The 57,671-nt window shown below is 50.1% G+C and carries 48 protein-coding genes, 1 pseudogene and 1 riboswitch (1 of these 50 running past the window's edge); of the genes and pseudogenes, 14 read left to right on the forward strand and 35 right to left on the reverse strand.

Annotation, left to right across the window (positions count from 1 at the left end; genetic code table 11):
* Nucleotides 1-251 precede the first annotated feature (251 nt).
* Complete coding sequence (locus tag A372_RS0125120) at nucleotides 252-1,535, reverse strand: DEAD/DEAH box helicase (protein WP_019423679.1); 1,284 nt, start codon at nucleotides 1,533-1,535, stop codon at nucleotides 252-254.
* Nucleotides 1,536-1,674: 139 nt separating this feature from the next.
* Between A372_RS0125120 and A372_RS0125125 the strand changes: the two genes are divergently transcribed.
* A complete protein-coding gene (locus A372_RS0125125; protein ID WP_019423680.1) occupies nucleotides 1,675-1,938 on the forward strand; it encodes a DUF2573 family protein in 264 nt (87 codons plus the stop codon).
* Between the two features lie 131 nt (nucleotides 1,939-2,069).
* Here the strand turns inward: A372_RS0125125 and A372_RS0125130 are convergent, their stop codons facing one another.
* Both A372_RS0125130 and A372_RS0125135 read right to left on the reverse strand, forming a co-directional pair.
* Nucleotides 2,070-2,846, reverse strand: coding sequence for an SDR family NAD(P)-dependent oxidoreductase (locus A372_RS0125130; RefSeq protein ID WP_019423681.1), 777 nt, complete (start codon nucleotides 2,844-2,846; stop codon nucleotides 2,070-2,072).
* Nucleotides 2,847-2,928: 82 nt separating this feature from the next.
* Complete coding sequence (locus A372_RS0125135) at nucleotides 2,929-3,408, reverse strand: chemotaxis protein CheX (protein WP_019423682.1); 480 nt, start codon at nucleotides 3,406-3,408, stop codon at nucleotides 2,929-2,931.
* 386 nt (nucleotides 3,409-3,794) lie between these two features.
* Here A372_RS0125135 and A372_RS0125140 point away from each other — a divergent pair, with 386 nt between their 5' ends.
* Nucleotides 3,795-5,849: a methyl-accepting chemotaxis protein gene (locus A372_RS0125140; protein WP_019423683.1), complete on the forward strand. Its 2,055-nt coding sequence runs from the start codon at nucleotides 3,795-3,797 to the stop codon at nucleotides 5,847-5,849.
* A gap of 250 nt (nucleotides 5,850-6,099) precedes the next feature.
* Here A372_RS0125140 and A372_RS0125145 read toward each other — a convergent pair whose 3' ends face one another.
* From A372_RS0125145 to A372_RS0125175, 7 genes are all read right to left on the reverse strand, one after another.
* Nucleotides 6,100-7,425, reverse strand: coding sequence for a glycoside hydrolase family 125 protein (locus A372_RS0125145; protein ID WP_019423684.1), 1,326 nt, complete (start codon nucleotides 7,423-7,425; stop codon nucleotides 6,100-6,102).
* Nucleotides 7,426-7,569: 144 nt separating this feature from the next.
* Nucleotides 7,570-8,946: a sulfatase-like hydrolase/transferase gene (locus A372_RS0125150; protein ID WP_019423685.1), complete on the reverse strand. Its 1,377-nt coding sequence runs from the start codon at nucleotides 8,944-8,946 to the stop codon at nucleotides 7,570-7,572.
* A 37-nt stretch (nucleotides 8,947-8,983) separates the two neighbouring features.
* Complete coding sequence (locus A372_RS0125155) at nucleotides 8,984-9,817, reverse strand: carbohydrate ABC transporter permease (protein ID WP_019423686.1); 834 nt, start codon at nucleotides 9,815-9,817, stop codon at nucleotides 8,984-8,986.
* On the reverse strand, nucleotides 9,810-10,694 hold the full coding sequence (locus A372_RS0125160; protein ID WP_019423687.1) for a carbohydrate ABC transporter permease: 885 nt from the start codon (nucleotides 10,692-10,694) through the stop codon (nucleotides 9,810-9,812). Before A372_RS0125160 ends, A372_RS0125155 begins: the two co-directional genes overlap by 8 nt.
* A gap of 122 nt (nucleotides 10,695-10,816) precedes the next feature.
* A complete protein-coding gene (locus A372_RS0125165) occupies nucleotides 10,817-12,148 on the reverse strand; it encodes an extracellular solute-binding protein (RefSeq protein ID WP_019423688.1) in 1,332 nt (443 codons plus the stop codon).
* A 713-nt stretch (nucleotides 12,149-12,861) separates the two neighbouring features.
* Entirely contained in the window at nucleotides 12,862-14,472 is a 1,611-nt protein-coding gene (locus A372_RS0125170; protein WP_019423689.1) for a response regulator transcription factor, read from the reverse strand.
* Nucleotides 14,469-16,211 (reverse strand): sensor histidine kinase, encoded by a 1,743-nt coding sequence (locus A372_RS0125175; RefSeq protein WP_019423690.1) that lies wholly within the window; start codon nucleotides 16,209-16,211, stop codon nucleotides 14,469-14,471. Before A372_RS0125175 ends, A372_RS0125170 begins: the two co-directional genes overlap by 4 nt.
* Before the next feature lie 175 nt (nucleotides 16,212-16,386).
* Here A372_RS0125175 and A372_RS0125180 point away from each other — a divergent pair, with 175 nt between their 5' ends.
* Entirely contained in the window at nucleotides 16,387-17,364 is a 978-nt protein-coding gene (locus A372_RS0125180) for a zinc dependent phospholipase C family protein (protein ID WP_019423691.1), read from the forward strand.
* Between the two features lie 98 nt (nucleotides 17,365-17,462).
* Here the strand turns inward: A372_RS0125180 and A372_RS0125185 are convergent, their stop codons facing one another.
* Both A372_RS0125185 and A372_RS37645 read right to left on the reverse strand, forming a co-directional pair.
* Entirely contained in the window at nucleotides 17,463-19,196 is a 1,734-nt protein-coding gene (locus A372_RS0125185) for a glycoside hydrolase family 13 protein (RefSeq protein WP_019423692.1), read from the reverse strand.
* A gap of 61 nt (nucleotides 19,197-19,257) precedes the next feature.
* Entirely contained in the window at nucleotides 19,258-19,455 is a 198-nt protein-coding gene (locus A372_RS37645; RefSeq protein WP_157259716.1) for a hypothetical protein, read from the reverse strand.
* 602 nt (nucleotides 19,456-20,057) lie between these two features.
* On the opposite strand from A372_RS37645, the gene A372_RS0125200 reads away from it, so the two are divergent.
* Nucleotides 20,058-22,763 carry a calcium-translocating P-type ATPase, SERCA-type gene (locus A372_RS0125200; protein ID WP_019423695.1) on the forward strand — a complete coding sequence of 902 codons (2,706 nt, stop codon included), beginning with the start codon at nucleotides 20,058-20,060 and terminating at the stop codon, nucleotides 22,761-22,763.
* Between the two features lie 87 nt (nucleotides 22,764-22,850).
* On the opposite strand, the gene A372_RS0125205 is transcribed toward A372_RS0125200, so the two are convergent.
* Nucleotides 22,851-24,161, reverse strand: a complete 1,311-nt coding sequence (locus tag A372_RS0125205) for an MFS transporter (protein WP_019423696.1) — start codon at nucleotides 24,159-24,161, stop codon at nucleotides 22,851-22,853.
* 488 nt (nucleotides 24,162-24,649) lie between these two features.
* On the opposite strand from A372_RS0125205, the gene A372_RS0125215 reads away from it, so the two are divergent.
* Complete coding sequence (locus A372_RS0125215; RefSeq protein WP_019423698.1) at nucleotides 24,650-25,552, forward strand: LysR family transcriptional regulator; 903 nt, start codon at nucleotides 24,650-24,652, stop codon at nucleotides 25,550-25,552.
* A gap of 10 nt (nucleotides 25,553-25,562) precedes the next feature.
* On the forward strand, nucleotides 25,563-26,375 hold the full coding sequence (locus A372_RS0125220) for a histidinol-phosphatase (RefSeq protein ID WP_019423699.1): 813 nt from the start codon (nucleotides 25,563-25,565) through the stop codon (nucleotides 26,373-26,375).
* Between the two features lie 172 nt (nucleotides 26,376-26,547).
* Here A372_RS0125220 and A372_RS0125225 read toward each other — a convergent pair whose 3' ends face one another.
* The 3 genes from A372_RS0125225 to A372_RS0125235 form a co-directional block, all read right to left on the reverse strand.
* Nucleotides 26,548-27,531 (reverse strand): DMT family transporter, encoded by a 984-nt coding sequence (locus A372_RS0125225; RefSeq protein WP_019423700.1) that lies wholly within the window; start codon nucleotides 27,529-27,531, stop codon nucleotides 26,548-26,550.
* Between the two features lie 158 nt (nucleotides 27,532-27,689).
* Complete coding sequence (locus A372_RS0125230; protein ID WP_019423701.1) at nucleotides 27,690-28,442, reverse strand: metallophosphoesterase family protein; 753 nt, start codon at nucleotides 28,440-28,442, stop codon at nucleotides 27,690-27,692.
* A gap of 144 nt (nucleotides 28,443-28,586) precedes the next feature.
* Nucleotides 28,587-29,489, reverse strand: coding sequence for a metallophosphoesterase (locus A372_RS0125235; protein WP_237728593.1), 903 nt, complete (start codon nucleotides 29,487-29,489; stop codon nucleotides 28,587-28,589).
* Between the two features lie 177 nt (nucleotides 29,490-29,666).
* Between A372_RS0125235 and A372_RS0125240 the strand changes: the two genes are divergently transcribed.
* On the forward strand, nucleotides 29,667-31,037 hold the full coding sequence (locus A372_RS0125240) for an aldehyde dehydrogenase (protein ID WP_019423703.1): 1,371 nt from the start codon (nucleotides 29,667-29,669) through the stop codon (nucleotides 31,035-31,037).
* A gap of 572 nt (nucleotides 31,038-31,609) precedes the next feature.
* On the opposite strand, the gene A372_RS0125245 is transcribed toward A372_RS0125240, so the two are convergent.
* Both A372_RS0125245 and A372_RS39680 read right to left on the reverse strand, forming a co-directional pair.
* Nucleotides 31,610-31,981 carry a hypothetical protein gene (locus tag A372_RS0125245; RefSeq protein ID WP_083858941.1) on the reverse strand — a complete coding sequence of 124 codons (372 nt, stop codon included), beginning with the start codon at nucleotides 31,979-31,981 and terminating at the stop codon, nucleotides 31,610-31,612.
* Nucleotides 31,982-32,116: 135 nt separating this feature from the next.
* Nucleotides 32,117-32,311, reverse strand: a complete 195-nt coding sequence (locus A372_RS39680) for a helix-turn-helix transcriptional regulator (RefSeq protein ID WP_083858944.1) — start codon at nucleotides 32,309-32,311, stop codon at nucleotides 32,117-32,119.
* A gap of 5 nt (nucleotides 32,312-32,316) precedes the next feature.
* On the opposite strand from A372_RS39680, the pseudogene A372_RS34730 reads away from it, so the two are divergent.
* A pseudogene (locus A372_RS34730) lies at nucleotides 32,317-33,342 on the forward strand (sulfatase family protein); the annotation flags it as partial.
* Nucleotides 33,343-33,731: 389 nt separating this feature from the next.
* Here A372_RS34730 and sdhB read toward each other — a convergent pair.
* From sdhB to A372_RS0125270, 3 genes are read right to left on the reverse strand one after another with little or no spacing between them, the layout of a single operon-like run.
* The gene (sdhB, locus tag A372_RS0125260; protein ID WP_019423707.1) at nucleotides 33,732-34,496 is read right to left on the reverse strand and encodes a succinate dehydrogenase iron-sulfur subunit; all 765 of its coding nucleotides are present in this window, start codon (nucleotides 34,494-34,496) and stop codon (nucleotides 33,732-33,734) included.
* A 2-nt stretch (nucleotides 34,497-34,498) separates the two neighbouring features.
* Complete coding sequence (sdhA, locus tag A372_RS0125265) at nucleotides 34,499-36,268, reverse strand: succinate dehydrogenase flavoprotein subunit (RefSeq protein WP_019423708.1); 1,770 nt, start codon at nucleotides 36,266-36,268, stop codon at nucleotides 34,499-34,501.
* A 16-nt stretch (nucleotides 36,269-36,284) separates the two neighbouring features.
* Entirely contained in the window at nucleotides 36,285-36,959 is a 675-nt protein-coding gene (locus A372_RS0125270; RefSeq protein WP_026011285.1) for a succinate dehydrogenase cytochrome b558 subunit, read from the reverse strand.
* A gap of 333 nt (nucleotides 36,960-37,292) precedes the next feature.
* Between A372_RS0125270 and A372_RS0125275 the strand changes: the two genes are divergently transcribed.
* The 3 genes from A372_RS0125275 (at nucleotide 37,293) to A372_RS0125285 (ending at nucleotide 39,678) form a co-directional block, all read left to right on the forward strand.
* A complete protein-coding gene (locus A372_RS0125275) occupies nucleotides 37,293-38,207 on the forward strand; it encodes a LysR family transcriptional regulator (protein WP_019423710.1) in 915 nt (304 codons plus the stop codon).
* An 82-nt stretch (nucleotides 38,208-38,289) separates the two neighbouring features.
* Complete coding sequence (locus A372_RS0125280; RefSeq protein WP_019423711.1) at nucleotides 38,290-39,126, forward strand: hypothetical protein; 837 nt, start codon at nucleotides 38,290-38,292, stop codon at nucleotides 39,124-39,126.
* Between the two features lie 192 nt (nucleotides 39,127-39,318).
* The gene (locus A372_RS0125285; RefSeq protein WP_019423712.1) at nucleotides 39,319-39,678 is read left to right on the forward strand and encodes a GntR family transcriptional regulator; all 360 of its coding nucleotides are present in this window, start codon (nucleotides 39,319-39,321) and stop codon (nucleotides 39,676-39,678) included.
* 79 nt (nucleotides 39,679-39,757) lie between these two features.
* Here A372_RS0125285 and A372_RS0125290 read toward each other — a convergent pair whose 3' ends face one another.
* Nucleotides 39,758-40,426, reverse strand: coding sequence for a potassium channel family protein (locus tag A372_RS0125290; RefSeq protein ID WP_019423713.1), 669 nt, complete (start codon nucleotides 40,424-40,426; stop codon nucleotides 39,758-39,760).
* Nucleotides 40,427-40,464: 38 nt separating this feature from the next.
* Nucleotides 40,465-41,823, reverse strand: coding sequence for a TrkH family potassium uptake protein (locus A372_RS0125295; RefSeq protein ID WP_019423714.1), 1,359 nt, complete (start codon nucleotides 41,821-41,823; stop codon nucleotides 40,465-40,467).
* Nucleotides 41,824-41,882: 59 nt separating this feature from the next.
* Nucleotides 41,883-42,041: riboswitch (cyclic di-AMP (ydaO/yuaA leader) on the reverse strand.
* 240 nt (nucleotides 42,042-42,281) lie between these two features.
* On the opposite strand from A372_RS0125295, the gene A372_RS0125300 reads away from it, so the two are divergent.
* Nucleotides 42,282-43,973: a CPBP family intramembrane glutamic endopeptidase gene (locus A372_RS0125300; protein ID WP_019423715.1), complete on the forward strand. Its 1,692-nt coding sequence runs from the start codon at nucleotides 42,282-42,284 to the stop codon at nucleotides 43,971-43,973.
* A gap of 221 nt (nucleotides 43,974-44,194) precedes the next feature.
* On the opposite strand, the gene A372_RS0125305 is transcribed toward A372_RS0125300, so the two are convergent.
* From A372_RS0125305 to trxA, 5 genes are all read right to left on the reverse strand, one after another.
* On the reverse strand, nucleotides 44,195-45,028 hold the full coding sequence (locus A372_RS0125305) for a phosphoenolpyruvate hydrolase family protein (protein WP_019423716.1): 834 nt from the start codon (nucleotides 45,026-45,028) through the stop codon (nucleotides 44,195-44,197).
* Between the two features lie 20 nt (nucleotides 45,029-45,048).
* Nucleotides 45,049-46,257: a Tm-1-like ATP-binding domain-containing protein gene (locus A372_RS0125310; protein WP_019423717.1), complete on the reverse strand. Its 1,209-nt coding sequence runs from the start codon at nucleotides 46,255-46,257 to the stop codon at nucleotides 45,049-45,051.
* A 106-nt stretch (nucleotides 46,258-46,363) separates the two neighbouring features.
* Entirely contained in the window at nucleotides 46,364-47,563 is a 1,200-nt protein-coding gene (locus tag A372_RS0125315; protein WP_019423718.1) for a phosphoenolpyruvate hydrolase family protein, read from the reverse strand.
* 97 nt (nucleotides 47,564-47,660) lie between these two features.
* Complete coding sequence (gene uvrC, locus A372_RS0125320; RefSeq protein ID WP_019423719.1) at nucleotides 47,661-49,709, reverse strand: excinuclease ABC subunit UvrC; 2,049 nt, start codon at nucleotides 49,707-49,709, stop codon at nucleotides 47,661-47,663.
* 173 nt (nucleotides 49,710-49,882) lie between these two features.
* Entirely contained in the window at nucleotides 49,883-50,203 is a 321-nt protein-coding gene (gene trxA, locus A372_RS0125325; protein ID WP_019423720.1) for a thioredoxin, read from the reverse strand.
* 247 nt (nucleotides 50,204-50,450) lie between these two features.
* On the opposite strand from trxA, the gene A372_RS36960 reads away from it, so the two are divergent.
* Nucleotides 50,451-50,600 carry a hypothetical protein gene (locus A372_RS36960; protein WP_019423721.1) on the forward strand — a complete coding sequence of 50 codons (150 nt, stop codon included), beginning with the start codon at nucleotides 50,451-50,453 and terminating at the stop codon, nucleotides 50,598-50,600.
* Nucleotides 50,601-50,742: 142 nt separating this feature from the next.
* On the opposite strand, the gene A372_RS0125335 is transcribed toward A372_RS36960, so the two are convergent.
* The 7 genes from A372_RS0125335 to A372_RS0125360 form a co-directional block, all read right to left on the reverse strand.
* Entirely contained in the window at nucleotides 50,743-51,141 is a 399-nt protein-coding gene (locus A372_RS0125335; RefSeq protein ID WP_019423722.1) for a hypothetical protein, read from the reverse strand.
* A gap of 94 nt (nucleotides 51,142-51,235) precedes the next feature.
* Complete coding sequence (gene dnaI, locus A372_RS0125340; RefSeq protein ID WP_019423723.1) at nucleotides 51,236-52,192, reverse strand: primosomal protein DnaI; 957 nt, start codon at nucleotides 52,190-52,192, stop codon at nucleotides 51,236-51,238.
* Between the two features lie 42 nt (nucleotides 52,193-52,234).
* Nucleotides 52,235-53,752 carry a DnaD domain protein gene (locus A372_RS0125345; RefSeq protein WP_019423724.1) on the reverse strand — a complete coding sequence of 506 codons (1,518 nt, stop codon included), beginning with the start codon at nucleotides 53,750-53,752 and terminating at the stop codon, nucleotides 52,235-52,237.
* Nucleotides 53,753-53,882: 130 nt separating this feature from the next.
* Nucleotides 53,883-54,044 carry a hypothetical protein gene (locus A372_RS37650; protein WP_157259718.1) on the reverse strand — a complete coding sequence of 54 codons (162 nt, stop codon included), beginning with the start codon at nucleotides 54,042-54,044 and terminating at the stop codon, nucleotides 53,883-53,885.
* The gene (gene abc-f / locus A372_RS0125350) at nucleotides 54,010-55,746 is read right to left on the reverse strand and encodes a ribosomal protection-like ABC-F family protein (RefSeq protein WP_019423725.1); all 1,737 of its coding nucleotides are present in this window, start codon (nucleotides 55,744-55,746) and stop codon (nucleotides 54,010-54,012) included. The genes A372_RS37650 and abc-f overlap by 35 nt, the downstream gene beginning before the upstream one ends.
* A gap of 449 nt (nucleotides 55,747-56,195) precedes the next feature.
* Nucleotides 56,196-56,900 carry an NAD(P)H-binding protein gene (locus A372_RS0125355; protein ID WP_019423726.1) on the reverse strand — a complete coding sequence of 235 codons (705 nt, stop codon included), beginning with the start codon at nucleotides 56,898-56,900 and terminating at the stop codon, nucleotides 56,196-56,198.
* A 110-nt stretch (nucleotides 56,901-57,010) separates the two neighbouring features.
* Nucleotides 57,011-57,304 carry a YuiB family protein gene (locus A372_RS0125360; RefSeq protein ID WP_019423727.1) on the reverse strand — a complete coding sequence of 98 codons (294 nt, stop codon included), beginning with the start codon at nucleotides 57,302-57,304 and terminating at the stop codon, nucleotides 57,011-57,013.
* Between the two features lie 290 nt (nucleotides 57,305-57,594).
* Between A372_RS0125360 and hemQ the strand changes: the two genes are divergently transcribed.
* Nucleotides 57,595-57,671, forward strand: partial view of a hydrogen peroxide-dependent heme synthase gene (gene hemQ / locus A372_RS0125365; protein ID WP_019423728.1) — the 5' portion only. 673 nt of this gene lie beyond the right edge of the window; 77 of the gene's 750 nt are visible here — the first part of the coding sequence; the start codon lies at nucleotides 57,595-57,597; the stop codon falls past the right edge of the window.

Here is a 57,671-nt window from a genome sequence, read left to right on the forward strand (position 1 = left end):
AGCAGCCGCTAATGAGAGCGATTACGGTTAACATCAGTATTGCGATTTTCCATTTTCCAGACAAAATTTCATCTCCCTTTCTCCATCTTCCACCCATAAGTATATCGCTCCGTTACCAGTATCCAACAATTGTGATAAAAACTTAAGCTTATTGTTGATAAAACTTAAGCTTATTCGCCGTAATTCTACAAAAAAAGCCGCCGCACTCTCTTGTGCAGCGGCTCTTTCTCCGACCATCCCTATTATTTCTGTTATTTTTTCGGTTGACGCTTCTCCTTCAACCATTTTGGAGCGCCTTTGTTCTTCCGATCGTGATGGCGCTCCCCTTTCGGGCGCGGATCACTTTCATTGGCAGAGACACGCGGGCGGGAACGTGTCGGCTTCGCCACGCGTTTATCGTTCGGATCATAGATGCGTCCGTCATAGTAGGCTCGCTCTTGAATGACGATGCCAAGCTCGCGCTCGAATTTGCGCATGATGAAGCGCTCCCGCGATGTAATGATGTTTACCGATGTCCCGCGCCGTCCCATACGTCCCGTGCGGCCTGCCCTGTGCACGTAGTGCTCGGCATCAAACGCAGGCTGCACGCTGAACACGTACGGCAGCTCCGGTATATCTAGGCCGCGTGCAGCAATGTCAGTGGCCAGCAGCAGTTGGAATTGCCCCTCCCGGAAGCGGCGGATGACATTGACCCGCTCCTGCTTCGGCGCATCTCCATATAAGGAAGCGACCGACAGTCCGACGTGAGCGAGCTTCGCTTCCCATTCGCCGATCTGGCTCATGTCGTTCACAAAGATGATCGCCTGCTTCGGATTCCAATGGCGCACGAGGCGGCGCAATGTATCGATCTTGTCGCGCTCCTCGCTTACGAACACGAGATGCTGAATCGTATCGGCTATCCGCTTCTCGGGCTCGATGCCGATATGCTGCGGCTCGCGCATCCACCGTTCGGCCAGCGTCTTTACTTCCGTCGGCAGCGTAGCGGAGAAGAACAGCAGCTGACGGTCACGCAAAGCGCTTTGCATAATCGCCTCCGTATCGCGAGCCCCGCCCTTTTGCAGGACATGATCAACTTCATCCACGACAATCGTGCGTACCTCATGCATTTTCAGCTTGCGCACTTCAATAAGCTCGTGTATCCGTCCCGGTGTTCCGACTACGAGCTGAGGCCGCTCCTTTAATTTCTCCACTTGCCGTTTCAAGGCGGCACCGCCGATAAGCGCAGTCGTTTGAATGCCGCTGCCCTCACAATAGTATTCCGCTTCCCGCACAATTTGCATGGCAAGCTCTTGCGTAGGAGCGACGACGACGGCTTGCGTTGTCCGCTGATCCTTATCTATATTCATAAGGAGCGGAAGCAAATAGGCAAGTGTCTTTCCCGTTCCCGTCTGTGACCCGGCCAACACGTCCCGCCCTGCGAGAGCAGCTGGAATCGCTTCGACTTGGATCGGGGTCGGGGTGACGATTTCCTTCGCCTGCAACCGTCCCAGCAGCTCCTCATTGATTTGTAATGAAGCAAAGGTTGTACTCAACATGCATCGTTCCTCTCTATGGAAGTATTTCCACGTGTGCCTTCATTATATCGAAAAGAGTCAACTCCTCCAACTTTCTTTCCCGGCAAAGTTATGTTAGCCTAATCATACATCTATCTCGAACTGTAGAGGAGGTCGCTGTATGAACGATTCTAATCATAGTTGGACAGCTTCGTTCGATGCGCTCATTGTAAAATATGCGGAGCTTCTCACCGGGCATTCTGATGAAGCCACCGTAGAGAAGGTCAAGTTATGGGCGCTGTACAATCATATGCACAAGACGATGCCGAACCTGACCCGCCACTGGAATGATTCGCATCCAGAGGGCAAAGCCGCTGTTCGCTCATTATTCGAAGAAATGAAACAAATGAACGAAGCCCACCGTCAAAGCGGTACCGAAACATAACCTCGTCTCCATGCTAAAGCAAGCAAAAAAGTCCGCTCATTCTCTGTCGCTTCCATACGCAACATAGCATGAGCGGACCTTTCTATGGCCTATCAAGCTGATTATTTGATTCAGAGCCAACTGTAGTTCATTTATTTCTTATTCAGGAATTTGGCTGCTACACGATTGGACAAACGGGGAAAAAGTGAGTAAAGGCGCGTCCCAATGGCTCCCAGCCACGGCAGGTCTACTTCCTGTCTGCGCGTCTCCATGATGCGCACCAGATGGCGAACGACCTTCTCCGGCGGCATCATGAACCAGCGGACATTATTCACATAATGACCTGACGGATCAGCCAGCTCGAAGAAGGGTGTGTCGATAGGGCCTGGGTTGACGGCAGACACCGCAACTCCGGTCCCTGACAATTCCATGCGCAGCGCATTCGTAAAGCCAAGCACGGCGTGCTTCGTTGCACTGTACCCGGTAGATTTAGGGGATCCGATCTTGCCTGCCATTGAGGCCACGTTCACGATATGCCCGTCACGACGTGCCAGCATATGCGGGAGCACCGCCTTCGTGCAGCGCACGATACCCATGTAGTTGACGTCCATCATAGCGGCAAACTGCGCCACAGTCATGTCTACCGCACGTTCGAATTGTCCGAAGCCCGCATTGTTAAGCAAAATATCGATATGGCCGTACCGCTCCAGCACATTGGCTACGACACGTTCAACATCGTCATCGTTCGTGACGTCCATCGTATAGACGGCATGCTCTGATGCAATGCCTAAGACGGAAGCCTCCAGCTTCTGCAGGGAACGTCCGGTGAACACCGGGATTGCCCCTTTCGCAGCCACGGCACGTGCGGTCAATGCGCCGATACCGCTCGACGCGCCCGTAATCAGCACGATTTTACCCTTCAAATCCATTCTTCATACTCCTTTAATCCTGCCCCGGGCTGCAGCCCGCCACATTTCCGCTTCCGAATCGCTGCAGCCTCTGCATCATGCGTTAGGATACGATACTAACCTTATCACTATAGCCGAAATGCATGAGCACATCAAACCGCCCGATGCCTCCCATAATGAGCGGTACGGCCATCGCCTGATTAATCGGCCCCGAGTGATCAGAGGAGACCAGCAATTGAGGCGGTGTAATATCGACACGCAATCCTTGGTTATACATTAACGTCGTAGCGTTGCCGCTTATCATATTCCCTAACTCCGAAATCGCGCTTTCCCCGATAGTGTCAAGTGCTTCCAGCGGGAAGCCTCCCATCATCGCCGAAGCCATCTTGATCGCCACATCTTCATTTAGTCCAAATGCCACATGACCCGATAATTGTCCCGTCAGACCAACCTGGATGCGGAAATCATGAGCTCCGCTCCAAGATAACATCTCAAGCTCTCCCCGTTCCGGACGGACCTGCACGATTTGTTCAATGACCGTGCACGCCGATTGCAAAAAAGGATGAATCCATTCGGCTCTCATCTTTGTATCTTTCGCCCCTTTCCGACAATGAGGGAGTAATGTTCGATATCATTCGAACGTCCTATACGCCCACTTCTATATGACTATTATACTGAAAACAATGGAGTCGATCACTAGATCATTTGTCTGTTTTTCAATAAAAATGTGCATTTATATGTATTTTGAGCACAAAGAACTACTTCTAAAGCTTTATCTTCTCGTATGGCGCATCCAAACCTTGTTCATAAATCCGCGATGTTTCTCTTTTTTTTCTTATTTTTCAAATAAAATCGGCGACCAAACGATTCACATATTAAGAATGGTCATTTTTTTGGCGATAAATACTTATGTCGAATTAATTCATAAAATGTCGAATCTCTTTCGAATGCACCTTAGGGAGGGCAACTATGTTGAAAAGTATTAAAGCTAAATTGATTCTTTCATTTCTAGTTACGATTCTGATTCCCATTTCATTGATTGGCGTAATTGTACATCGCAGTATGGTAAATGAGATCACCACTAATTTCGTTACATCGACGACGAACGAAATTTCGCAGGTAGACGGCAGAATCTCTCTTTTTTTTGAAACGGTTAATGAGAATGTGCAGTTGTTGGCGAACAGCCCGATCGTAACCAAAGCAGATCACACGATCACCTCTTACACGAATCAAACGAAAACAACGAATTCAACATTTTCACAAAACGGCGGCATCGAAAGTGACATTTATAACGAATTCGAACGCTTTGCCGCATCGCATCCGAGAACCTCTGCCGTGTTCTTAGCAGGCGCTCAAGGAAGCTATGTCCAATGGCCGGAAAAAGAAATGGCGGCCAAATATGATCCGCGAACCCGCCCATGGTATGCAAGCGCGCAGGCGAATCCTGATAAAGTGGTGATGACCGAGCCATATCTGAGTTCGGTTAGCGGATTATTGACTATGAGCAGCGTTGCCGTCGTTAAAAACGACAGTGGCAGCCCGGTTGGCGTAGTCGGGATCGATACGAGCTTAGGCAGTCTGACCGAGCAACTCAAAAACATTAAAATCCGCTCAACAGGCTATGTCATTCTGCTTTCCAAAGACGGAACCATTCTTGCTCACCCGCGGGATGCTAAGCTTATTTCCAAAAACATCTCTGAAATAGGTGTGCCCGAATTTGCAAATATCAAAGAAAAAACAACGGATCAATTCGATGTTCAAATAGACGGAACTGACTACATGACGAATCTATACACATCAAAACAAACGGGCTGGAAATACTTATCTGTCGTTGAAAAAAGCGAGCTGACGCAAGAAGCTGACAAAATCGGCATGGTCAATCTCATAACTAGCTCTATATGTGCCATCTTGGCAGTACTGTTGGCGCTTGCGGTTGCCTCGAACATTTCCAAACCGATTCAGACAGTCGTTGCCAACCTGAAGAAGATCAGTTCAGGCGACTTCACACAGGAAGTTCCAGCCCATATCCAGCGGAAGAAGGATGAGGTTGGCGCACTTGGGCAGTCATTGCAAGTGATGCAATCATCCATCCGGAATTTGGTCATGGAGATACGCGGTGCTGCGAATACGCTGGCCGCATCGTCGGAGAAGCTATCCGCGCATACGGAAGAAAGTGCGAATCAGTTAAAAGTAGTCGATTCCATCGTGCAGACAGTAGCTGACGGAGCGGTGACGCAAATGAGAGGAACGGACGAAGGCTCCAAGGCGATGGAAGAAATGACGATTGGCATTCAGCGCATCGCCGAAAGCACGACCAGCATATCCGAAACGTCTCAAGACACAAGCGAGCAAGCGCTGCAAGGCAACGTGCTCATTCAGCAAGCAGTGACGCAAATGAGCGCAATTGATGAGTCTGTGCGGAGCTCGGGGACATTGGTGCAAAACTTAGGCGAGCGTTCGGAGCAGATGGCGCATATCGTCGATGTCATCACCCAAATTTCGTCGCAAACAAGTCTGCTTGCTCTGAATGCGTCGATTGAAGCCGCGCGCGCTGGCGAACACGGCCAAGGCTTTGCGGTCGTTGCTCATGAAGTGAGAAAGCTGGCGGAACGCTCGGCGGCTTCCGCCAATGAAATTGCGGAGCTTATCGAGCAAACCCGCGGCGATGCCCGCAGGGCGGTAGAGTCGATGGAAGATGTGCGTCAAAACGTTGGCGACGGCATGATTAAAGTGCAAGTATCGGGCGATATGTTCCAAAACATCGTAAAAGAAGTGACCGATATAACGGGTCAGATCCAAGAATCCTCGGCGGTTACGGAAGAGATGTCCGCAGGGTCTGAGGAAGTGCTCGCATCCGTGAATGAAATAGCTCACATCGCTTCGAAAAATGCGGATCATTCTCAAGAGCTAGTGCAATTCACCGCGCGGCAGCTGGAGGATATGTCCGCTTTGATGAACAATGCCGAAGCATTGAAGCAGATGGCGCATACCTTGAATCAAATGATTAGCCAATACAAAATATAACTAATCCAAAGGGGCTGTCCCGACAGGTCTGCATGACTTGAAGGACAGTCCCCGTTTATTCGTGGTCCGCCCAGTCGGCCAAAAGCACAAAATGGTGGAGCAGGAATAGTCCCTGCTCCACCATTTTTTCGTTTTTACGCTACAATATTTTAATAATCTGAGCTATCCCTAAATTGTATCAATCACTAATGGGATAACTCCTTGCTTGATCGTATCCATAATGAACGCTGGCACTGACTCCAGCTTGTTATTATTTATCCAACAGGCCGCGCTGCATCGCTTTCCATACCAATTGCGAGAACAGGCTGTTCGACCATGCGAACCAAGCGCGGGTAAACACGTTCGGATCATCCGCCAAGAAGCCTTCATGCATAAAGCCAGTATCCGCATCGGTAGCTTCCAGCATATTGATCATGGCGAGCATTTCATTGTCGTTGTCAGCCGTCAAGCCCTGCATGGACAACGCCATATGCCATACGTATCCGTCCGGTGTATGCGGGCTGCCGATACCTTTTGCAGCTTTCCCTTCAAAATAGAACGGATTTTCTTTGCTCAAAATAAATTTGCGCGTATTTTGATAAATCGGATCCTCTACCGTTGTATATCCGATATACGGAATCGACATCAGGCTTGGCGTACCCGCATCGTCTATTAGGCAATGATTGCCGAAGCCGTCCGTCTCGAAGGCATAGATCTTGCCGAATGTCGGATGATTGTATACCCCGTACAATTGAATGCCGTGGTTGATTTCTTCCTCGAGCTTCGCCATTTCACTGACAAGCGCTTCGTCACGGAAGCCGTACTTCGCAATCTCTTGCATTTGGCGCAAGCTGACGACAGCGAACATGTTCGAAGGAATGTTGTAATGGAAGTCGCATGCATCGTCGCTCGGACGGAAGCCAGACCAGGTCATTCCCGTATAGTTCACCGGCATTCCGAGACCGTCATTGCGCAGTGTGTCGATAATCGGACAGTTCTCGCGCATGAAGCGGTACGGCGATTTCTCAAAGTGGTGCTGTTCTGTTTTCCATACGTCAACGATTTTGCGCATCGCCATTTTGAAGTTCGTATCGAAAATATCGGTGCGGCCGGTTTCTTTCCAATACGTATAGGCAAGGCGAATCGAGAAGCACATGGAATCGAGCTCGTATTTGCGTTCCCATACCCAAGGGGACATGTCCGTCTGGTCATTGGCATCCCAGTGCCAGTCGTTAGCCGTTTCATTGAACGCGTTTGCATACGGGTCAATATTGATATAGTACATATGGCGCTTAATCAAGCCGCCGATAATATGCTGTAGATCTTCGTCATCCTTCGCAAAAGGCACATAATGAATAACCTGTTCGACCGAATCGCGCAGCCACATCGCTGGGATATCTCCGGTCAAGACGAAGGTTGTGCCGTCATCCAGCAATTTCGTCGTCGTTTCGAGCGTATTTGGGAAGCAGTTCTTGAACAGCTTCAGCAGCTTAGGGCGATGCGCCAGCTTCTGCTCTGCTTCTTCCAAGACGCGATGTACCGCCTGAGGCAATTCAAACTTAGGCACATCAATTTTCGGCAATCGGAATTGTTCCATGATTTCATCCTCCACTTGTTCTCCACATGATGATGTCTCTACAATCACGAGTACGCACGAGCTGAAAAGAACGGCTTGTCCGTCGTGACTTCCTTCAGTTTACATGGAAACGTTTCAGCTTGCTAGATGAAAGAGCGAACTTTATTAGGTTGCACAAAAATGTTCGACAAAAGGATCGCCAACACGGCGCATCCATTGTTCCATTTCCTGCTCCAGACGCTCCACATGCTGCTTCATCCCCGGCTCATGCGCAAGGTTGCGCGTTTCAGCAGGATCTTCAGTCAAATCAAAAAGTTGAAGCGTGTCCGTTCCTTCATTGCTCCAATCAGAGCGGCGGTAGCGTATCAGCTTCCAGCGTCCGTCCTTCACCATACGCTGCGTATCTTTATATAACGAGTAGACCGTCTCCCGTCCTTCGTCTCCATTTCCATCCATGAGCGGCTTCATGCTGCAGCCTTCCACGGTAGCAGGAATGTCAATGCCTGCAACATCACACAGAGTAGGCATAATGTCCATCTGATACACCAGTCCGTCAACTGCTTCTCGTTCCGGTACGCCTGGTCCCGCCATCAGCCACGGAATGCGAATGCTGTGCTCGTATAGATTCTGCTTGCCCATCAGGCCGTGCTGTCCAACGGCAAGCCCATGATCTGACGTGTACACAACGATCGTGTCCTGCAGTCGTCCACTGTCATCAAGCGCTTGCACAATACGTCCCATCTGTGCATCCTGATGTGTAATCATTGCATAGTAGTCGGCGATATGCTGACGAACCTCATCCGGATCACGCGGCGAAGCGGCGAGCCCTTCATCACGAATGTGCATCTCGCCATTATCGAATAGATGCTCCACTGCGAAGTTGGCCGGGAGCTGCAGCGCATTCGCATCATAATGCGACGCATACGGCTCTGGCGCAGTCCGCGGATCGTGCGGTGAAGTGAACGCCACGTAGAGGAAGAAAGGTTCCTCCTTCTCATAGGATCGGATAAATGATTCAGCTTCATTCGCGAACAGCTCCGTCGAGAAGGTCGTCTCCATCTTGCGCATATCGGCAGTGTACGCTCCGGTCGGATCGTACGGATAGACAGGCACTTGGCGGTGATCGCTCATGCCCCCGAAGAAGATCTGATTCCCGCCACAGAAGCTGCGGTTGAAGCTGGCCTTATCATTGTGCCATTTCCCGACCGCATACGAGTAATATCCATGTGCTCTGAACGTTTCCGCCATCGTTACCTTCTGGGGAGCAATGGTAAGCTTCTCCATTGTATCTCCCAAGTCTTGCTTCACCGTAGCGCCGAAGATGGAAGAACCCGTATTCAAGCAGGCGCGGCATGGGGCGCAGACCGCCCCATCCATCCCGCCGATAATATTCGTACTCTGAAAGCTTACGCCGCGCTTGGACAGCGCGTCCAGCGTCGGCGTCTCTACTTCCGTATTGCCGTGAGCGCGTATCGATTCATAACGATGATCATCAGCTACCATAAAGACAACGTTCGGTTTACGCTTCGAGTCTTTGAGCATTGTGCCTACCCCCAATTCGTTATGAGTGAGTTGCGGCTTATCCTTTAACGGCCCCCGCAGTCATCCCTTGCATTATTTTCTTATAAAATGCGAGATAGGTCAAAATGACAGGTAACACAACGATAACCATCGCCGCCATCATCTGCGGATAGTTGACCGTAAATTGTCCGTTAAAATTGGTCAAGCCGACCGGCAGTGTACGAAGCTCCGGACTCTTAATCAACACGAGTGCGAACGGGAATTCGTTCCATGCACCGAGGAAATACAAAATAATCGCCGTCGAGATAACTGGCAGACACATCGGAAGCACAATCGTCAGTACACGGCGTGTCGTCGAGCTGCCATCGATCGCTGCTGCCTCTTCCACCTCAAGCGGCACAGTCTTGATGAAGTTCTCGAATAGGAAGATCCCCATTGACAAGTTAAAGGCAACGTAAGGCAGGACGAGTGTTATCCGTTGGTCCAACAATCCGAGCGACTTGAACTCGACGAACACCGGGATAAGCAGGCCGTGCACCGGGATAAGCATACCAGCCAGGAACATGAAATAAATGACGCCACGTCCCGGGAAATTGAACCGCGCCAATATATAGGCGGCCAAGAAACTGATGACAACAGTCAGCACGACGGTCAGCACGGTTACGATGACACTGTTCACGAAGTACGTATCCATCTTCCCGATACGGAACGCGTCGATATAGTTCTGGAAATTCAACCGCGTCGGCAAAGAAATAATGTTCGTGTTAAACTCCTGCTGTGTCTTGAGCGAAGAGTAAATCATCCATAGGATCGGGAATATGCATGACAACGACATGATGAACAAAAAGAGATTGATAAGAATCCGCGGTATGAGCGTCTTCAGCTTAGTCATTGCTCTTCCCTCCAATCAAGCGGCTAATCATGATGAGCCCGACACTAAGTACCATAATGCCGATGGAAATTGCACTGCCGTACCCGAGCTTGAACGCTTTGAACGACGTATCATAAGCGTATTGCGCCATAACAGTCGAGGAGTTGCCCGGGCCGCCGCCGGTCATAACGAAGATACTGTCGAACGCCTTCATGTTCCCCGCAATACAGAGCATCACAGCAATTTTGAGTGTATCTTTCATCAACGGCAATGTAATGTACAACGTCTTCTTCATGCCTGTGGCGCCATCAATCTCCGCCATTTCGTACACTTCACCGTTAATGCTTTGCATAGAGGCCATGAAAATAATCAAGTAGAACCCGATATATTGCCACACGATCGGTGCTGTTACGGAATACATGACGACGTTCGGGTCATCGAGCCACGGTTTAATCCAAGATTCCAGCCCCAAGCTTGTCAAGAGCCAGTTCAGAAGTCCTGCATCGTTGTTATAAATCATCGACCACAGAAAGCCGATAACGACGGACGACAATACGACCGGAATAAAAATAACGGTACGGTGGAACTCACGCCATTTCACCCATTTATTCATTAAGAATATGGCAATTATGAAAGCTATCCCAATCTGCCCGATAACGCTAAAACCAACAATCAGCAAGTTATTGATAAAGGCTCCCCAGAACTTCTCATCCTGCAGGAGGATTTGATAGTTCTTCAGGCCGATCCATTCCATCTTCGGACCGCCGGACCATTTATAGAAGCTGTACCGTAAAGCGAGCACCAACGGGACTAGCACCATAAATGCATAAATGACAACGCCTGGAATCAAATATGCAAAAAACGTCCAACGTTTGGGACGGATAGCGGTGTTATTCATCACGGTTCTCTCCTCTCTCTGTTTCGATTTCAGCAGGATAACGATTCTCCCGGGCATGCGCCCGGGAGAATTATCCCTATCCTATCCAAGTTTCTCTATCTATCTAACTAATCCATTTATCTCTACATTTCGTTGTCGAATTCTTTTTGCATCACTTCTGCTGCTTTTTCTGGTGTAATCTGACCGATCAGCATATCTTGTATCGCTGCGTTCATCGATTCAGTCAAGCCAGGAGACAAGCGGGAATCGTAAATCGGTACATACTTCGTTGTTTCAAGCATTTTCACCATTTTTTTCGTCATTGGAGACAGATTCAATTCATCCATGTTTTCCACTTTGCTGGATGGAATATCGCCATATTTCAGAATGACTTTCGCTGCATCTTTGTCAGACAAGAATTTCAGCATTTTCGCAACATCATCCAATTTGGCTTTGTCGATATTTACGTTGACGGCATAAGCCCAACCGCCGCCGCCGGATACACCGTTCTGTTCGCCTTTGGCACCGTCAATAGCCGGGAAGATAGCCAGCTCTGTTTTGTCGAGAATTTCTTTCGGGCCGCCTGTTTCAACCGCGTTGCTTGCCCAAGCGCCTTCAATAAACATCGCTGCTTTACCGTTATAGTACAGTGTCTTCATTTGGTTGTTGTCGATCGAGTTCATGTCGCTGTTGAACGCGCCGCGCTTCGCCAAGTCTTGGAACAGAGTGAGCGCTTGTACGAATTCAGGGTCTGTAAATTTAGAGCCTTGATTGTTAACAAGCTTATTGAACCATTCCGTACCGGTGAAACGATCGCCAAGCGTAGACATGTAGCTAGAGTTTGCGAGCCATTTTCCTTTGTTTCCAAAAGCAATCGGCGTGATGTCTTTCGCTTTCAAATTATCAATAAGCTTCAGGAAATCATCCCACGTCTTCGGAAATTCATTGAAGCCTGCTTGCGCTACCAGATCTTTGTTGTAGTAAATAGCGTGTGTCGGACCGCCGGAGAATTGGATTCCGTACGTTTTTCCGTCTACTTGATACGTATCAAGCGCACCGTCCACGAAGCCATTTTTCCAATCTGCATCTTTATCAAGCATCTCGTCGACTGACATTACTAGTCCGTTCTCGACGAACGTCGTTACCATCGAGCTCTTAATTAGGAAGACGTCTGGCAACTCGTTCGCTGCAGCCAATGTTTTGATTTTCGTCTCATAGTTATCGTGGGACTGAACTTCCTGATCCAATTTAATGTCAGGATTTTCTGTAATGAATGTGTCCAACAATTCCGCTTGGTGAAGGCCGCCGCCTTCTGCGTTTTTGTCAAACATATGCATAAATTTAATTGGTTCTTTCTTGCCTTCTGCCTGCTCGCCTGAGCCAGAAGAGGATTGGGACGAGCCGCAGCCTGCAACCACCAAAGCCATGCAGGAAATAAGCAGCATGGACGTCCAACGTTTTAACCCTTTTTTCATGTTGTGTACACCCCTCGTGTATGTCTTCATTAGACTTGCTAACGTTTACAACTTAAGTATAGGAAATTCATACAAGTAAATAAGTAGAGAGAATTATTAAAATGTCCGTTTTTTTAGCCTCTTCGAGTAACTATTACTTTTATTTCCTGAATTTCCCCCGTGGGTGCCTTTCACGAAATATCGTTACTCATCATATGGAAAATGCAGCGCAGGACCTATTCCTTCAAAATTTCAGCACCATGTTATCTCTTCTATTCTCCCCTTAGCCCCACTCTCCCCTTGAGTCAGTATCCCAGTCGTAAAACCGCTCACATCCGAACATTTGCCATGTCTATTTATCCCGATTGCCGAAATCCCCATTACCTACTGATGCGAATTCTCCCGCTCTTATAGAAACCACTCCTGTCTGCCTATGAGCATATATCACTTTAGTCGTTGGAAAAGCGGTATGTTTGCTTCTGAGCCTGTGGGAGATTGGGCAAAAGGGACTAACAGACGAGTCATTTATTTGCTGCAAGGCAGGTTGGTCAGTTATGTTTAATTGCGAGTTAACCGGTATGGTCAATGATCAAGTCCTGAGTCGGATAAAATGCGGAGAAAGCATAGTGAATAGACAGTCAGTTGTGGATGCCCGCGGCCAATACCGCAAAAAAGGACAGGATAGCTCGCAAGCCGTCCTTGTCCTCTCGTCCATATTGTGCAATTTAACCGCATTATAACTGATTTCGATACTCCTTAGGTGTAGTGCCCGTATACTTTTTGAAAATATGAGCGAAATATTTATAGTCGTTATACCCGACCTGTTCCGCAACCTCGTACACTTTGAGGCTGACATCCCGCAGGAGTGGCTTCGCCTTCTCCACCCGGAATTTATTCAGCCATTCCGTAAAGTGCTCGCCCGTCTCCTGCTTGAACACGCGGCTGAAATAATTCGGCGTAACGTAGACGTGCCCCGCGATATCTTCGAGCTTCAGCTCCTCCGCGTAATGCTCCTGAACGTATTGAATGGCAACGGAGACGATATTCCGGTAACGGCTTGTCTTATATTGCGAAATGGTTTGGATGAACGATTCGAACATTTTCAGGAGCCACTGCTTCATATCGTGCGCGGTCTCATACTTTTTCACCTCATCATATGGGTTCAAGAGCACCGGATCCAGATCGGTACGCTTCACGCCCATCTGCTCTACATGCGTTGTCGCAAGCACCACAAGCTTCACACAGAGCGTCTGAACATGCTGATACGATACGCCTTCCTCCGCACAATGGCGAAACCATTTGTCCAGCCGTTCCTGAATGCCTGCGAAGTCCATCGTCGCAAGTCGTTGCAAGAGCTCGAGTTCTTCTTCCGTAGGGATAAGCATCGGCGATTTCATTTGGGCATGCTCTTTCGCATCAAAGACGATGATTTGCCCTTTGCCACGGTACACCTTGCTTCGAATCGCAGACATCGCCTCCTCCATGCTCGCTGGTACGTTAGCGAGTGAAGAAATGATGCTGCCGATGCCGAGCGTTACCGATAGCTTGACATAACGGCGCACACATTGCTGCATTTCCTCACAGCATGCCGTAATAAGATGCTTATTGCTCATGTTCACACTTAAGAGCACTGCCAGCGTATCTTCCTCTGTGCGGCAGACCGCGGTCGTAAACTTCTCTCCGAACAGCTCTTCTGCAATATTTTGAATAGCGAATTGTATGAGTTCCTTCTCCCGATCCGTCGATTGCTCCATAATGAGACGATAATCGTCAATATCGATGACGACTACGGCATATTCGGGTCCATCCAGCGGAATGTGCAGCTGCCTCGCCCGATCGCGAATCGTCACTTCGTCTTGGTGCTCGCCCTTTAAAAGTCGGTTCAGCCACTTTGCCTGAATGTAAGGCATACTTTCCCGCAGCAGCATGCCATTATGCGATTCCTCATTGTGACGTTCCCGTTCCGCGCGGATTTGATCCCTTAGCTTCGACATCAGCTTCGTCATTTCCTCAGCTCCAACCGGCTTGGTCAAATACTCGCTGACACCGATTTTGAGCGCTTGCCTCGCATAATCGAAATCGTCATAGCCGGACACGATCACGATCTTAATGTGCGGCTTCTGCTCCTTCAGCTTGGCAGCCAGCGCCAGCCCGTCCATCAGCGGCATGCGGATGTCAGTCATTACGATATCAGGCTGCAGCGATTCCGCCAGCTCCAACGCTTCTTGCCCGTTCCTCGCCTCGCCGATAATCTCGATGCCAAGCGGCTCCCAATCGATAGAGGTGCGAATACCTTTTCGAATGATGACTTCATCATCTACAATCAATACTTTAATCGCACTCATGTCATATCCTCTCCCGTCTTCCAAGGCTGTATGATTTCTACGATCGTTCCGCCAGCCTCGTTATTTTTGAAGGTCACTCCGTAGTCATCGCCGAAGTAAAGCTGAATCCGGTCATTTACATTTTTAATCGCAAAACCGCGGTTATTAGCCCCGCTTTCGTGCATGAGCCGCTCCATCTCCGCCACATCGACCCCGGTTCCCGTATCCGAGATGCGATAGATAAGCTTGTCCTCTTTCCGGAATACGTCCACTCGAATGCAGCCCGGCTCGCCCAGCTTCTCGATGCCGTGAACAATCGCATTTTCCACGAAGGGCTGCAAGATGAGCTTCACAGTTCGCCCATTAAGTGTATCTTCATTATCGGTTTCCAAATGAAAATCTATCATATCCTCGTACCGCTTTTGTTGAATAATCATGTAATTTTTCAAGTGATTGACCTCGTCGCGAACCGTTGTCAACTCTTGGCCGCTATTCAGGCTGAGACGGAACAGCTTGGATAGCGCCTCGACCAATTGAGCCGTTTCGTATGCCTTCTCCATTCGGCTCATCCAATAAATCGTATCGAGCGTATTATATAAGAAATGCGGATTGATCTGCGCTTGAAACGCTTTAAGCTCCGCTTCCTTCTTCCTCAGCTCCGCTTCATATACCTGATTAACCAGCTCATGAAGCCGCTCGTTCATCCGGTTGAAGCTGCGACCGAGCTGGGCGATTTCATCGTTGCTCTGAACTTGCACGCGTCCTTGGAACTGCCCCCGTTCCATCCGCAGCATCAAACTGCGCAAATGCTGAATTGGGCGGATAATCCGCTTCGAGAACAAGATGGCGGTAACGACACACACGACGAGTGACGCGATCATCGCGATGAGCATTATTTTCGTAATAACGGCGTTCTCTTCCAGCATCTCCTTGAGCGGAACGGCATGCGCGATCCGCCAACCGGTCTTGGCAATGCCCGCATACGTAATCAAATACCGTTCCTTATCCATAGCAACCGTATAGTAGCCGTGATCCCCATAGGCCTGATCTGGAAACTCGAAGTTATCCGGAAGCTTGGAATAGAGGTTGTCATCCACCGTCGACGTTAGCACAAGCCCCTCTTCATTCAGCAAATAGAAGCTGTCACGGGTGCCGATGCGCTGCTGGTTCAGCAGTTGGCGCACATAATTCAGATCGATATTAACTTGAACCATGCCAAGCCGGCGTCCGACATTGTTCACATCCCGAATTTCGCGGATAAAAGACAGGGTCTCATAGTTGTTATGCTTCTGTATGAACCACAACGGCTTGCCGCGCAGCCGTTTCACCTCTTCCAGCATCATGCCATTCAAGCTGACAGCCTCCGGGTGTGTGCTGAACGTTACCCCGTTCTCGCCCTGCAAATAGATGGAGTGAATGAATTCCTTCATATTGGTGAGATGAAGGAAGAACCGTTCCATTGATGAGATTTCTCGCTCGAGGCTTTCATTGGATGCAGGATTGCTAAGCAGGAACCGCCTGACCTCGTCCGATTGGATGAGGAACAACGACGTGTCGTGCACATAGTCTGTCATGAACTGCACATTCAGGCCGACCTGCGCGACAGTGTTAAGATCAGACACCGACACTTTCTGCTGCAAAATATCTGCCGACCACCAATAAGAAATGGAGCCAATGAGCAATATCGGAATGCACACGAGCAGAACGGTGAATTTGAAAATTTTGTGCTGCAAGCTGACAAATGTGCGCGCGCGTATCATAGAGTCGTCTCCTTCGCTGTAGTTATCGTCTGTCAAACATGCTGCTCCGTACCATTTCGTTCAACGTTTCTCATTATACAAAAAGGTTGACAACTTTGCCTACAACACGTCATCTTGATTATAGTGGGAATTTACCGACAACGAATAGAATCCGTTAACGAAAGGGAGGGCCAACATGCCCAACATATGGACGCATTTGCTGTTCGGCCAAGAAGCGCTTGCTCAGGCTGGGCTCGCCGAATGGATTAAGGATGAGAACCGAAAACGGTTGTTCAATATGGGATGTCAGGGGCCGGACTTCCTGTTCTATCATCAGTTTTTCCCTTGGCAGCGCATTACCGTTATGAACGAAATCGGTTCGGCGATGCATAACGAGTATTGCGGGCCATTTATTCTTGATCTGCTCTCTTCCGTCTCGCCCCAACAGCCGGAGAACCGCGTATATGCCTTGGGATTTCTGCTCCATCATATCCTTGATCGCCATATGCATCCGTATGTATTCGTTCGATCGGGATTCAAGAAATGGGACCATCAACGGTTCGAGGTGCTCATGGACACGCATGTGGTGCGGAAGAAGATGAGTATGGAGACATGGAAGACGCCGGTATGGAAGGAAATCGATACAGGCGGACAATTTCCACAGGATATCGTGCGCTTGTTCGAGGAGCTGTCTAACAAATATTTTCCGGAACTCGCCCGTCAGGCCAAGCGTGAATATTGGAACGGCGCGAACCGCGATATGGTGCGTGCGCAACGCCTGTTCCATGATCCGTATGGCGTAAAGACGGTATTAACCTTCAAGCAAATCGAGCCGTTTGTCTATAAGCGAAATATTCCGCCATACGATGTATTGAACGAAGCCCGCACAGCGTGGCCCGACCCGACGGGAACGAACGAAACGTACACGACAAGCATATGGGATATGTGGGACACGGCGCGGGAAGACGCGGCACGCGTACTGACGGCGACGCTCGCTTATTGGAAGGCTCGGGACAACGCCGCGGAAGTGAACGGACCAGATGCAGGACAGGACATCGCAGGTGCCTATAATACGCTGCAAGTAGCAATCGGCAATCGCTCGTATGAGACAGGGCTGGAGATGGAACATAACCGTCCTATTACGGTCGAAGATCCGATATGGCGCATAGGTTGAACAAAACGGACCCTCTTCGCACATTATTTCAATGTGCGAGAGAGGGTCCGTTCTTCCGTTTTAGAGGAAAACACATCATATGTTGGAGAATCAAGCATTCAACGTGCGGTTATTTCAAGCACCAACGCCTCGAACGGACGCAGCGATGCATTCGCGAACATACCGAACGGCACGTCTTCGTAATTTCCAATGATGCGTGTAAAGGCGCGCCCCTTCCATTCTGGAGGACAGTGGATCGCAGCGTCATGACCCGCGAAATTCAACAGTACGACCCACTCCTTGCCTTCCCAGGAACGTGTATAAGCATAGATGAATTCGTCCTCTTCCAGCCAGAGACGGTAATCGCCGTACACCATAATCGGATTCTGCTTCCGCAACCGGATGAGCGCTTGATAGTAGTAGAAGATGGAGTCCGGATCCGAGAGCGCCTGTTCCGCATTGATATCCGTGTAATTCGGATTGGATTCCAGCCAAGGCGTTCCCGACGTGAAGCCGCCATGCACAGATGCATTCCACTGCATCGGCGTGCGCGCATTGTCGCGGCCTTTGGCATAAATCGATTTCATCACGTCAGCCGGATCCTTGCCGTATTGCTCCGTATGCTCACGATACATATTAAGGGTTTCAATATCTTTGTATTGATCGATGCGATCGAAACGGACGTTCGTCATTCCGAGCTCTTCCCCTTGGTAAATGTACGGTGTTCCTTGCAACGTATGCAGCAGCGTCGCCAGCATCTTGGCGGATTGCACCCGATACGCGCTGTCGTCGCCGAAGCGAGACACCATGCGCGGCTGGTCGTGGTTATTCAAGTAAAGGCTGTTCCAGCCGCTGTCTGCAAGACCGGTCTGCCATTTGTGCAAAATGGAGCGCAAATCATGCAGCTTCCATGGCGTCACATCCCACTTGCCTCCGGCGCCTGAATCGACCTCCATATGCTCGAATTGGAACACCATGTTGAGAGAACCGTGATTCTCACCCGTAATTTCACGCGCCTGTTCCACCGTAACGCCCGGCATTTCACCGACCGTCATCACTTCATAACGGTCAAGCACCTCCCGCTTCATTTCCTGCAAATGCTCCGTCAGATGCGGTCCGTTCATGAAATGCTCTCCGCCCCACGCATACCGTTCCTCGCCGACACTCGGCAGTCCCGGTGTTTTCGAAATAAAGTTAATGACGTCCATGCGGAAGCCGTCGACGCCTTTATTAAGCCACCAGCGCATCATATCATAGATTTCATCGCGCACGCGCGGATTTTCCCAATTCAGATCAGGCTGCTTCTTGGAGAAGAGGTGCAAATAATATTCATCCGTGCGGTCATCATGCTGCCACGCAGAGCCGCTGAAGACCGACGTCCAATTGTTCGGTTCATGGTCACCGCGGCCCGGACGCCAATAATAATAATCACGGTACGGACTGTTCACCGATTCGCGCGATGCGGCGAACCAGGCATGTTCATCAGATGTATGATTAACGACCAAATCCATGACGAGCTTCATCCCGCGCGCATGCATCCCGTCTATTAACACTTCCCAATCGGCAAGCGTGCCGAACTCTTCATGTATCGCCCGATAGTCGCTAATGTCATAGCCGTTGTCATCGTTAGGCGATTCGTATACCGGCGACAGCCAAATGACATCGATGCCTAATGTTTTCAAATAATCCAGCTTGGATATGATCCCCTGTAAATCGCCAATTCCATCTCCGTTGCTGTCATGAAAGCTGCGCGGATAAATTTGGTAGACGACAGCTTCCTTCCAAAATGTCCGCTTCGCCCCATTTGTCTCATTCACTTCACTCGTTGGGAACACTTGATCTTTCTCGTTCATATGAATGCCTCTCCTTCAATCTAGTTGATCTTGCTTTGGCCTGACACCGCGAAGCATGCCCTTATTCAGCAGGTGCAGCGCGATGCTGCTCCTCTTGCCGCTCTGCAGCGATTAGCCGATCGATTCGCTGCGCCAAATCGTCCAAAGTCGCTTGTACTGCTGCCCTTTCGTCGAAGATGCGCACCATAGCGGCGTCAAATTCCTTTCCTATCTTTCCCCAATGATACAACGGCGGACGAAAAAAGCATACTTCATGCATTCCCAATAAGGCTCCATATACTCGCTGACGGGGTATGACAGCTTGTTATGCCCGTAGAGAACATCCGTACGTGATGGAAACAGAGCGGTATTATACAATATATGCTGCGTGTCAGCTTCCATCATCCATGTGATGAAGATCCAGGCCGCTTCCTTCTGCTTCGTGCCGCGCACCATGATGAGGTTCTCGCCGCCCAAGCTCCAGAACTAGGACAGCATGCCCCATCCGTGAATACCGGACAAAAATTCCGTGTGTTCTCCTTTCATGGTTGACGTACTTCCATTATGATGGAGGACCCTTAACGAAGAACCGCTTACATAATGAAAAAGGTGTCTATCATTAGCTTTTTTGAAGAAGAAGTCGAAGGATCCTCGCAGCATGGTGTCTTATGCTTTGATCCATTCCTCACCATTTCTTAACAAAATACACGATTCAAAATCGATTCGCAGCGTTAATATAAGTGTGTGTTCAAAAAGACCATTTCTCAGCACCGAGAAGTACTAGTTTTTGCAGGGAAACACCTTCTGAAGCACAAGCTCTTCAAGCAAATACATAACTTTTCGCTCAAACCATCACACTAGATTGGATAGGAGATGACTTTTATGGAGAAGAGCGATACAAAGAACCCTGTCGAGCCGCTGCACACCCTAACGGCCGAACAGGTCATTTCACATTTGCAGACGAGCAAAGACGGCTTGTCGGCAGCAGAAGCGGAGGAACGGCTGCGGCGTTACGGCAAGAACGCACTGCAGGAGGCGGCTGGGAAATCCATCTTCGCGAAGCTGCTGGAACAATTCAAAGATGTGATGATTATTATCCTGCTTATTGCGGCGCTGATTTCCGGCTTATTGGGCGAGTGGACAGATTCACTCATCATTTTGGTTGTCGTCATATTGAATGCGGTGCTGGGGGTTATTCAAGAGAATAAAGCCGAGCAAGCGCTGACGGCACTGAAGCAAATGTCGTCTCCGTATGCCCAGGTCGTACGCGACGGCAAAGCGATGAACATTAAAGCCGAAGACCTCGTACCGGGCGATATTGTCGTGCTGGAAGCTGGAAATGTCGTGCCGGCGGATCTGCGGATTATCGAATCCGCCTCGCTTAAGATTGAAGAAGCGGCTTTAACCGGTGAATCCGTTCCAGTTGAAAAAGGTGTCGAAGCATTAGACAAGGCCGATCTCGTCATCGGGGATCGCAAGAACATGGCCTATATGAGCAGCAATGTGTCCTACGGGCGAGGTATCGGCGTCGTCACGGCGACCGGAGCCGAGACTGAGGTCGGCAAAATCGCCGGCTACATCTCGCAAGAGGAAGATGAGGTTACCCCGCTCCAGACTAAGCTGAACGAGCTGGGGAAATATTTTACGTTCATTATTATCGGCGTTGCCATTGTCATCTTCGTCGTCGGATTGATCGAGGGACGGGAAATTTTCGAGATGCTCCTCACTTCCATTTCGTTGGCGGTAGCCGCCATACCGGAAGGCTTGCCTGCGATCGTTACGATCATCCTGGCATTGGGCGTTCAGAAGATGGCGAAGCGCAAGGCAATTATCCGCAAGCTCCCGGCAGTGGAAACGCTCGGCAGCACGGAAATTATATGCTCGGACAAGACAGGTACGCTAACGCAGAACAAAATGACCGTCAAGCATGTCTATCTGGACGGTGCCTTGCACCCGGCGGAAGAACCATTGCAGCAAGTCGAGGGCTATGAGTCGTTCCTGCAAGTGATGACGCTCTGCAACGATTCGAAAATTACAGAAGGAGCAAGTGATGCGGCCGGGACGCAGAACAACGTATCTTTCATCGGAGATCCGACAGAAACGGCACTGGTCGATTTCGCGCTGGCAAAGGGACTGGATAAGCGCGATGGCGAACGGCGCTATCCGCGCACAGCCGAAATTCCATTCGACTCCGAGCGCAAGCTGATGACGACGATTCATGACATGTCGTCGCATCGAAATGTTGAAGCGGCAAGCCCATACCGATTCATGACGAAGGGCGCGCCTGATGTTCTGCTCGAACGCTGCAGCCATATTTTCATTCATGGCACTGTTGTGCCTATGACGAGCGAACACCGCCATGACATCGCCGCCGCGAATAAAGAAATGGCCATCAAGGCGTTGCGAGTATTGGCACTTGCCTATCAGGATGCAGAGCGGCTGCCGGAAGAGTTGACCACCGAAGCGGTGGAGCAAGAGCTTGTCTTCAGCGGTCTTGTCGGCATGATCGATCCGCCGCGGGAAGAAGTGAAGGAAGCGGTGCGCATTTGCAAGATGGCGGGTATTCGTCCCGTTATGATTACGGGTGACCACCGGGATACAGCCGCGGCCATTGCGAAGGAACTAGACATTATCCAAGACGAAAGCGGCGTACTGACCGGTACCGAGTTGAATCAGATTAGCGACAAGGATTTCGCAGACAAAGTGACAGAGTATTCCGTCTATGCGCGGGTATCGCCTGAACATAAGGTTCGCATCGTTCAAGCTTGGAGGAAGAAAGGCAAGATTGTCGCTATGACCGGTGACGGTGTGAACGACGCGCCTGCGTTGAAGACATCAGACATCGGGGTTGGAATGGGGATTACCGGTACGGACGTGTCAAAAGGAGTGTCCGATATGGTGCTGGCCGACGACAACTTCTCCACCATTGTCGTCGCCGTGGAAGAGGGCCGGAAAGTGTACAGCAATATCCGCAAGACGATACAATATTTGCTGTCGGCCAACTTGGGTGAGGTCGTAACGCTCTTCATTGCAACGCTGTTGAATTGGAAAATACTATTCCCGATTCATATATTGTGGATTAACTTAGTAACCGATACACTGCCTGCACTCGCGCTCGGCTTTGAGCAAGCGGAATCCGACATGATGAAGCGGCCGCCGCGCAAAGCCTCGACAAGCATTTTTGCGGATGGGGTTGGCAGCAGCATCGTATACCAAGGGTTGCTGGAAGCCGCGCTTACGCTATTCGCGTATTACTGGGGACATACGCATTATTCCGAGAACGTCGCGATCACGATGGCGTTCGCCACGTTGGGCTTAATCCAGCTTACCCATGCGTTCAATGTGCGCTCCAATAAGCATTCGTTGTTCAAGATCGGATTTTTCTCGAACAAATATATGAACTATGCGGCCCTCATTTCCGCGCTGCTCGTCATCGTGGTCGTCGTAATCCCGGGCTTGAACGATTTATTCAATGTCGTCATGTTGAATACAGAGCAATGGATCGTCGTCATTGCGGCGTCGCTCTCGATTGTTCCAATTGTGGAGATCGTGAAGCTGGTGACCCGCTCGCTGAACAAGCAAGCTTAACCCTGCTTCCTGCGCTATTGAAAAGCCCCTTGCATCACCCCTTATTGTTGTTGATAACAATAAGGGGTGATGTTTCTATTTCCCGCTCTATTTCAAAGGCATGCCGGACGATGCCGACGACGTCGTCCACATCTCCTCTTCCCGCTCCGCCTCCATGCGTCCCTTCTCGATGTTGACGAAAATAAGCAGCACGATACCGACAATAAAGAAAAGCAATATGGATAGAATGGCAAGCCGCGTCGAGCCGGTCAACAACCCGACGGCTCCGAACACGGCCGGGCCAATAGAGGCCGAGACTTTGCTCGATAAGCTTAAGAAACCGAAAAATTCGGTCGCTCGGTTGCGCGGTACCATTTGACTGTAAACAGAACGGGACACGGCTTGGCTTCCTCCCTGAACCATCCCGACCATGAACGCCAAAATGTAGAAGTGAAGCGCAGTTGTCATGAAATATCCGAGAAACACGATGACGATATAGGTGCTGAGTGAAATGTAGAGCGAACGCTTCGAACCAAGCCGGTTAGCGAACTTGGCGAACAGGAACGTAAACGGAATGCCGACGAACTGTGTAATGAGCAACGCAATAATGAGATGACTCGTCTGAATTCCAATTTCAGCTCCATAAATAGCTGACATGCCAATGATGGTAGATATGCCGTCATTAAAAAACCAGAAGGCAAAAATGTATTTAATCAGTTCTGGATAATGCTTAATTCTCTTTACGGTCTGAAAAATACGTCCAAAGCCGCGCTTCGCATAATACGCAACTGGCCGACGTTCAGTTCGAACCGGATCACGCAAATTTTTGAACAGCGGCATGGAGAAGAAAAACCACCAAATACCGACGGTCAAAAACACGGCCTGCGTCGCGGCCACTTTGCTTGAAAACCCGAGCGGTTCCCACATTTCCAGCATGACGATGTTGATGGCTAGCAGTACGCCCCCGCCAATATATCCGTACATGTAACCTTTGGCGGATACCTCATCCCGCTCATGCGGCGCAGCAATGTCAGGCAGCAGTGAATCATAGAACGTGTTGCCTCCCGAGAAGCCCAACGTAGCAATGATGAATAAAGCCGATACGTAAATCCAATCGCCCTCGCCAGCGAATACCATCAGCGTGCACGCCAGTGCGCCCGCCCATGCAAATACGCGCAAAAAGGCCATTTTGCGCTGAGATAAATCGGCCATTGCGCCGAGAATCGGCGACAGCAACGCTACGAGGATCATGCCGATCGTCTGCGTAAACGCCCAGTAACTCGTTGCTTGATGAGCCGGCAAATTCGATGCGGCCACGGTCTGATAGAAGATGGGCAGAACCGCCGCCAGCATTGTTGTGGCGAACGCGGAGTTGGCCCAGTCGTACATCATCCAACTGCGAACTTCCTTCGTGCGCATCGCACTCCCCCTACCTACGATATAAATATTCTCATGAGAACGTCCTCACTCATTGTGCGTGATCGCGAGGCAGCGGGTCAACTGTTTCAAATATTAAGTTTTGTTAACTCAACTTTGCTGCTCGCTCCTTATAAACAAACATTACGATCTCATCCATTGCAGCCTTCAGTGCACAACGTATCAATGTAGGCTGCATTGGGAAGAATCTCATTGATTCCATCCACGCTGAATGCCAGAAGCAGCACCATCATAATGAGGCCCATCCAACAATACTGTATCGGAAAGAGCGGTTGCGATAGGCGGCAATCAATCCAGCATCTCCTTGTATATAGCATAGATAAATTGGCAATCATTTGCTCAGACAGTCCGCTTCCTCTATAATCAGAAGTATATTGAGAAAACAATTTTATTACTACGATAAAAATGATAAATTCTTTTAAGGCATGTAAACGCAACAAAAATCATTGCATGGGATAGGAGGAGCCCTCATGAATTTAAGCCAATTGGAAACGCTCACCACCATCTCCAAAACAATGAGCTTCCGCAAGGCGGGGGAATTGCTTAATTTGACGCAGCCCGCCGTGTCCGCGCAGATCAAGAGCTTGGAGGATGAGTTCAAGACGGTGCTCATCGACCGCAACCAACCGGTCACCTTAACGGATAGCGGTCAAGTATTTCTTGAACATGCAGCGCGTATTTTAAATATTGTCGATGACTTGAAGCAGAAGCTCGCCGATTTGAATCAAGTTCCTCAAGGCCATATTGTGTTAGGTACGACGACATCGATTGCGATTCAGATTCTTCCGCGGGTGCTTTCCTATTTTCAGGACCAATTTCCGTTAATTAAGACAAAGATTCTGTCGATGTCCTCCTCGCATGTCATGGCCCATATCGAGAACGGAACGGTCGATATCGGCATCGGCTATTTAAATGAAAAGAACCCGAATTTAGTCTCTTCCGTGCTCTACTACGATACGTTCGAGCTAGTAGTAAGCCCGGACCATCCCCTTGCTCAACATAAGCATGGCACGGTGGAAATGCTGCGGGAAATCCCTCTGATTGTGCTGTCACCCGACACGTTGGGACGCAAATTTGCAGACGAGCTCTTCCGCAAATACAACATTCAGCCACACATCGTCATGGAACTGTCCAGCAGCGAAGAAGTGAAGCGGATGGTGGAGCTCAACCTGGGCGCAGCTATCATCTCGAAGCTGTCGGTCAGCACTGAGTTACGTCGCGGATCGCTGCAAATCGTACATATTAATGAATTGGAAACGGCCCATCCCGTTGGGGTCATGTATCGTACAGGCCGATACTTAAACTCGGCGATGCAGCAATTTTTAAATGACTTGAAGGGCATGCCGGAAACTCAATTCATCGGTTCAGAATAGGAGGTTATTTATGAAATTTGATTTGCATACGCATCATTTTCGCTGCGGCCATGCTGATGGCAACATTCGCGATTATATCGAAGCAGGTATCAAGCATGGGCTGCACGTTATCGGCATTTCGGACCATACACCTTATTTCGGCAGCGATGAAGAGCAGCCGTTCCCCAATATTGCTATGGCAAAGGGCGAGCTCAGCAACTATGTGGACGAAGTTCTGCAATTGAAGCAGGAATATGCGGGACGTATCGATGTGCTGCTAGGCATCGAATCCGACTTCTTTCCGGAGTATGCGGAGCTGTATCGCGAAGTGCTGTCCCGTTACCCGTTCGACTACATCATCGGCTCGGTGCACAATACGAGCGGCGTCAGCATATTCAATAAAAATCGGTGGAAGAACTTGTCCACGGAGCGGAAAATTGCCGAGAAGCGCGTCTATTACGAGCTCATCCAGGATTCCGCGCGATCCGGCATGTTCCACATTCTCGGCCACATCGATGCGATGAAGGGCAATTATCCGGCGTTCTCCGAGATCGAGGCATGGGACGTCATTGACGACACGCTCAAGGTCATCTCGGAATGCAAGGTCGCCATTGAGATTAACACGTCCGGCAAGACGAAGCTGAGCGGCGGTTGGTATCCGTCAGATGAAATATTGGAGCGTGCGCTCCACTTCGGAGTTGATGTGACCTTCGGCTCCGATGCGCATATCCCTTCCCGCGTCGGCGACGAATGGGAGGAAGTCCGTACGCGCTTGAAGGACATCGGGTTCACGCGCTGGGTATATTACAAAGAGAAGCAGAAGCATGAGGTGCCGCTCGATTAGAGCGGCTTTTTGTATGGTGTGAACGACAAAAAAAGAGGACCTGAAGCGTTCAGGTCCGACTCAAGGGATATATATATTCATCAAAAGGGGGTCTTGTTACCAATATACCCTCTCAACATTAACCGACGTTAACAGGAATATTACCGTTGTGTAACAAATCGTTAAATTGATGTTAACAAGCTTTGTCGGCTTGGTGAATCGTTACCTCACGTTGCTTCGCAACCGCCGATCGGTTGACGACGAGAATTCCCGCCACCACAAGTCCAAGCGCTGCGAGCGTCCACTCATTCCACGCTTCGCCAAGCAGCCACGCGGACAGCAAGACGCCAAATACCGGAATAAGGAATAAGAACATCGATACTTTGCCCACACTGTTATATTTCATGACCATGTTCCATAGACTAAATCCCGCCGCCGAGAGGAAGGCCAAGTACAACAGCAGCATAACCGAAGCGGTATCCCAATGGAAAGGCGCCCAGCCAGCGCGCCACGCTCCGATGACGATGAGTCCGAAGCCGCCGAGCGCCATTTGTCGTCCGGTAAGCCATAATACGGGAAAATCTCTAGCTTCATGGCGGGCCAGCACGTTGCCCCATCCGCCAAACAATGCGGACAGAATCAGACATACGTCCCCGATACCAAGCGACATTGCCATTCCGCCCTGATTCAACGTGACGATGATGACGCCAGCGAATCCAAGGCACAAGCCTAACGTCTTGCCTGGCGTGAAGCTCTCGTTGCCATCCATGAGACGAGCTACAACCATTTGAAAGAAGCAGGTTGCTCCCGTAATGATAGCTCCCTTCATGCCCGTACTTAAACTTAAGCCGATATAAAAACATAAATACTGCAAAAAAGTCTGAATGACGGCAAGGCGTGCCACACGCCATCCTGTACGCCGCGGCTTGGGTCGTATCGTCGGATTCCCCAGACGAGCGGCACGGTTGACACATGCCGCGAACAACATGAGCATGAATCCAGCCAAAAGGAAACGGTACCCCGCGAACACCCATTGTTCATGCGTCGCCTGCGAAGCAATGCCAAGCTCTTCGTACCCAATCTTGATGGCAGGCATGGCGCTTCCCCACAATAATGTGGCCAGTACGGCGCTGACCGTCATGCCGACAGGATGAGTGAACCACTGCTGCGCTTTCACTTGATGTCTCCACCTTTCCGTTCGCTTATTACATAATGAAGTCGCTCCGTAATGAAAGCAACGGATACTATCGTATCACCATGATAAGTGCTTGGGAAGAGCAAAGTAACTTTCGTTGCGTATTCAAAAGGGTCGCTATTAGAACAACCTCTTTCAGGCTATTCCTCGGCCTTCTGCAAGCCTCGGTATACGCCGGTGCGCAGCTCGCGCACGTATGGCTTAAGACCAGGCATGCCAGCCTCTTCCGCCGCACGTACGGCGTGTTCGATATCATATGGAACACGGTGAAAATGAATGGAGAATTCACTCGCATGCACTTGCCCGCAATGGCCCTGCAGCATAATATATGACGCTTGCGTCATATCCAGCGGATTGCCTACGCTGCCGCAATTGACTAGCGTCCGGCCCTGCAGGTGCTGCAAGTAAGCGTTATGGATGTCTCCGTATACAACGACATCCGGCGGTTGGCAAGGATGCAGCGGCTCGCTTAAAGAAGATGTAAATTCGAACATGCCGAGACGCTTCTCCAGATCATCCCATGGCTGAACGCGATGATAGACGCTTTGCGGCGAAGCGTGAACGAGCCGAATATGCCGGCCACTCATAATGAAATCATGCGAGAACGGCAGCTTGCTAAGCATCTCCAATCGCTTGCTTCCGAGCTGCTCCGCATGCCAGCGGAATTGATCATCGTCTTCGATTTGCAGGACGAGATCGTCCCAATTCCCCCGCACGATCACGTCGCAATGTTCGAACAGGAGGTCGACCGCTTCTGCTGGATTCGGTCCTTTGCCGACCAGGTCTCCTAGGCAATATATCCGATCAGCGCCTTGACGCTTAATATCAGTGACCACTGCTTCCAGCGCCTGTATGTTTCCATGTATATCTGAAATGATGGCAATGGACTGCATTTCGCATCGTCTCCTCTCTAGGTAGCAATTATTATTATTCAGACCGTTTCTGCAATGTAATTGGTTGAAACACGTCCTAACGTGTTGCTGGCTATCGATCCATATTTTCTTTGCTATGCTTCATTGGCAAGGTTTATGCCGATACTAGCTCTTTGATAACGTAATTATCGTCCACTCCGGCGGACAGGAAAAGCGAATGGGAAGCACGGTCGTCCCTATCCCGCGGCTCGTATAAATAAATAGGGATCGCGTTTCTCCCCCTGTCCGTTCCAACTCATATAGGCCGTCAGGATAGCGTGTTCCAAGTCTAGGCAGCAGCAGCGGCCCAAAGAAAGGAAGCCGAACCTGTCCGCCATGACTATGTCCTGATAACTGAAGATCGATCGGGTAATTAAGCGATTCCTTGCCCCAATCCGGCTCGTGAGCAAGCAGAATGCTGCACGTATCGGCAGCTATGCCGCGCAGAGCTGCGTTCATATCAGGTATGCCCTTGAGGGCATCATCGATCCCTGCAACGGCTACTACGGCCCCGTGACGTTCAATCAGGTGACTCTCATTCTTCAGCACCTGAAAGCCAGAAGCCTCGAAGGCTTCGCTTGCCAAGTCCATGCCGCGCTCATAATCATGATTGCCGAGCACCGCGAATTTGCCAAGTGGCGCCGTCAATTGCCGCAGCACCGGGATCGCTTGCGCGACCGATACTTCACAGTCCTCTACTAAATCCCCCGTCAGGCATATGAGGTCCGGTTCGGCCGCCTGAATGTCGTCGACAACTTGCTGCAGCCGCTCGGCGCTCATATGGTGGCCAAAATGAATATCTGTAAGATGTGCAATCGTAAGACCGTTGAAAGCTTGCGGCAGCCGCGGCAAAGAAAGGTGTAACGTTCGTTGCCGAAGCATGAGCGGCTCAATGAATCGGGCATAACCCGCCGCAGCAGCGGGAACACCGATCATGACGCCAAGCAGCCTGCGCAGAAAGCGGCGCCGCCCCGGGCTCCGTTCCGGACGCTGATTTGCGTTTCTTCTCGACAGAGAGTCCACCATCATTCCCCACTTTATCACTCATTGCTTTTATTATGAATCAGTGGGGAAAGCAATGCAAATGCCCGAATAATATGGTTTAATGATCTCATAATGCGTGTTTAAAAAGTAACTTTTCAGCACCGAGAAGTAATAGTTTTCACAGAAATACATAACTTTATTGCGGAAAGGAGGCTTCCGTTCATGTCTATACCGGCGGATATACTATCTTCTCAGCGCTCGTACTTCCACGAAGGCAATACGCGCGGCATTGTCATGCGCAGGCGTGCACTGACAGCGCTGCACAGTGCTGTCTCCCACATGGAGGGCGACATCGTCCGTGCGCTGCACATGGACTTGGGCAAGAGCGAGGCCGAAGCTTATATGACCGAAATCGGCATCGTCCTGGAGGAAGCGCGGCTCGCGGCGAAGCGGGTTGGGCGCTGGGCGAAGCCGCGCAAGGTCAAAGCGGCGCTGACGCATATAGGAAGCCGCGGCAAGATTGTGCCCGAGCCGTACGGCTGCACGCTAATTATCGCGCCATGGAACTATCCGTTCCAATTGGCGGTAGCACCGCTTATCGGTGCGCTTGCAGCCGGCAATACAGCGGTGGTGAAGCCATCCGAGCTGACGCCGCACACGAGCGCTTGCATCGCGCGATTGATTAAGGAAACGTTCGATCCGCGTCATGTGACTGTGGTGGAGGGCGGGGTAGAGACGAGCACGCAGCTGCTTGACCTGCCGTTTGATTTTATTTTCTTCACCGGCAGCGTCCATGTCGGCAAGATCGTCATGAATGCGGCGGCGAAGCGGCTTATCCCGGTGACGCTGGAGCTCGGCGGCAAGAGTCCGTGCATTGTCCATGAAGATGCCGATATCGCGCTTGCAGCAAGACGCATCGCCTTCGGCAAATGGACCAACGCCGGCCAGACGTGCATCGCGCCGGATTATGTGTATGTCCACCACTCACGGCGCGACCAGTTCGTTCACGAATTGAATCAGGCGGTGCGGCGATTTTACGGGAATGATCCGCTCCAGAGCCTAGAGTATGCTTCCATCGTGAGCGAGCGGCATATAGAACGGCTTCAGCCCTTCTTACAGGATGGCCGGATTGCCTTTGGCGGTGAGATCAGCAAGGAGCAGCGCCGCATGGCGCCTACCGTTCTGACTGAAGTGACGTGGGAGATGCCTGTGATGCAGGAGGAGATCTTCGGCCCGATTCTGCCTGTCCTGACCTACGATTCGTATGATGAGGCAGAGCTGGCCATTCTGGCACGCCCGAAGCCGCTCGCGCTCTATCTCTTCACGAAGGACCGCAGGCTGGAGGAACGGGTGGTGGAGCGCATTTCCTTCGGAGGCGGATGCATCAATGATACGCTCATGCATATCGCGACGCCTTACCTCCCGTTCGGTGGCGTCGGCGAGAGCGGCATCGGCAATTATCATGGGAAATACAGCTTTGATGCGTTCAGCCACAAGAAGAGCGTACTGTATCAGCCTACCTGGTTCGACATTTCCTTCCGCTACCCCGGTGCCAAAAACCGCAAAGACATCATGAAGCGGTTAATGCGCTAGTGCGCCGAAGAGAGTATGACATACTGCAAGATTATCAATCCAAGCGGGCTCTTTTTCTCTGAGCCCGCTTCGCTATAATTTAGTGCATTTATATAAGTTGAACTTATAATCTTTCGAGATTTGATTGTATTCGACTCTATTTATCCGCCTATTTCCTCTTCGAAGAGATAAAGCAAGGCTGGGGGCTTGGCTTGATCGTATCCCCCCTTGTCTCATCCTGCATTGAATTTTGTGCAATGAAAAGAAAATGCAGTGTAGCTCTCTTTATCGTAGGTTCCATTGGAATTCATACAGTGCTTTGACACTCTTCAGCAGTAATCGCTGAAAAGCAGCCAGTTCACTGGACAAATATAGTCCATATGCCGTTTAGCCGCCCAATCCGTACATTTCACTGTATATTTTCCAATAGGGCTTGCTTCGACCGTGGAAAATCATTTATTTCCCACTTATATAGGTCATGAATTGTTCTTCACTCGCTCTTACATGATTGCAACAAAATGAGCTGGCTCATCCCCTTATTCAAGAGTACGAAACCAGCTCAATGATAAGCGCTTTAACCATTCCATTGATACTCATTGATTCTCAGCCAACATCTCCCGCTCCCATTCTAAGCGCTTACAAAACGAAGCGGTTCCTTCCCGCCATAACTGCAATCGCTCCGGCCCCATTATGCTCGGCCCAATTCCGAAATGCTCTTCCATGCACTGTTCCAATCGCTCTGCCATTTCCGGCATGTCTAACTGCCTTTCATACAGTTCGACAATATGTACGGTCAAGCAGTCGTATTCATCGTTCGGCGCGCCTAGCGCCAATAAACCTAATGGGTCCCAATCATCTACAATCGCCTTCAGCCGTCTAAAAAGACCGCTCTGCTTCCATCTGTGTTTGTCTTTCTCAGACAAATGGATAATTATGAATAACACCCCCTGTTTTTGGGCTTTCATCGCAGTTGCTGTAATGCGATTCGATTCAAGGATGCGGGAGACATTGACTGAAATATATTTACTTTTTACTATAAAACATATTGAAGCTTTCGAATACTAAAAATTTCACTAAATATTCATAATTTATTTTTCGCCTTAGCCATCTGTCGAAGATTGCTCGATTAATACATACTTGTCTCTGTAATGGGACGGTGACATGCCGATGCTTCGCTTAAAGGCGCTCGTAAACGAATAAATGTCTCCATAGCCGACCGACAGCGCAATATCTGCAACTGACAGATTCCCTTGCTTTAACAGGCGTTCCGCCTCCTGAAGTCGAAGCGCACGGATATAACGGCTGTTCCAATTGGCGCGACTATTTCACTCCGCCTACCGGCATGATGAACCCGGAGCAAGCCTTCCATTGGCCGATTCCCGAGGAATATCACAATAACCGTTGGATTGCGGAGCGAACCAATGCCCTTTTGGAACAATATCAACAATACGGAGAGCCGTTTCTGCTCTGGTCCAGCTTCTTCGACCCGCATCCGCCATATCTCGCGCCTGAACCGTGGCATAGCATGTACGACCCGGAACAGGTAACGATCCCGGAGCTGATTCCAAGAGAGCATGACAACAATCTGCCTCATTTTCGGATGACGCAGGAAGATAATTCAGACTTCGGCGCATGGCGCGAATCGGGCAATTCCATTCACGGCTATCACTCGCATGTTATCCGTGACGAACAGCGGCGCAAGCAGATCGTTACAACTTATTACGGCATGATCAGCCTGATGGATAAGTACATCGGCGCAATCCTGGATAAATTGGATGCGCTCGGTCTGGCAGACAACACGCTAATCGTCTTCACTTCGGATCATGGGCATTTCTTCGGGCAGCACGATCTGCAGGCCAAGGGTGGATTTCATTACGAAGACTTAATCAAATTGCCATTTATCGTCCGTTACCCAGGCGTTGTCCCAGCAGGACGCGTAAGCGATCAGCTCCAATCGCTCGTCGATCTGGCACCGACATTTCTGTCCTTCGCCGGAGCCCGGATTCCTTACGCTATGACAGGAGTGGATCAGCGCGGTGTATGGCAGGACGAATCCACTCCCGCACGACAACACGCCATCTGTGAATTCCGCCATGAAGCGACGACGATTCATCAGAAAACATATGTCGATGAGCGGTATAAGCTGACCGTCTATTACAATCAGACATACGGCGAGCTGTTCGATCTGAAAGAAGACCCGAACGAGATCCGCACTCTGTGGGACGATGTCTCATCCCAACCGTTAAAGCAAGAGCTGCTGCTGAAATATATTTGGGCCGAGCTTGGCAAGGAATCGATGCCCATGCCGCGCATTTGGGGCGCTTAAAGTATGTGTTGAAACGCCGGTCATTGTTATAGCTGAGCGCCGCCTTGTCAGGAACTGCTGACAGGGCGGCGCTTCACCAAATGCAAGAGAGTCAGCTGCTCGTGAATATGCTGCTCCTTCTCCGTTACGTATCCGAGCTTGTAATAAAGATGCAAATTATTGGCGCTCACATGTCCAGTATACAGCTTGAAGATCGTGGTCCGATCGCGTAATGACGATGTCGTCTGTGTCGTGCTGCTGAATAGTCTCTTCTGCCATTGATATCGCCTCCATTAGATATTTCATAGAGGTTGTCTAAAAAAGAAAGAGCGCCCCGCAATCGAGGCGCAAATATCTAATAATAATGTTCATTTCTTATCCATACTATATGGTTCGTCACAAGCGAAGAACTACATCTTAAACCAACGCTTGAACATGAGCTTCGTCGTATCTTTGTTCATTTCTGCAATGGATGTCGTCAACGGAATCTCTTTCGGACAGGAGCGAACACAGTTCTGCGAGTTCCCGCAGCCTTCGATACCGCCGTCGTCAAGCAGTGCCTCCAAGCGCTCATCCTGATTCATCTCCCCCGTCGGATGCGCATTGAACAGCCGCACCTGGGAAATGGGAGCAGGTCCGATGAAGCTCGTCTTGTCGTTAACGTTCGGACAAGCCTCTAGACAGACACCGCACGTCATGCACTTGGACAGTTCATACGCCCACTGGCGCTTCGTCTCCGCCATGCGCGGTCCGGGACCGAGATCATACGTGCCGTCAATCGGAATCCAAGCCTTAACCCGTTTCAGAGCATCGAACATACGCTCACGGTTAATAACGAGGTCGCGCACGATTGGGAACGTCTTCATCGGTGCCAGAGAAATCGGCTGCTCCAGCTTATCGACGAGCGCGGTGCAAGCCTGTCTCGGCTTTCCATTAATGACCATGGAGCATGCGCCGCACACTTCCTCCAAGCAGTTCGACTCCCAGCACACTGGAGATGTATCCTTGCCGCCTGAATTGATCGGATTGCGTTGAATTTCCATAAGCGCGCTAATGACGTTCATGTTCGGACGATACGGAATTTCGAACTCCTCGGTATACGGCTGCGCGTCCGGAGCGTCCTGACGCGTGACAATGAACTTGATCTTTTTAGATTGAGCCACAGCTTCCGCCATCGTTATTCTCCTTTCTTCTTATCTTTCTGCTTATCCGTCGTGTAGTCGCGCTTGCGCGGCTCGATCAACGATACGTCTATATCTTCATAGCTGATTTGCGGGCCATCCGGCGTCCATGTCGCAATCGTCGACTTCATGAACTGCTCGTCGTTACGCTCAAGGAAATCCGGCTTGTAGTGCGCGCCGCGGCTTTCGTCGCGAAGCAGAGCGCCCAGCGTCATAGCTTCCGCTAATTCGATCATGTTCCACAGCTGGCGCGTGAAGGTTACGCCTTGGTTGCTCCAACGGGCGGTATCCGTCATGTTGATGTTATTGTAGCGCTGCTTCAGCTCTTTAATCTTATGAATCGTCTCTTCCAGCTTGTGATTATAACGGACAACAGTCATGTTGTTCGTCATCCATTCACCAAGCTCTTTATGGAGCACGTACGCATTCTCTGTACCGTTCATGCTTAACAGGCTTTCATATTTATTCGTTCTCAGCTTCGCCTCGCGTTCAAATACGCTAGAAGCGACATCTTCGGCTGACTTATCGAGACCACGAATATATTCCACCGCTTTCGGGCCGGCAACCATGCCGCCAAAGATGGCCGACAGCAAGGAGTTAGCACCAAGACGGTTCGCACCGTGATATTGATATTCGCATTCTCCTGCGGCGAACAACCCTTTAATGTTGGTCATTTGGTTATAATCGACCCACATGCCGCCCATCGAATAGTGAACGGCCGGGAATATTTTCATCGGAATTTTGCGTGGGTCGTCGCCCATAAATTTCTCATAGATTTCAATAATGCCGCCTAGCTTCACATCCAGCTCTTTCGGATCTTTATGGGACAGATCCAGGTACACCATGTTCTCCCCGTTAATGCCCAGCTTCAAATCTACGCAGACGTGGAAGATTTCACGGGTTGCGATATCACGCGGCACCAAGTTCCCGTAAGCCGGGTACTTCTCTTCGAGGAAATACCATGGCTTGCCATCTTTATAAGTCCAGATGCGTCCGCCTTCTCCACGCGCCGACTCTGACATCAAGCGCAGCTTGTCATCGCCCGGAATCGCCGTCGGGTGAATCTGAATGAATTCTCCATTCGCATAACGCACCCCTTGTTGATATACCGCACTCGCCGCTGTTCCTGTATTAATGACAGAGTTCGTTGTTTTCCCGAAAATAATGCCAGGGCCGCCAGTCGCCAGAATGACCGCATCCGCCACGAATGACTTAATATCCATCGAGCGCAGATCCTGAGCGGTAATGCCTCGGCAAATCTCTTCATCATCAATGATAGCGGACAGGAACTCCCAGTGCTCATACTTCGTCACGAGTCCTGCCGCTTCCCAACGCCGCACCTGCTCGTCAAGCGCGTACAACAGCTGTTGGCCTGTCGTCGCGCCCGCAAACGCTGTCCGGTGGTATTGCGTGCCCCCGAAACGGCGGAAATCAAGCAAGCCTTCGGAGGTCCGGCTGAACATAACCCCCATGCGATCCATCAAGTGGATAATGCCCGGCGCCGCTTCGCACATTGCCTTGACCGGGGGCTGGTTCGCCAAGAAGTCACCGCCGTACACGGTATCGTCAAAATGCTCCCAAGGCGAGTCTCCTTCCCCCTTCGTGTTCACCGCACCGTTAATGCCGCCCTGTGCGCAGACAGAGTGAGAACGTTTCACTGGAACTAAAGAAAAAAGGTCGACGTGAACGCCTGCTTCCGCTGCTTTAACTGCTGCCATCAGCCCAGCCAGGCCCCCGCCGACGACGATAATGTTCTGTTTAGCCACTTTGCGCCACTCTCCCTTAACCGATGATGGTAACTAACGAATGTATCGCTGCTGCAGATGCTTCGAACTCTTTCCCCCGGAAGGCGAACAGCGCAAGCACGAACAGCGTGGACATGAGCACGAACAGGCCCATGCAAATTTTAGCAGAAATGGCTTGTGAGCGCGGTCCGACCGTGATACCCCAACTGACCAGGAACGCCCACATGCCGTTCGCAAAGTGATACGATGCCGCAACGACTCCAATCAGATAGATGATGAACATCATTGGCTGCGTAACGATGCTGTTCATATGAGAGCCGAGCTCTTCATGGGTAATGTTGCCTAGCGCCACCTGCACCCTCGTCTCGTAAACGTGCCATGTCACGAAGATAAACGTGATCACACCGGTAATGCGCTGCATCAGAAAAGCGACATTACGTCCATAATTGTAATTCCCCACATTGTTGCGGGCCGTGTATGCGATATACAGGCCGTACACACCGTGATACAGAAGCGGAAGCCAAATGAAGAACATTTCCATGAAAAACACCAGCGGCAAACCGTTGATTAATGCGACTTTGTCTTGGAACGATTCCCTTCCGCCCTCGTATGCGGAGTAGTTGGATATCATGTGAGTAATAAGAAAGAACCCAAGCGGGATAACCCCTAGAAGCGAGTGCAACTTCCGCGAGTAAAAATAACCTCGTTTCATAAGCGTGCCGTTTCCCCTTTCCATTTTGCATCCATGTAGATTTTGGTAATGAAACATCCTCATTTTACCTGTGCCTGTCGAAAGCGTCAACATTTTGTCACTTTTTTATCAGGGCTGCAAAACCCTGTTGTTGCTTCCTTCGACAGCGCTCATGCGTAGCCCTTGTAACCGCTTCCTCGTAATGTGAACAACTTGTGACACTTCCATGTTACTCCTTTTTTGCTTATAATGGAATTGCAATATTATTATAATTTTTATAACTAAATCGCATAAGTGTGAGATCATTGACAATTTGCATTTTCATATTATTTATGAAATGGGAGGTCTCAGAATATGTTGGATTTGTTAGAGTCCTTTGCATCGGTCGTCGAGTTGACCAGTCTGAATCAAGCATCCAAACGGCTAAACATATCTCAGCCTGCTCTGTCCCGCCAGATTGCGAAGCTCGAAGCGGAGCTCGGTGTCGATTTGTTTATTCGGAACGGCAAACGGCTCGAACTGACGCGCGTCGGCCAGGTTACTTATGAATTCGCGCTTGACATCCGCAACCGCCAGCTCGATTTCTTGAAGTCTATCGCCGATTACAAGGCGGAAGGACATGCTACCGTCACGATAGGCGCCAGCTTAACGACACTGCAGACGACGCTGCCGCTGTTTGTTTCCTTATTTGTGAAAAAGCATCCGGAAGCTAACGTAAAAGCCGTAACAGGCAAGACCCACGAAATTGTCTCTCAGGTACGCGAGCAATCGGTTGATCTAGGGCTCGTAGCTGATGCCATACGTGAACCAGGCCTCATATGCATCCCGCTGTTTGCAGACCATTTGCAGCTGGTGCTGCCGCAAAATCATGACTTGGCAGACTGCCGCGACTGGTCGATGGCCCGCTTGAACGGCTTGCCGATGCTGCTGTTCTCCAAAGGCTCCTGGTACCGCAAGCTCATCGACGATCTGTTCCGCCGCTATCGCATCATGCCGGATATCCGGATGGAGATCGATTCATTCGAGGCGATCGTGCGGCTGCTGTCGACGAGCCATGCCGCTGCACTGCTGCCGAAGTCGTATCTGCGCTCAGAATGGCTGCAGGACAATAAATTGGTCGCCATTCATTTAAAAGAGCTGAAGCAAACCGAACGCATCACTTCTATTGTATACGCCGAGCAAGCCGCCTTAAGCCATGCGGCCAAACGGTTCATTGAAGAAACGACGCAGGCGGCGACGACATGGAATCACATTTTCAAGAAGGAATAATGTCATTTGCTGTCGAAATTGAAATAGAAAAAGAAAAAAGTAAACTTTGCTAATCTAGGGGTTTTCAGGAGGATGATGTTAGATGGATGTATGCAACCGTTGTGGGGAGAAGTTGGATGAGCATGAGCCCCACACCTGCTCCAAGGAGGCAGCCTTAAGCGGCACTTCCGATCAGAAGGAATCGGCAGTCCGCCAAGAAATCGCCAGTCACCGGGAGACAGCCGCCGCTGCTGGAGCGATGGACGCTTCGGCACCTTATGCGGCTCCGGGCCAAGTGCCTAACCAACCATTGGACGCGAATGGTTCCAATTCGTACGGCGGGGCTTCATTCGGAGCCAAGCGCGAATCAGCTTTTGATATGAAGCGCGTCGTTCAATTGATGAAGCATCCGACGGAAGCCTCTGCTCTACAGCCAGCCTCCGACTGGCTGTACGGCGTCATTGCAGTGGCGGCTTCGGCAATTGGCTTCGCCTTGTTCGCTTTTAGCATATTTAGCGGTCTCATGTCCATGCTTAATCCTTTCGGCGCTTATCTAAACGCAGGTGAGTCTATCGGTTTATTTATCAAGCTCGTCTTGCTTTACATTATTACGCTCGCCGCCTTGTTCGGCGCGCTCTGGCTCGTCAGCCGCTGGAAGGGCGTGCAGCGTTCGGACGTGAAGACGTTCCTCGTCCGTTTGGCTGCGATGCAAATGCCCTACGGTCCGGCCTACTTGGTCGCCTTCCTCATGATGCTCATCAGCTTCACTTCCCTGTCGCTCGCGATCGCGGGCATCGTCTGGTTCACCTCCGTCATCATGACGGTATCCGAGACGATGGAGCAGGCGGAAGTGACGCGCGACAACCGGTTTTTGTACGTCGCAAGCAGCATCGCCCTTTACTTCGTGCTGCTGCTCATTTTAACGAAGATTTTTCTGTAACAGCTGCCTTGCCGGCAGACGGTTGCAATGGCAAGCTGCAGGCAAGAGGCGTTATCGCGCCTCTTGCTTTTTTTATTTTCAGAAACTATAGTTAGTCACATGAGTAATGAACCAATGCGGTCATGAAATAATGCTTGCCCGCGCATGCGGCGTGGAGTAAGTACGATAACCGGACGAAACGAGGTGAATCCATTGCTGTTGGATGAGTCCAAATCGATCTATCTGCAAATCGCCGACATGATTGCAAATGACATATTGATCGGTGCCGTAGAGGAAGAAGGCCAAGTGCCTTCCACCAATCAATTCGCCAAAGTGCTGCAAATCAATCCAGCCACGGCTGCCAAAGGTATTAATTTGCTTGTAGACGAAGGCATATTGTACAAGAAAAGAGGTGTGGGAATGTTCGTGCGCCAAGGAGCGAAGCGTCTCGTGCGCGAGAAACGCCGCGCCCAGTTCGCAGAGGTCGAGCTGCCGCGCATTCTTCAGGAAGCGAGAGCATTGGAAATTGACAAGCAAGAGCTTGCCAACATGATTTTGAAAATACAGGAGTGACAGCTTGTGAATCCCATAGACAAATAAAACGCCGCCCGCTTAACTCCGTCAATGGACGGGCAAACAGGCGGCGTGTTCTTTATTTTTTCAACATAATCGCTTCTTCGAAATCCTCAATTTGATTGTTGGTTCCGATCATGACCATAATGTCCCGCTCATCTAGGACAGCCTCGGCCGACGGGGCGATAATGATGCCTTCCGGCTTGTTGAGCGCGACGATGCTGCAGCCGAATCTGGCCCGCGGGTTCAATTCCTTCAGCGACATCCCCTGCATGCAGCCGGGTACACTGAGCTCAGCAATCGTATACTCCTTCGACAGCTCGATATAATCGAGCAAATTCGGAGACACAAGCTGATGGGCAACGCGGATTCCCATGTCTCGTTCGGGATAAATAACCCGATCTACGTCAAGCCGCTCAAGCACGCGGCCATGCAGGTCAGACAGCGCCTTGGCGACTACCTTCTTTACGCCAAGCTCCTTCATCTGAATACTGACCAGGATGCTCGTCTGGATGTCATCGCCAATCGCAACAATGGCGCAATCAAAGTTGCGAATGCCGAGCGAGCGGAGCACATCTTCATCCGTCGCATCCGCCACGACGGCATGGGTCACCATGCCCGTCATGTCCGCAACTACCTCTTCATCTTTATCGATGCCCAGCACTTGATGTCCTAGTCTGACTAGTTCCTTGGCAAGGCTCGATCCGAATCGTCCCATCCCGACTACTGCAAACTGCTGCAACTCCATAATAGCTATTAACTCCTTCATCCATTACTATTCTCTATTTACCCTATCGTAATCTTGCCTTCCGGATGGCGGTACAGTTCCCGCTCGCTCTTCGGTCCGAGCGCATAGGCCAGCGTTATCGGCCCCAATCGTCCGGCAAACATCGTCAAACATAGAAGCACCTTGCCGAAATCGGTCAAATCCGTCGTTAAGCCCATTGTCAAGCCGACCGTGCCGAAGGCGGACGTCGTCTCGAACAAAATCATAAGGAACGGATGGTCCTCTGTCGTCGATAATATCATCGAGACCATAATGACCAGGAATAACGCCAACAAGGTCAACGTAACGGCTTTGAATATTCTGTCCTTCGCCAAGCGATAGCGATAGATGACGATATCCTCTTTTCCCCGAATCATCGTAATGACCGCGCCGACAAGAATGGCGAACGTCGTTGTCTTGATCCCTCCCCCGGTTGAACCGGGCGAAGCCCCGATAAACATCAGTATGATCATAAAAAACTGGGAAGCTTGGCGCATAGCGCCGATATCAATGGTATTCGCGCCGGCCGTACGCGGGCTGACAGACTGGAACAAAGACGCCCAGAACTGCTCCCACCCGCTTAAACCGGCGAGCGTGCGTGTATTGGTAAATTCAAAAATGAATATAACGACTGTGCCGATAACAATAAGAAGTCCGGTCATTGTCAAAACAATCTTCGTATGCAGCGACAATTTGCGGGTACGGCGATAATCCACTACATCGGACAATACGATAAAGCCAATCCCACCGAGTACGATGAGCAACATAGCCACCGTATTAATGACCGGATCTCCTACATAGCTCGTTAAGCTGGAGAACGGTCCGTACACCGAACCGAACAGGTCGAATCCGGCATTGTTGAACAATGACACCGCATGGAATATCCCGAAATAAATGGCTTGTCCGAGTGGCAGGTCGAACGCCCAACGCGTCGCAAACAGAATGGCGGCGGCTCCTTCGATACAGAAGGCAAACAGCAGCACCTTGCGGATAAGGCGGACAATTCCCTCCATGCTGCCTTGATTAAGCGCTTCTTGTAAAATAAGACGTTCCTTTAACGAAATTCTTTTTTTAAAAGCAAGCGCGAACAACGTCGCCATCGTCATGAAGCCAAGCCCGCCGACTTGAATGAGCAGCATAATGACCACTTGCCCGAACACCGTAAAGTTGGTGCCTGTATCGACCACAACTAGCCCGGTCACGCAGGTTGCTGATGTTGCTGTGAAAAACGCATCAACAAAAGACAGCGGCTGTCCGTTGGAATTTGATATCGGCAGCATAAGCAGAAATGCGCCTAATAAAATAATTAATGCAAATCCAACGACAAGTATGCGTGACGGCGTTAAATGTAAAATCCTGTTTTTCCTTGAAAGCTTCAAGGGGGTGTCACCTCTTTTTGTCCACGAAAAAAAGCACTGGAAATCCAATGCTATCGCTGGTATCCTGACGCACTTGCCTACGAGGTTAGCTGACGGATTCGGGCACGTTCAGGCTGCCCTATTCGCAGACGGTTCTTATGACCCGTCATACGCGAAATTCACCCCATTAATCGGTTCCCCCGCTTTCGTACATTGACGAAACTCGGCATGTATGCAATTCATAACGAGATTATATACGTTTCCCTACTCGCGCACAAAGTCAAAGATCGAACAAATTCAGTTGAATAGGCTGAAAAATAACGTTAAATAGCGCTTACAAAACCCCATTTTCTTGAAATGTATCGAGAACTCTTTCATTATCAAGGCGTAGCTTCATTCCTCTGCTGGACTTTACACAAATGAAGTGGATACAATAATAAAAGAGAACTGCGTATATACGACTAAATGGAGGAAAAAAGATGTCTTTTACCCATCAAGCACACCATGATGCTCATAATCAGGCTGCACCTTCTTATTACATAACCAAGCCTTTACTTATTGCTTCCATTGTTGGGTTCATAGTGTTTCTCACCGTGCAGGTTATTATTCCCTTACTGCAATTCGAGGTGAGCCCGGAGGAAGGCGCACAGGTCTCAATGATTACGAAGACGGAGGCGGCCGACAAGGCGATTCAGTACATGAAGCAGCAGTCTTGGCGATCCGAACTGACGCTGCGAAGTGCTGACCCGACAGTCGTGTATCAGACGGATTCCACGCTGGCTGGATATATCAGCAAGGAACGTTTGACGGAAGCCTTCCAGCCTTGGAGCCGCAAGGCTCCGTATGATAGGTATCAAGTCCTGCTCTCCGTTGTACGCGGAGGCCGCCCTGATGTGTTGAGCATCGATGTCAACATGACGAACGGCCAGATTATCGGCTTCAATTTCACCGGACGCCCGGCAACTGCCGCGGATGACTCCGTCGTCTCCCGAACGTTAGACTATCGCGCCGTGGCGGAACAGACCATAAAACAATTGGGCTGGTCATCATCCGAGTTGAACATTCAGCAAGAAAGCTTGAACAGCAAGGACGAAATACGGTTCACGGTGCCCAAAGCCAAAGTTGGCGGCGCAACGCTTGACTTCGTCGTACACTTTCACAACAACGACGTCGTCACAGCCAAGCCAGTATGGGAGGTGCCGCTAAGCTATAAAACAGAGGAATTGCAGCAGACCGCCACCGCTTCGTCCATTTATAAAATTGGTTATACATGGATGTCGTTGCTGCTCAGCATTCTCGCGCTCGTCGCGTGCATTCGTTACCGCAAGCTTATCCGATTCCGCTCCGGTACGATAATCACACTGTCCATCGTCTCATGCGGAATCTCCCTGCTTCATATCTGGAACCTGCTGCCTGGCCTCATCTCGCTTCAATTCGGGGTGCCTGCCGCACAGATCCGTATGGAGTACGCTTTGATCGTCCAAGGCGGAATTACAGTGCTTCAGGGAGTGGTGCTCTATTTCTCCTTGCTAGCAGGCACACGCTTGTGGGATCAGTCTAAGCATCGGCGCTTGATGCCAACCTGGAGCAGTCCGGAGTTCGGTACGGTGCTGCCCCGTGCCTTCTGGCTCGGCACGGTCTATGCAGGGCTCTTGCTTGGAGTGCAGACGTTTATCTTCGCCGCCTTGGAGACGGGATTTGGCGCATGGTCGACGACAGATGCATCACAGTCTCCGCTTAACTTGAGGCTGCCGGCGCTATATCCTCTGCTCGCTTGGATGGCTGCGATATCGGAAGAAGGCGTCTATCGCTGGTTCGGCACGGGACTGTTGCAGCGCTGGGTGAGAAATCCATGGATAGCTGGTCTCATCCCGACGCTCATCTGGGCTTTCGGACATGTCACTTATCCGATATTCCCGTTCTACTCCCGGCCGGTTGAACTGTTGATTATGGGTTTTATATTCTTGTACATCATGCTGAGGCACGGCTTCTGGACGGCATTGTTCGCCCACCTCATGCTGGATAATTTGTTGATGAGCATGTCTTACTTACTGGGAGGAACCGTGTCTGGCTCGGCGCTCGGCGCGCTATACTTGATACTGCCGGTGCTGATTATATACGGCTTAAAGAATCTTCATCAACGCAAAGTGAACATGTTACCCATGTCATAGAGCAAAACAAGCGGAGGTTGCTGCGGTCTCGTTATGGGATCTGATAAATGACACTTATGCGAACGTGAAGAAAGTGATTTTTGAGCATAGCGGACATAATCCGATGTTTGAGGAGCCTACTTTTGACAATCTAATAGCCGAATGGATGGGCGAGGGAAAGTAACTCTACAAAAACGTAAATAAGGGGAAACCTATGGCTTCCCCTGAAAAGTTTATAAATTCTACGATTTTAAATTAACACGTTTGAATGCTTCTGCTTGCTGTTTAATACCAACCTCTGTGGCAAACCGTTCAATACTTGAAGCACCGAAAAATCCATCCACACCTACGGTGTTGTCGAAAATATATTGAGCATCTTCCGGATCAGCAATCGGACCGCCATGACAAATGACCATAATATCTGGATTTACAGATTTGCCCGCATCGGTAATAGCTTGGATTTTCTTGGCGCAATCCTCAAGAGTCAATGCGGTTTTCGCGCCAATTGTTCCTTTTGTTGTCAAGCCCATGTGCGCTACCAAAATATCCGCACCCGCTTTAGCCATTTTAATAGCTTGTTCTTCATCAAATACATATGGGGTAGTAAGCAAATCAAGCTCGTGTGCTTTCCGAATCATATCAACCTCTAAATCATAGCCCATCCCGGTTTCTTCAAGGTTCGCTCTAAAGACGCCATCAATCAAGCCAACGGTCGGAAAATTTTGCACGCCTGCAAACCCTTGTTCTTTTAACTGCTTCAAGAAAACTTCCATCATTCTGAAAGGGTCTGTACCGCACACGCCTGCAAGCACTGGAGTATGCTTCACAACTGGCAATACTTCCGCTCCCATATCTACAACGATTTGGTTAGCATCCCCATAAGGCAATAATCCTGCAAGCGATCCCCGGCCAGCCATTCTATATCTTCCCGAGTTGTAAATAATGATTAAATCTACTCCGCCCGCTTCACCGCTTTTTGCAGAAATCCCCGTACCTGCTCCGGCTCCTAGAATCATTTCACCTTTAGCTACATGTTCTTTCAATTGGTTTATGATTTCTTGACGAGTTTGTTTCATTTTGCTTCCTCCTCATTTCTCTATTTCTGCATCAATTCGATTAACTTTTTAGCTGCCGCTAAAGCGAAATGTTTATCATTGATGTCATAGTCCAATTCAATGAGCTCTACGGCGTTTTGGTCAATATTATTTCTTAGCGTATCAAATAAGGCGCGATCCTCTTCTGCTCCATAGAAAGGCTGTCCTTCCACATCCAGCCCGGAAACACCCTTTAAAGGCAGCATTAATGCGGTTGGAGAGGTCGCCTTATTTAATTTTCCGGATATGATCTTGCCTAATTCTTTATTTTCTTGAACCGTCGTTCTCATTAAAGTCACGGTCGGGTTATGCTTGTAAAAAGTTCTATCCTGGAATTTCTCCGGCACCGTGTCAAACGGCCCGAAGTTGACCATATCCAATGCTCCTGTCGAAACAACTTGAGGCACACCAGAGCGCCCGGCTGCCTCGAGCCGATGCGGTCCTGCATTCAACACACCGCCTACCAGTTCATCACACCATTCTGTTGTGGTGAGATCCAACACGCCATCGAAGAAATTAGATTCAATTAATCTTTCCATCGTTTTGCCGCCAGTACCTGTTGCATGGAACACAATCACTTCATACCCATGTGCCTCCAAGTACTCCCTAGCCTGATTGACGCAAGGGGTTGTAAGCCCAAACATGGTAGCGGCTATAAGCGGTTTTTTTTCAACTTTATAATCGACCTCATATTTCACCATGCCTGCAATCGCAAGGGCTGCATTGGTAAAGATTTTCGTTGAAATCGAGTTCAGCCCCGATACATCGACGATAGATGGATACATCATAATATCGCTAGTCCCTACATACTGCGAGACGTTCCCGGAAGCGACGGTAGACACCATTATTTTCGGCACACCTATTGGCAGCGCTCTCATTCCTGGCGTTACAATGGATGTGCCGCCGGTACCGCCAAAGGAGATGATTCCGTCGAATTTTCCTTCCGCATATAGTCTGGGAATTAGTTTTTCCATACCTTTTGCAAGAATTTCCGTTGCTAAAGATCTGTCTTTTTTGGAGGCGATTTCACGAATATCTGCATGAACTTCCTTGGCTACTTCCTCATTCGAAATATCTGGGACGAACATGGGCTCGAATACTCCACTGTGGATGGTAAGCGTATTCAACCCAAGACCTTGCAGAATATCTTTCACAAAAGAAAATTCTTTTCCTTTGGAGTCAAATGTTCCGACTATCGCAACTGTTTTCAATATAATGACCTCCTCGTAAAAGTGGAAGTATGAAGGACTACTAAGCCGGCTTACAATTCAAGTATAGTGTTTTATGTTTGATGATTCATGTAGATTTGTATGGTGTTTATGTGTTTTTGTACTGTCGTTGATACTCTCGTGGGGAAAGCCCCGTTTGTTTCTTGAACGTTTTACTAAAATGGGCGTAGTCATTATATCCCACAAGTTCGGAAACTTCAGATAACTCGATATGATTCTGTTTCATTAACTCCGTTGCTTTATTGATTCGAAACCTTGTTACATACTCAGGAAACGTACATCCAACTTCTTTTTTGAACAAATAACTTAAATACGTCCTTGAAATATGAGCTACCAAAGCCAGTTCTGCAAAAGAAATCTCATTCATGTAATTCGCAGCTACATACTCTTTAACGAATTGAACATAATCATAGTGCTTGGTCACACCCTCAAGCATTTTATGAAGGAGCTTGTCATGTTCAGTAAGTCCAACCTCCTTGAAATCGATAGCCGTTTTCGTAATCGCTGCTTCAGAAGGTATTCGTTCAAATGAAGAACCGCCCAAATACCCTACAGCTTCTGTATTATCATACATATACTTCACATCGGAAGGTGTATTGACTGGACCGCCATAGATCATCTTCAATACATCGGGATTTATTTCATCACAAGCACGAAAAATATCTCTCGCCATCTCTGCAGCAGCTTTTAAGGATAAAACTTTTTTCGCGCCCAAAATACCGCCTTTTGTAAAACCTAAATGAGCGCAAATGATATCCGCGCCAGCAGCAGCCATGTCTCGTGCCTGCTCTTGGTCAAACACAAAAGCAATCGAAAACAGATCTTTCTCATTCGCTATTCTGATCGCCTTAACTTCTGTTTCAAAACAATTCCCCTCTTCCTTCAAAGCCTCACCAAATTGCCCGTTCATTAATCCTACGGTTGGATAGTTATTTATTCCAGAAAAGCCCTTCATACGAATGGTTTCCATATAATCTTCTAAGTTAATGGTTGGATCAGTCGCACAGAGTCCAAAGATGACAGGAACGTCTCTTACGATAGGAATAATCTCTCTAGAGCCAAATTCCATAACTAGCTCGTTGCTGTTAGCAAATGGCAGTAATCCTCCAAGAGAGCTCAATCCCATCTGTCTAAAACGTCCTGAGTTCAAGGCTAAAATGAAATCAGCTCCGCCCTTTACCGCATATTTCGCTGTAATGCCTGCTCCAGACGCTACGCCAATAATATGTCCATTTGTTTTTATTTGTGCTTTTAGCTGATTCCTTATTGTATCGCGATCAAAATACACGAAAACACACCCTTTCGGACCCTCTCTCGAGGTAAAAATCCATCTAAACCTGAAAGCAGCTTTGCAGGAAGTTCCCCACAAAGCTGCCTTTGCTCACTTATTCTCTGCTCTTTTCTTCGTACGGATCATCATCCGCAACAGCCTCGTGCTGTTCTTCCTCGTCCCGCAGCGAGGACAATATCGTTCTCGCCAGCTTCTCGCCGATACCAACCTGACGGAAATCCTCGACCGCAGCCTCGCGTATTTTCTTCAAGGAACCGAAATGCTTCAGCAGCATCTTCCGGCGCTTCTCGCCGATGCCGGGAATGGAATCGAGCGCAGACGTAACCATCGATTTCGCCCGCCGCTCCCGGTGGAACGTAATGGCAAAGCGGTGCACTTCATCCTGAATGCGCTGCAGCAAATAGAACTCTTGGCTGTCGCGTCCAAGCGGAACGACTTCCGGCGGATCGCCAGCCATCAGCTGCGCCGTCTTATGCTTGTTGTCCTTCACCAAGCCGCATACCGGAATGGCTAAGCCCAGCTCGTTCTCGAGTACGTCCAAGGCGGCTGACATTTGGCCTTTGCCACCGTCAACCACGATCATATCAGGCTGCTCCAGCTGTTCCTTCAGCACCCGTTCATACCGTCTGCGAATCACTTCGCGCATCGTCTCATAATCGTCCGGACCTTGAACTGTCCGTACCTTGTACTTGCGGTATTCTTTCTTGGCCGGCTTGCCGTCGATAAATACGACCATCGCTGAGACCGGATCAGACCCTTGGATGTTCGAGTTATCAAACGCTTCGATGCGGCGTGCTGAGCCGATGCCAAGCGCAGCGCCGAGCCGTTCGGCCGCCCCCAGCGTCCGTTCCTCGCTGCGTTCAAGCAGCTTGAATTTCTCATCCAGCGTGACACGGGCATTCTCTATCGCCATGCCGATCATTTGCTTCTTCAAGCCTCGCTTAGGAATGTGAACCTTTACTTTCAGCCATTCCTGCAGTGCATCCGCGCCTGCTTTATTCTCCTCCGACACTTCAACATCAGTCACTGGCATAAGCGATTCACTAGGCTCCGCAGCATCCACGGACTCCTCGGTTTCGACCGGATCGGGGTTCGGAAGCAGAATTTCCCTTGGGAGCGCCGGGTTTTCGCTGTAATACTGCGTAACGAAGGACATGAAATCGTCGTACGCTTCGCCGTAAAACGGAAATTTCGTCGCATGGCGCTCGATCATTTTGCCTTGGCGGACATATAAAATCTGAACGCACATCCAGCCTTTGTCTACGGCAAAACCGAACACGTCCCGATCCAATTGATCCGCCGTGTTAATATTTTGCTTCTCCATTATGGCTTGAATCGACATCAGTTGATCACGGAACTCTTTCGCCCGCTCGAACTGCAGCTCCTCTGCCGCTTCTTCCATTTTGCGACGCAGCTCTTTTTTAATTTCTTCATGACCGCCGCTCAAAAACTTGGAAATTTCCTGCACCATATCTTCGTACTCAGATTCGGTCACCTCATACTCACACGGCGCCAAGCATTGGCCGATATGGTAATACAAGCACACCCGATCTGGCATTGTGCTGCATTTGCGCAGCGGATACAAGCGATCGAGCAGCTTCTTCGTTTGTTGGGCGGCAAAGCCGTTCGGATAGGGTCCGAAATATTTGGCCTTATCCTTCAACACGCGCCGTGTCACTTCAAGCCGCGGATGGCGCTCATTCGTAATTTTTATATATGGAAACGTCTTGTCGTCTTTCAGCAACACATTATAACGAGGATGATGCTTCTTGATAAGGTTGCATTCCAATATAAGAGCTTCCATGTTGCTGGAAGTGACGATATATTCGAAGTCGCGAATTTCAGATACTAAGCGCTGCGTCTTGCCGTCATGGCTGCCGGAGAAGTAGGACCGGACCCGGTTCTTCAACACCTTCGCCTTGCCGACATAAATGATCGTGCCTTCCCGGTTCTTCATCAAATAACAACCTGGCTGATCCGGCAGCAGCGCAAGCTTGTTGTGGATGCGCTCTAATGATTGTCCCCGCTCGGTAAGCTCTTCCGGTGTCATTTCCGTTTCCTCTTCCGGAGCATAGCGTTCGTTCCAGCGCTCTTTCCAGCGCTCGGCACGCCAATTGGATTGATTCATATCACTGTCGCTCATCGTCCTCCCCCCTCTCTCGTTACTTTTCTATTCTCTATTGTATACGAGCACAAGCAGAAGAAAAAGCCCTCCCGAATCGGGAAGGCTTGGCAGCATAACGCTAGGTAGTGCCGTTGCTTTACAAATTACAAAAGGAACAACCGGATACGGGTTGTCCTCCGTAGCGCAAATCTTTATTGATGCTTGCCAACCAAGTTCTTCAGTGCATCCTTGGAATTCACACCAACCACTTTATCTACAGGCTGGCCATCTTTGAATACGATGATGGTAGGGATGCTCATAACGCCAAAGCGGGACGCGGATTCTGGATTCTCATCCACGTTTACTTTTGCAATCGTCGCTTGGCTGCTGATTTCGCCGTCCAATTCATCCAAGATAGGAGCTAACATTTTACAAGGACCGCACCAAGGCGCCCAGAAATCGACCAATACAACGCCTTCTTGACCTTCAACTTCAGTCTTGAACGTCTGGTCGGATACGTTAACGATAGCCATAATAAGGTTCCTCCTTTATGGTGAAAAGCTTGCAATCTGAGTCAACATGTAAAGTATACCACAGTTCGCTGTTTTATGTGAAATTGAACGGGATTTTTGTTCCCATTTTGTCACACGATAAGGAAGGCCCGCTCTTTACAGTCCTGCCGCAGTTCGATATACTATAAGCGGATAATTGGGTTAAAATACCTGTCTATGCTGTGATGTGCATCATAGCATTAAGACACGACAGATGGGAGGACCCGCAATGGAAGCAAGAAGCATCGACCCGCGCCAACATGTGAACGAAGAACCACGCAACGATTTTTCAGATTTGATGTTCGGGTTCGGCGCCATGACCGGATTTATGTTCGTCGTCTTTTTCGGCATGGTGATTGTGAAGTTCATCCTCTCGTAGCGCTCATTCACCGTTCTGAAGCACGACGGGCGACTTGTCTTCGCTGATATAAGCCCAACGCGAACAAAGTCCGGCCCGCTTTATAGCGGCCGGACTTTGTTTCGTGTTGCTGGCATGGTGCAAGAACTGTACGGTTATTTCTCTACAGACGAACCCACACGTACCCGAGCCACGTATGAACTTGGCCCCACTTCTGGCCCTTTGCGTCCGTTTCTGTCCGTTCCACGTATATCGTTTGCGCTTCCAGTGAGCCAATGGACTCACCGCCGACTGCACGGTAAAAGACAATGCTTTTGGTCAGGTCCACGCGGATTTCCGGCTCCTTCACGGAAACGACCGTTTGTTCCGGAACTGCCGGCTCTTCGATGTCGGTAGTCGTTTGCGCCTCATCCGCCGTCCCCGTAACTTCACTCGTAACGGATGTGCTCGCTGCATCGGAAGCAGCCGCTGTCTGAGCGGAAGCAGGCAATGCCCACGCGCCGACCATCAATGCCGCCATCAAGCCGCAAATCATTTGCTTGCGTAAAAATTTCGAATTCACAATAATTCCTCCCTGTTGAAAAAACATACTGCCTTTACATTATACATGGAGGCTGTAATTTTTTGTAACGCACATCCATATGCAAATATTGTAATTACGAATCTGCTTGGCCCCGCTTATTTCTTCCATCCACTTGAACAACATTCACAAACGGGCGGATGCGATTCATCAATCGTTCGGCTTTATGAATGTCCTCACCCTCGCGCGTATAGCTGAAATGCTTCAATAGCGCGTCCATATCGTAGTTCGACGTATAGAAGGTCGGCTTGCGATTCATGCGGTAATTCAAGATGGAACCGAGAACGTGATCGCGAACCCACGGCGTTATGTTCTCTGCCCCAATATCATCAAATACGAGCAAATCCGTATCCTTCATCATTTCGATCGTATCGCGCAGCCTCTGCGGCTCCTGGAACATCGATTTCAGCTCTTCCACGAACTCCGGCATATATACGATGACTCCCGTACAATCGGCGCGTGCGAGCTCATATAAGATGTAGCTCATCAGAAACGTCTTGCCCGTGCCGAATGGACCGACCAAATAGAGACCGTGCGGCTGCAAGCCGTTTTTCTTCGTGTGCTCGATATATTCAATGATCGCCAAGACGGCATCGCTGCGCTCGATATCGTTCTCCAAAATTTCCGAAGCCGAGTATCCTTGCTTCAACGCCGTTTCATCCACATAGAAGGAACGTACTCGATTCTGAATGGATTGCTGCCGTTCAAAGGAAATGAGCTTCTTGCACGGCACTTTGCGATCGTAGACGAGCGCATGGTCATTCACCGTCTCGGCACTCAGCTTCGTATAATGGCCGCGGAAGTCATTAGGGCAGTTCTCTAAGCCCGGACATTGCATGCAGCGTCGATATTCCGTCACATACTGGTACAATTTATTCAAATTAATGCGAAGGCTGCGGTCATCCAGCTCGGGATACTTCGTTCGGAATTGAACGATGAGCGGGTCATTCAACAGCTCCGTCATTTTCTGTTCTGCTTGTGCTCTCCGGCTGCTAACCGGCAGCTGCTTCAATATGTCCCCGATAGATTCCATTCGCTACACCTCCACATTCTTATATCCACACAGCTACTCGCGCTATACTCTTCCTTCGTCCAAGCGCCGTGCCAGATCCCGCGCGCGCTGCAGCTCCTCGGGAGTAAGCTTGGCGCCGCCGGTTCCCGTGCGCTGAACGACTGGAATCGCTGGTTTGGCCGTCTTGTTGTACCGGCTGCGCGAACGCGGTGACTTCGCAGAATCTGAACCGCCTGTACGGGATCGGTCCGCATCATTCACTTGAGCTTGCTGTCGAATATACATGACCGCCTGCTCGTAAGTGCCCACCTGCTTCACGAGCATGTTCGACACGATTGCCTCGACAAAATTCCGGTTCAACCGTTGTTCCGCTCCTTGGACGAGCATCGTCATTAAATAATGAATAAGGACATTAATCACTTCGTCCGACATCTTATAATTCAGGTCCATTTTGGTAAACATATCAAGGAATGAATCTGGAACGGCACCCGGGAAAAACTTCTCCAACATCAGTGTATACGGCGTATTGCGAAGCATCATATTGTATTGGTGAACATCGCACTTGTCGCGGAATTGCGGCGGAACCTCAACATAGAACTCCATTTGCACCGCCACTTCCTGTTCGTGTGCTTCCTCCGGCTGCGAGCTCTGTTCGATCCGGCTCTGTTCCCGCTCCCGCCATTCACTGCGCCGCTTATTTTGGCGAAAATGCAAATGGGCGCGATGCTGCATCTCTTCGAGCGCAATGGAACCCTCTGCAGTGAACACCCCATCTTCATCCAATAGACGGCACGTCTCCTGCAGCGTGAGCTCGAACTTCCGCACCACATAATTAATCATGCCCATTCCCTCTTTGTCATAGCGCAGCTGCTCTACGAATCTACGATTTAGCGATTGCTTCGGAAAGCGGGTAATAATGTCGGCATAATTCAAATCCTGTGCGTCCGGCTTCTGAGCGAACTGGGCAGACTGCGCCGAACGGCTCGGTGCGACCTCTTGCAGCGCTTGTTCCAGTTCAAAATCGATCACTTGCGTATTCAAACGGAACAGCTCGTAGAAAGGAACGGATATATCTTCCCTCTGCGCATCCCATGAGGCAAGATCGAACGGCTCGCTTGTGCAGAACTGCTCCCTTAACGAGAGGACAGCATATTTCCCCACCTTATCCCGCAACAGCAGCGTTAAATGCTGTGTCTCAAAAAAATCATTAGGTGATAGTGGAGGCTGCAGCTCGTATTCGTACAAGCATTCGTCCATATCCGGCAGCATGATGCGCGAGGTCTGCAGCAGTCCGACTGCTTCCAGCTTGGAGGTCTGCTCGACAAAATACGTTCTTCCCTTCTCGCTCGGTTCCAATCCAAGCAGCATAAATAGACGCCGCTGCGCGTCAATGCCAGAGTATCCGGTCCGATCGGCTGCAACGTGCTGATGCAGAAGATGATACATTCCGATTGCGAATGCTCCGACCATCGGTTGATACACATGGGAAAGCATCTTCAGATCCAATTCGCTCAAGCTGAATTCCCGGTAAGTCACATACCGATGGTGTTCCGTAAAATGGTGCATATTTGACATCCGCATCGTATTCTCTCCTTCTCCTCCCGAACAAATCATGTTTTCCTATTGTATCATAAAAAGAGCCGACCCGTCCGACAAAATCGTGGTAACTGCGGACGGTACCGACTCATAGATTTGCTATCAACAAATGCGTTTAAGACTGGATCAGCAACGCATATATCGCTTGTGGTTCCGCCAGTGTCTGCGCATCCTGCAACACATCACCCGGCCTCGATCCGCTATATCGCTTACCGTCATCATGGAGCGGAATTAGATTCCACTCACAACTGTCGGCGCCGTTCCAACAATTCCGCATATCGGCGCTCCAACTCCTCGACCGCATCATCCTTGCGCGGAGCCGACAATCGGGCTAGCAGCTCTGCCCATTCGAGCTCCAGCTTCATGCGCTCTTCCGCGGACAATGACAGGACGCTATCCGATTGAACCTCCGCTGCGGAAGCAGCCTCGGGGCTGCGCTCACCGTTCGCATTCAACCGCAGCCGCTCGCGCAGCGCTTCGATCGTCAGCCAATCCAACGTGCCGTTGTTGAACACGATGGCATGCGTAGCCGTCCGATCCATTAACGTGCGGTCATGTGTGGCAAAGACAAGCGTGCCGGGATACGCCTTCAGCACTCGCTCCAACTCTTCGCGTGTGTCGATATCTAAATAGTTCGTCGGCTCATCCAATAACAGCACGTTCGCTTCGCTCATGAACATTTTGGCAAGCTGCGTCTTCACCTTCTCGCCGCCGCTCAATTGCCATACCGGCTTCAAGGCGTCGTCCCGGCGCAGCCGAAGCCGCGCCAACGTCGTACGTACAGAAGTCTGATCATAAGCGCTCGACTTCAGGACATTATCAAGCACGCTCTCTTGCAAGTTCAAGGCGTACAGCTTCTGATCGTAATACGCAATGCGGGCGCTCGGCGCGTAACGGATCACCCCAGCTCCCTCCGCATGCCGCTCCGTATCCTGCCCGTGGGCTTCGTACGCCTCCAATAAGCGGCGAAGCAGCGTGGTCTTCCCCGCTCCATTCGGCCCGATTAGCGCTACTCGCATGTGCGGCCGTATGCGAAAGGCCCCGTCACGCACCAATTCGCGCTCCTCTACGCTGAGCCGAAGCCCCTGCGCTTCTAGCGCACTCTTGCTTCGAAGCGGCGCATGGCAATTCGCGTCGAACAGCACCGGCGCAAGCTCGAACGGCTGCTCGACGACCTTCAACTGCTCCAGCCGTTTCTCCATCGCTTTGACCGTCTTCTCGACCTTCGACTGTTTGCGGTTAAAATGCGGACGAGCCGAACGAATCTCCTTGCTCGTCAATCCTTTCTTGGGCCTAGGCTTTCCGACCTTATGGGCGTGTGTCTTCTTCTCCACTATCGCCTCCTGCAATCGCTGCCGCTCCGCCACATAATTCTCGTAGGCACGCTGTCGTTCGGTCCGCAGCCGCTCCTTCTCTCTGCGGTAATCCTCATAGCCTCCGCTATAGATATGAACCGCTTCATTCTCCACTTCCCATATTCTCGTAGCGACACGGTTCAGAAGCGTCCGATCATGGGAAATGAAGAGCAGCGTCCCGTTCCGTGCATAATCGATGAGGCGTTCCTCCAGCCACTCCAAGCCCTCTACATCCAGATGGCTTGTTGGCTCATCGAGCAGCAACAGCTCCGCTCCGCCGTTCGCCGCTTCGTTCAGACGGCGCTTCGTCCGTTCACCGCCGCTGAGTGTCACTTCCTCCGCCTCTTCTTCCCTCACATCGTCAAGCTGCGGCACGAAGGATGAGGAGACGTCGCATTTCACATAGCCTGCGTCCGGCTCAAGTATTCCTGCCAGCATTCGCAGGAGCGTAGTCTTGCCCACCCCGTTCGCTCCGATTAGACCGATGCGCTCGCCCGCATAAACGCGCAGCGGGTCCTGTAATCGGAACAGGCGGCGGTCGCCGACGTAGGCAGCAAGTTGATGCGCCTCCATGACAAGGCGCCCGGACACCTCCGGCGTCTTCGTTGTATATCTTTCATTCATAAAAAAACCTCCCTGGTTTACCCAGAGAGGATAGCGTTTCACGGCAATAAGCTTGCAGAAATTGCACAATAGAGAGAATGGGAGCACCTCATCGCCGGACGCCAAAGGAATCATCTGTCGCTGACGCGAAAGATGCCGCTAAGCAGCTTACGACGCATATCCATTCGTACAAGAATGAACATACGAGGAGCCACCGGCTTTATGTCCGCTGAATGTGCGGTTCACCTTCTCAATCGTTCTGCATGCTTATATATAACGGCCGATACAACCTGCTAAATGGGCAGATCTATCCTCTCTGAACGTACATTTTGAAATCATAATGCTGTCAAAATGATTCGCTGAGTTCGGATTAGTTGTCCATCGCGGTGTGTACCTTGCCCTTTCATTCAGAATCAACTTGCATCTGTTGATGCAATCATGTTTATTGTATTCGATCGCAATCGTTATTGTCAAAATGCATTTACGGGCAGAGGGGCGATGCAATCCGATAGAATGACATGCACCCCTGGCTGCGGTTGCTTCGCGGCCGCGACCATCCCTTCCGCGACCACACTTGCCGGAATGGCGCGATACTGCTTCAAGGGCCCGAGCTTGAAGATGGGATCCAGGAGGCGCATGGCAATCGCACCCCATTGCTCACCGGTACGGCGTTCATTCCGATCGCCCAGCAAGAGCGAAGGCCGGAAGAAATAGATGCTGTCATATGGCAGACCGGAGAGCGCCGCTTCCACTTCGCCCTTCGTACGGCTGTAGAACACGTTCGAACGCGGATCCGCCCCCATGGCTGTAATGACGTACATTCGTTTGGCGCCAGCCTCTGCAGCCAGCTTAGCTGCTTCCAGCGGGTATTCGTAATCAACGCGGCGGAACGCTTCGCGCGACTTCGCTTTCTTTATCGTCGTTCCTAAGCAGCAGAACAGCTCATCCACACCCAAGAATGACTGTCTGGATGCCTCCAACTGGTCATAGTTCACGACATGCCATTCCAGCTTCGCATGCTCGAACCAAGACGCCTCGCCTTGCTCTGGCATACGGCGCACAAGCGCAATCAGCTTGTGAACTTGTGCATCCTCCGCGAGCTTGCGCACCAATTCCCGCCCTACCAGCCCCGTTGCTCCAACCACTAGAGCCGTTCGCCCCTTTTGAGCGTTCATCGTTGTCGCCACCTCACCCTTCTCATCTTTAAATAAAGAAAGGAACCCATCCCATTCATAGATGCGTCCCCCCTTTTTTGACTCTTCCATTCACAGTGCACACTCAATTTCTAGAACATCTGGTAGCCGCTCTTGCGCAAGAAATAAATCGTCTTCCCGCTAATGTAAGCTCCGGCCAACCCGGCCACCGCCGTCAAATAATCGACTACCCCGAAGCTCGCGACATTTTCCAGGAAGGTATTGTCCTGCTTCCACAGCATAATAACGGTAGCTGGCAGCACAATCACAATATAGAAGCCGATCGGAAACCAAGTCGTCTTCATCAACATATTGAGAATGAAACCGATACCGAACATCATGACAAAGAAGAGCACCATCAAAATGATGACCATAATCCAGCCCATCTGTAATCATCCCCCTGTATCCATCTGCAGGTCTATTTTCGCCACTCAATTATCCATAATTCGCTAATTTGCTGAATAGTCTTAGTGTACTTGTACACTTGTGAAAAATCAACGAACATTCAGTGACATTCGTCACGTCGAAGTTGCTCATATGATAACAAATGAGCTACAATGGCTTTGAGTAATGGCTAATCGTATCGATTGTGTTTAACAATCTTTTAGAGGTTATTCAAAAAGGTCCCTATGACCTTTTTGAATACGTACTTTATTAAATAACGGAGGATAACGACATGAATGAAGCGGCATTAACGCTAGACGGTTGGTATGCGCTCCATGATTTCCGCACGATCAACTGGACACAGTGGAA

Origin of the sequence: Paenibacillus sp. OSY-SE (assembly GCF_000283315.1) — a bacterium.
Lineage (GTDB): Bacteria > Bacillota > Bacilli > Paenibacillales > Paenibacillaceae > Paenibacillus_B > Paenibacillus_B profundus.

What these genes read in the sequence shown, in the direction of transcription:
- A372_RS37650 (WP_157259718.1), bottom strand. Translation starts at nt 54,044, where the DNA reads ATGCGGAATTGTTGGAACGGCGCCGACAGTTGTGAGTGGAATCTAATT.
- A372_RS0125300 (WP_019423715.1), top strand. Translation starts at nt 42,282, where the DNA reads ATGTCTTTTACCCATCAAGCACACCATGATGCTCATAATCAGGCTGCA.
- A372_RS0125345 (WP_019423724.1), bottom strand. Translation starts at nt 53,752, where the DNA reads ATGCGGATGTCAAATATGCACCATTTTACGGAACACCATCGGTATGTG.
- A372_RS0125360 (WP_019423727.1), bottom strand. Translation starts at nt 57,304, where the DNA reads ATGGGCTGGATTATGGTCATCATTTTGATGGTGCTCTTCTTTGTCATG.
- A372_RS37645 (WP_157259716.1), bottom strand. Translation starts at nt 19,455, where the DNA reads ATGCATGAAGTATGCTTTTTTCGTCCGCCGTTGTATCATTGGGGAAAG.
- abc-f (WP_019423725.1), bottom strand. Translation starts at nt 55,746, where the DNA reads ATGAATGAAAGATATACAACGAAGACGCCGGAGGTGTCCGGGCGCCTT.
- A372_RS0125230 (WP_019423701.1), bottom strand. Translation starts at nt 28,442, where the DNA reads ATGCAGTCCATTGCCATCATTTCAGATATACATGGAAACATACAGGCG.
- A372_RS0125120 (WP_019423679.1), bottom strand. Translation starts at nt 1,535, where the DNA reads ATGTTGAGTACAACCTTTGCTTCATTACAAATCAATGAGGAGCTGCTG.
- A372_RS0125305 (WP_019423716.1), bottom strand. Translation starts at nt 45,028, where the DNA reads ATGAAACAAACTCGTCAAGAAATCATAAACCAATTGAAAGAACATGTA.
- A372_RS0125180 (WP_019423691.1), top strand. Translation starts at nt 16,387, where the DNA reads ATGCCCAACATATGGACGCATTTGCTGTTCGGCCAAGAAGCGCTTGCT.
- dnaI (WP_019423723.1), bottom strand. Translation starts at nt 52,192, where the DNA reads ATGGAATCTATCGGGGACATATTGAAGCAGCTGCCGGTTAGCAGCCGG.
- sdhB (WP_019423707.1), bottom strand. Translation starts at nt 34,496, where the DNA reads ATGGCGGAAGCTGTGGCTCAATCTAAAAAGATCAAGTTCATTGTCACG.
- A372_RS0125215 (WP_019423698.1), top strand. Translation starts at nt 24,650, where the DNA reads ATGAATTTAAGCCAATTGGAAACGCTCACCACCATCTCCAAAACAATG.
- A372_RS0125280 (WP_019423711.1), top strand. Translation starts at nt 38,290, where the DNA reads ATGGATGTATGCAACCGTTGTGGGGAGAAGTTGGATGAGCATGAGCCC.
- A372_RS0125200 (WP_019423695.1), top strand. Translation starts at nt 20,058, where the DNA reads ATGGAGAAGAGCGATACAAAGAACCCTGTCGAGCCGCTGCACACCCTA.
- A372_RS0125160 (WP_019423687.1), bottom strand. Translation starts at nt 10,694, where the DNA reads ATGAATAACACCGCTATCCGTCCCAAACGTTGGACGTTTTTTGCATAT.
- A372_RS0125185 (WP_019423692.1), bottom strand. Translation starts at nt 19,196, where the DNA reads ATGAACGAGAAAGATCAAGTGTTCCCAACGAGTGAAGTGAATGAGACA.
- A372_RS0125170 (WP_019423689.1), bottom strand. Translation starts at nt 14,472, where the DNA reads ATGAGTGCGATTAAAGTATTGATTGTAGATGATGAAGTCATCATTCGA.
- A372_RS0125130 (WP_019423681.1), bottom strand. Translation starts at nt 2,846, where the DNA reads ATGGATTTGAAGGGTAAAATCGTGCTGATTACGGGCGCGTCGAGCGGT.
- A372_RS0125125 (WP_019423680.1), top strand. Translation starts at nt 1,675, where the DNA reads ATGAACGATTCTAATCATAGTTGGACAGCTTCGTTCGATGCGCTCATT.
- A372_RS0125245 (WP_083858941.1), bottom strand. Translation starts at nt 31,981, where the DNA reads ATGAAAGCCCAAAAACAGGGGGTGTTATTCATAATTATCCATTTGTCT.
- A372_RS0125290 (WP_019423713.1), bottom strand. Translation starts at nt 40,426, where the DNA reads ATGGAGTTGCAGCAGTTTGCAGTAGTCGGGATGGGACGATTCGGATCG.
- A372_RS0125175 (WP_019423690.1), bottom strand. Translation starts at nt 16,211, where the DNA reads ATGATACGCGCGCGCACATTTGTCAGCTTGCAGCACAAAATTTTCAAA.
- trxA (WP_019423720.1), bottom strand. Translation starts at nt 50,203, where the DNA reads ATGGCTATCGTTAACGTATCCGACCAGACGTTCAAGACTGAAGTTGAA.
- A372_RS0125155 (WP_019423686.1), bottom strand. Translation starts at nt 9,817, where the DNA reads ATGACTAAGCTGAAGACGCTCATACCGCGGATTCTTATCAATCTCTTT.
- A372_RS0125270 (WP_026011285.1), bottom strand. Translation starts at nt 36,959, where the DNA reads ATGAAACGAGGTTATTTTTACTCGCGGAAGTTGCACTCGCTTCTAGGG.
- A372_RS0125235 (WP_237728593.1), bottom strand. Translation starts at nt 29,489, where the DNA reads ATGATGGTGGACTCTCTGTCGAGAAGAAACGCAAATCAGCGTCCGGAA.
- A372_RS0125150 (WP_019423685.1), bottom strand. Translation starts at nt 8,946, where the DNA reads ATGCTCAAAGACTCGAAGCGTAAACCGAACGTTGTCTTTATGGTAGCT.
- A372_RS0125165 (WP_019423688.1), bottom strand. Translation starts at nt 12,148, where the DNA reads ATGAAAAAAGGGTTAAAACGTTGGACGTCCATGCTGCTTATTTCCTGC.
- uvrC (WP_019423719.1), bottom strand. Translation starts at nt 49,709, where the DNA reads ATGAGCGACAGTGATATGAATCAATCCAATTGGCGTGCCGAGCGCTGG.
- A372_RS0125145 (WP_019423684.1), bottom strand. Translation starts at nt 7,425, where the DNA reads ATGGAACAATTCCGATTGCCGAAAATTGATGTGCCTAAGTTTGAATTG.
- A372_RS0125275 (WP_019423710.1), top strand. Translation starts at nt 37,293, where the DNA reads ATGTTGGATTTGTTAGAGTCCTTTGCATCGGTCGTCGAGTTGACCAGT.
- A372_RS36960 (WP_019423721.1), top strand. Translation starts at nt 50,451, where the DNA reads ATGGAAGCAAGAAGCATCGACCCGCGCCAACATGTGAACGAAGAACCA.
- A372_RS0125205 (WP_019423696.1), bottom strand. Translation starts at nt 24,161, where the DNA reads ATGCGCACGAAGGAAGTTCGCAGTTGGATGATGTACGACTGGGCCAAC.
- A372_RS0125355 (WP_019423726.1), bottom strand. Translation starts at nt 56,900, where the DNA reads ATGAACGCTCAAAAGGGGCGAACGGCTCTAGTGGTTGGAGCAACGGGG.
- A372_RS0125240 (WP_019423703.1), top strand. Translation starts at nt 29,667, where the DNA reads ATGTCTATACCGGCGGATATACTATCTTCTCAGCGCTCGTACTTCCAC.
- A372_RS0125135 (WP_019423682.1), bottom strand. Translation starts at nt 3,408, where the DNA reads ATGAGAGCCGAATGGATTCATCCTTTTTTGCAATCGGCGTGCACGGTC.
- A372_RS0125140 (WP_019423683.1), top strand. Translation starts at nt 3,795, where the DNA reads ATGTTGAAAAGTATTAAAGCTAAATTGATTCTTTCATTTCTAGTTACG.
- A372_RS0125220 (WP_019423699.1), top strand. Translation starts at nt 25,563, where the DNA reads ATGAAATTTGATTTGCATACGCATCATTTTCGCTGCGGCCATGCTGAT.